At 38.1% G+C, this 57,671-nt stretch carries 57 protein-coding genes, 2 tRNA genes and 1 other annotated feature (1 of these 60 running past the window's edge); of the genes, 25 read left to right on the top strand and 34 right to left on the bottom strand.

Annotation, left to right across the window (positions count from 1 at the left end):
• Positions 1-1,111: the 5' portion of an APC family permease gene (locus IEU90_RS08815; RefSeq protein WP_153710481.1), read on the bottom strand. It extends 350 nt beyond the left edge of the window; the window shows 1,111 of its 1,461 coding nt (coding positions 1-1,111); the start codon lies at positions 1,109-1,111; its stop codon lies off the left edge, out of view.
• A gap of 297 nt (positions 1,112-1,408) precedes the next feature.
• Here IEU90_RS08815 and nth point away from each other — a divergent pair, with 297 nt between their 5' ends.
• Together nth and IEU90_RS08805 are read left to right on the top strand one after the other, a co-directional pair.
• Positions 1,409-2,050, top strand: coding sequence for an endonuclease III (gene nth / locus IEU90_RS08810; RefSeq protein ID WP_153710480.1), 642 nt, complete (start codon positions 1,409-1,411; stop codon positions 2,048-2,050).
• A gap of 24 nt (positions 2,051-2,074) precedes the next feature.
• Positions 2,075-2,362, top strand: coding sequence for an FMN-binding protein (locus IEU90_RS08805; RefSeq protein ID WP_153710479.1), 288 nt, complete (start codon positions 2,075-2,077; stop codon positions 2,360-2,362).
• Between the two features lie 137 nt (positions 2,363-2,499).
• On the opposite strand, the gene IEU90_RS08800 is transcribed toward IEU90_RS08805, so the two are convergent.
• From IEU90_RS08800 to IEU90_RS08790, 3 genes are all read right to left on the bottom strand, one after another.
• Positions 2,500-3,252, bottom strand: coding sequence for a sulfite exporter TauE/SafE family protein (locus IEU90_RS08800; RefSeq protein ID WP_153710478.1), 753 nt, complete (start codon positions 3,250-3,252; stop codon positions 2,500-2,502).
• Positions 3,253-3,272: 20 nt separating this feature from the next.
• Entirely contained in the window at positions 3,273-4,469 is a 1,197-nt protein-coding gene (locus IEU90_RS08795) for an MFS transporter (protein WP_188358024.1), read from the bottom strand.
• A gap of 141 nt (positions 4,470-4,610) precedes the next feature.
• Positions 4,611-5,543 carry an L-lactate dehydrogenase gene (locus IEU90_RS08790; protein ID WP_153710477.1) on the bottom strand — a complete coding sequence of 311 codons (933 nt, stop codon included), beginning with the start codon at positions 5,541-5,543 and terminating at the stop codon, positions 4,611-4,613.
• A gap of 214 nt (positions 5,544-5,757) precedes the next feature.
• Positions 5,758-6,001, top strand: a binding site (T-box leader).
• Positions 6,002-6,087: 86 nt separating this feature from the next.
• Between IEU90_RS08790 and IEU90_RS08785 the strand changes: the two genes are divergently transcribed.
• From IEU90_RS08785 to IEU90_RS08770, 4 genes are read left to right on the top strand one after another with little or no spacing between them, the layout of a single operon-like run.
• On the top strand, positions 6,088-6,939 hold the full coding sequence (locus tag IEU90_RS08785; protein ID WP_153710476.1) for a MetQ/NlpA family ABC transporter substrate-binding protein: 852 nt from the start codon (positions 6,088-6,090) through the stop codon (positions 6,937-6,939).
• Positions 6,940-6,950: 11 nt separating this feature from the next.
• Positions 6,951-8,015, top strand: a complete 1,065-nt coding sequence (locus IEU90_RS08780) for a methionine ABC transporter ATP-binding protein (protein WP_188358023.1) — start codon at positions 6,951-6,953, stop codon at positions 8,013-8,015.
• Positions 7,990-8,697 carry a methionine ABC transporter permease gene (locus IEU90_RS08775; RefSeq protein ID WP_369933106.1) on the top strand — a complete coding sequence of 236 codons (708 nt, stop codon included), beginning with the start codon at positions 7,990-7,992 and terminating at the stop codon, positions 8,695-8,697. Before IEU90_RS08780 ends, IEU90_RS08775 begins: the two co-directional genes overlap by 26 nt.
• Positions 8,698-8,713: 16 nt before the next feature.
• Positions 8,714-9,856, top strand: coding sequence for an ArgE/DapE family deacylase (locus IEU90_RS08770; RefSeq protein WP_153710473.1), 1,143 nt, complete (start codon positions 8,714-8,716; stop codon positions 9,854-9,856).
• A 352-nt stretch (positions 9,857-10,208) separates the two neighbouring features.
• On the opposite strand, the gene msrB is transcribed toward IEU90_RS08770, so the two are convergent.
• From msrB to IEU90_RS08740, 6 genes are all read right to left on the bottom strand, one after another.
• Positions 10,209-10,640 (bottom strand): peptide-methionine (R)-S-oxide reductase MsrB, encoded by a 432-nt coding sequence (gene msrB / locus IEU90_RS08765; protein ID WP_153710472.1) that lies wholly within the window; start codon positions 10,638-10,640, stop codon positions 10,209-10,211.
• A 70-nt stretch (positions 10,641-10,710) separates the two neighbouring features.
• Positions 10,711-11,667 carry a zinc-binding dehydrogenase gene (locus tag IEU90_RS08760; protein ID WP_188358022.1) on the bottom strand — a complete coding sequence of 319 codons (957 nt, stop codon included), beginning with the start codon at positions 11,665-11,667 and terminating at the stop codon, positions 10,711-10,713.
• Positions 11,664-12,302 (bottom strand): ABC transporter permease, encoded by a 639-nt coding sequence (locus tag IEU90_RS08755; protein WP_153710470.1) that lies wholly within the window; start codon positions 12,300-12,302, stop codon positions 11,664-11,666. The genes IEU90_RS08760 and IEU90_RS08755 overlap by 4 nt, the downstream gene beginning before the upstream one ends.
• Complete coding sequence (locus IEU90_RS08750) at positions 12,295-13,065, bottom strand: ABC transporter ATP-binding protein (RefSeq protein ID WP_153710469.1); 771 nt, start codon at positions 13,063-13,065, stop codon at positions 12,295-12,297. The genes IEU90_RS08755 and IEU90_RS08750 overlap by 8 nt, the downstream gene beginning before the upstream one ends.
• Positions 13,040-13,705 carry an ABC transporter permease gene (locus IEU90_RS08745; protein ID WP_188358043.1) on the bottom strand — a complete coding sequence of 222 codons (666 nt, stop codon included), beginning with the start codon at positions 13,703-13,705 and terminating at the stop codon, positions 13,040-13,042. Before IEU90_RS08745 ends, IEU90_RS08750 begins: the two co-directional genes overlap by 26 nt.
• Positions 13,706-13,769: 64 nt before the next feature.
• Positions 13,770-14,669, bottom strand: a complete 900-nt coding sequence (locus tag IEU90_RS08740; protein ID WP_153710467.1) for a glycine betaine ABC transporter substrate-binding protein — start codon at positions 14,667-14,669, stop codon at positions 13,770-13,772.
• A gap of 149 nt (positions 14,670-14,818) precedes the next feature.
• On the opposite strand from IEU90_RS08740, the gene IEU90_RS08735 reads away from it, so the two are divergent.
• The 4 genes from IEU90_RS08735 to IEU90_RS08725 all read left to right on the top strand — a co-directional run bounded on the left by IEU90_RS08735 (position 14,819) and on the right by IEU90_RS08725 (position 18,313).
• Positions 14,819-15,262 (top strand): Rrf2 family transcriptional regulator, encoded by a 444-nt coding sequence (locus IEU90_RS08735; RefSeq protein WP_153710466.1) that lies wholly within the window; start codon positions 14,819-14,821, stop codon positions 15,260-15,262.
• A gap of 2 nt (positions 15,263-15,264) precedes the next feature.
• The gene (locus IEU90_RS08730) at positions 15,265-16,119 is read left to right on the top strand and encodes an SDR family oxidoreductase (protein WP_188358021.1); all 855 of its coding nucleotides are present in this window, start codon (positions 15,265-15,267) and stop codon (positions 16,117-16,119) included.
• A gap of 24 nt (positions 16,120-16,143) precedes the next feature.
• Entirely contained in the window at positions 16,144-16,275 is a 132-nt protein-coding gene (locus IEU90_RS11440) for a hypothetical protein (protein ID WP_263863487.1), read from the top strand.
• Positions 16,276-16,504: 229 nt separating this feature from the next.
• Entirely contained in the window at positions 16,505-18,313 is a 1,809-nt protein-coding gene (locus IEU90_RS08725) for a heavy metal translocating P-type ATPase (protein ID WP_153710464.1), read from the top strand.
• A gap of 51 nt (positions 18,314-18,364) precedes the next feature.
• Here the strand turns inward: IEU90_RS08725 and IEU90_RS08720 are convergent, their stop codons facing one another.
• From IEU90_RS08720 to IEU90_RS08710, 3 genes are all read right to left on the bottom strand, one after another.
• Positions 18,365-19,099, bottom strand: coding sequence for a M57 family metalloprotease (locus IEU90_RS08720; protein ID WP_188358020.1), 735 nt, complete (start codon positions 19,097-19,099; stop codon positions 18,365-18,367).
• Positions 19,100-19,174: 75 nt separating this feature from the next.
• A complete protein-coding gene (locus IEU90_RS08715; RefSeq protein ID WP_153710463.1) occupies positions 19,175-19,882 on the bottom strand; it encodes a hypothetical protein in 708 nt (235 codons plus the stop codon).
• A 142-nt stretch (positions 19,883-20,024) separates the two neighbouring features.
• Positions 20,025-20,345, bottom strand: coding sequence for a hypothetical protein (locus IEU90_RS08710; protein WP_153710462.1), 321 nt, complete (start codon positions 20,343-20,345; stop codon positions 20,025-20,027).
• A 277-nt stretch (positions 20,346-20,622) separates the two neighbouring features.
• Here IEU90_RS08710 and IEU90_RS08705 point away from each other — a divergent pair, with 277 nt between their 5' ends.
• Complete coding sequence (locus tag IEU90_RS08705; protein ID WP_153710461.1) at positions 20,623-21,972, top strand: FAD-dependent oxidoreductase; 1,350 nt, start codon at positions 20,623-20,625, stop codon at positions 21,970-21,972.
• A 55-nt stretch (positions 21,973-22,027) separates the two neighbouring features.
• Here the strand turns inward: IEU90_RS08705 and IEU90_RS08700 are convergent, their stop codons facing one another.
• The 4 genes from IEU90_RS08700 to IEU90_RS08685 form a co-directional block, all read right to left on the bottom strand.
• Positions 22,028-22,306 (bottom strand): hypothetical protein, encoded by a 279-nt coding sequence (locus tag IEU90_RS08700; protein ID WP_229723656.1) that lies wholly within the window; start codon positions 22,304-22,306, stop codon positions 22,028-22,030.
• Between the two features lie 71 nt (positions 22,307-22,377).
• The gene (locus tag IEU90_RS08695; RefSeq protein ID WP_188358019.1) at positions 22,378-25,227 is read right to left on the bottom strand and encodes a DEAD/DEAH box helicase; all 2,850 of its coding nucleotides are present in this window, start codon (positions 25,225-25,227) and stop codon (positions 22,378-22,380) included.
• A 21-nt stretch (positions 25,228-25,248) separates the two neighbouring features.
• Positions 25,249-25,749 (bottom strand): phosphatase PAP2 family protein, encoded by a 501-nt coding sequence (locus tag IEU90_RS08690; protein WP_153710459.1) that lies wholly within the window; start codon positions 25,747-25,749, stop codon positions 25,249-25,251.
• Complete coding sequence (locus tag IEU90_RS08685; RefSeq protein WP_153710458.1) at positions 25,749-26,702, bottom strand: aldo/keto reductase; 954 nt, start codon at positions 26,700-26,702, stop codon at positions 25,749-25,751. Before IEU90_RS08685 ends, IEU90_RS08690 begins: the two co-directional genes overlap by 1 nt.
• 129 nt (positions 26,703-26,831) lie before the next feature.
• Here IEU90_RS08685 and IEU90_RS08680 point away from each other — a divergent pair, with 129 nt between their 5' ends.
• The 3 genes from IEU90_RS08680 to IEU90_RS08670 all read left to right on the top strand — a co-directional run bounded on the left by IEU90_RS08680 (position 26,832) and on the right by IEU90_RS08670 (position 30,767).
• Positions 26,832-27,755, top strand: a complete 924-nt coding sequence (locus IEU90_RS08680) for a DMT family transporter (protein ID WP_153710457.1) — start codon at positions 26,832-26,834, stop codon at positions 27,753-27,755.
• 147 nt (positions 27,756-27,902) lie between these two features.
• Positions 27,903-30,125, top strand: a complete 2,223-nt coding sequence (locus IEU90_RS08675; protein WP_153710456.1) for an alpha-galactosidase — start codon at positions 27,903-27,905, stop codon at positions 30,123-30,125.
• Between the two features lie 15 nt (positions 30,126-30,140).
• Positions 30,141-30,767 carry a YczE/YyaS/YitT family protein gene (locus tag IEU90_RS08670; RefSeq protein ID WP_163704671.1) on the top strand — a complete coding sequence of 209 codons (627 nt, stop codon included), beginning with the start codon at positions 30,141-30,143 and terminating at the stop codon, positions 30,765-30,767.
• 31 nt (positions 30,768-30,798) lie between these two features.
• Here IEU90_RS08670 and IEU90_RS08665 read toward each other — a convergent pair whose 3' ends face one another.
• The 3 genes from IEU90_RS08665 to tpiA form a co-directional block, all read right to left on the bottom strand.
• Positions 30,799-31,623, bottom strand: coding sequence for an AraC family transcriptional regulator (locus IEU90_RS08665; RefSeq protein ID WP_153710454.1), 825 nt, complete (start codon positions 31,621-31,623; stop codon positions 30,799-30,801).
• Positions 31,624-31,719: 96 nt separating this feature from the next.
• Positions 31,720-31,794 (bottom strand) — tRNA-His (locus tag IEU90_RS08660).
• A 55-nt stretch (positions 31,795-31,849) separates the two neighbouring features.
• Positions 31,850-32,620 carry a triose-phosphate isomerase gene (tpiA, locus tag IEU90_RS08655; RefSeq protein ID WP_153710453.1) on the bottom strand — a complete coding sequence of 257 codons (771 nt, stop codon included), beginning with the start codon at positions 32,618-32,620 and terminating at the stop codon, positions 31,850-31,852.
• A 165-nt stretch (positions 32,621-32,785) separates the two neighbouring features.
• Here tpiA and psiE point away from each other — a divergent pair, with 165 nt between their 5' ends.
• The 5 genes from psiE (at position 32,786) to IEU90_RS08630 (ending at position 37,355) form a co-directional block, all read left to right on the top strand.
• The gene (psiE, locus tag IEU90_RS08650) at positions 32,786-33,187 is read left to right on the top strand and encodes a phosphate-starvation-inducible protein PsiE (RefSeq protein WP_153710452.1); all 402 of its coding nucleotides are present in this window, start codon (positions 32,786-32,788) and stop codon (positions 33,185-33,187) included.
• A 12-nt stretch (positions 33,188-33,199) separates the two neighbouring features.
• The gene (locus IEU90_RS08645) at positions 33,200-33,742 is read left to right on the top strand and encodes an RBBP9/YdeN family alpha/beta hydrolase (RefSeq protein WP_188358018.1); all 543 of its coding nucleotides are present in this window, start codon (positions 33,200-33,202) and stop codon (positions 33,740-33,742) included.
• Between the two features lie 516 nt (positions 33,743-34,258).
• Entirely contained in the window at positions 34,259-35,284 is a 1,026-nt protein-coding gene (locus IEU90_RS08640; protein ID WP_153710450.1) for a cation diffusion facilitator family transporter, read from the top strand.
• Between the two features lie 333 nt (positions 35,285-35,617).
• Positions 35,618-37,045: a Na+/H+ antiporter NhaC family protein gene (locus tag IEU90_RS08635; RefSeq protein WP_153710449.1), complete on the top strand. Its 1,428-nt coding sequence runs from the start codon at positions 35,618-35,620 to the stop codon at positions 37,043-37,045.
• Positions 37,046-37,121: 76 nt separating this feature from the next.
• Positions 37,122-37,355, top strand: coding sequence for a cytochrome b5-like heme/steroid binding domain-containing protein (locus IEU90_RS08630; RefSeq protein WP_153710448.1), 234 nt, complete (start codon positions 37,122-37,124; stop codon positions 37,353-37,355).
• A gap of 89 nt (positions 37,356-37,444) precedes the next feature.
• On the opposite strand, the gene IEU90_RS08625 is transcribed toward IEU90_RS08630, so the two are convergent.
• The 4 genes from IEU90_RS08625 to IEU90_RS08610 form a co-directional block, all read right to left on the bottom strand.
• A complete protein-coding gene (locus IEU90_RS08625; protein ID WP_153710447.1) occupies positions 37,445-38,095 on the bottom strand; it encodes an NAD(P)-dependent oxidoreductase in 651 nt (216 codons plus the stop codon).
• Positions 38,096-38,197: 102 nt separating this feature from the next.
• Positions 38,198-38,509, bottom strand: coding sequence for an HRDC domain-containing protein (locus IEU90_RS08620; RefSeq protein WP_188358017.1), 312 nt, complete (start codon positions 38,507-38,509; stop codon positions 38,198-38,200).
• Between the two features lie 126 nt (positions 38,510-38,635).
• Positions 38,636-39,397 (bottom strand): RecQ family zinc-binding domain-containing protein, encoded by a 762-nt coding sequence (locus IEU90_RS08615; protein ID WP_153710445.1) that lies wholly within the window; start codon positions 39,395-39,397, stop codon positions 38,636-38,638.
• A 134-nt stretch (positions 39,398-39,531) separates the two neighbouring features.
• Entirely contained in the window at positions 39,532-39,765 is a 234-nt protein-coding gene (locus IEU90_RS08610; protein ID WP_153710444.1) for a hypothetical protein, read from the bottom strand.
• A gap of 111 nt (positions 39,766-39,876) precedes the next feature.
• Here IEU90_RS08610 and IEU90_RS08605 point away from each other — a divergent pair, with 111 nt between their 5' ends.
• Entirely contained in the window at positions 39,877-40,617 is a 741-nt protein-coding gene (locus tag IEU90_RS08605; RefSeq protein ID WP_153710443.1) for an SDR family NAD(P)-dependent oxidoreductase, read from the top strand.
• 59 nt (positions 40,618-40,676) lie between these two features.
• Here IEU90_RS08605 and IEU90_RS08600 read toward each other — a convergent pair whose 3' ends face one another.
• Positions 40,677-41,324 (bottom strand): MarR family winged helix-turn-helix transcriptional regulator, encoded by a 648-nt coding sequence (locus IEU90_RS08600; protein WP_153710442.1) that lies wholly within the window; start codon positions 41,322-41,324, stop codon positions 40,677-40,679.
• Between the two features lie 365 nt (positions 41,325-41,689).
• Between IEU90_RS08600 and IEU90_RS08595 the strand changes: the two genes are divergently transcribed.
• Positions 41,690-42,781 carry an FRG domain-containing protein gene (locus tag IEU90_RS08595; protein ID WP_153710441.1) on the top strand — a complete coding sequence of 364 codons (1,092 nt, stop codon included), beginning with the start codon at positions 41,690-41,692 and terminating at the stop codon, positions 42,779-42,781.
• Between the two features lie 150 nt (positions 42,782-42,931).
• Here the strand turns inward: IEU90_RS08595 and IEU90_RS08590 are convergent, their stop codons facing one another.
• Positions 42,932-43,954: a zinc-binding alcohol dehydrogenase family protein gene (locus IEU90_RS08590; protein WP_153710440.1), complete on the bottom strand. Its 1,023-nt coding sequence runs from the start codon at positions 43,952-43,954 to the stop codon at positions 42,932-42,934.
• Positions 43,955-44,130: 176 nt separating this feature from the next.
• On the opposite strand from IEU90_RS08590, the gene IEU90_RS08585 reads away from it, so the two are divergent.
• Together IEU90_RS08585 and IEU90_RS11345 are read left to right on the top strand one after the other, a co-directional pair.
• On the top strand, positions 44,131-44,466 hold the full coding sequence (locus tag IEU90_RS08585) for a winged helix-turn-helix transcriptional regulator (protein ID WP_153710439.1): 336 nt from the start codon (positions 44,131-44,133) through the stop codon (positions 44,464-44,466).
• A gap of 727 nt (positions 44,467-45,193) precedes the next feature.
• On the top strand, positions 45,194-46,042 hold the full coding sequence (locus IEU90_RS11345; RefSeq protein WP_225431323.1) for a hypothetical protein: 849 nt from the start codon (positions 45,194-45,196) through the stop codon (positions 46,040-46,042).
• Between the two features lie 339 nt (positions 46,043-46,381).
• Here the strand turns inward: IEU90_RS11345 and IEU90_RS08575 are convergent, their stop codons facing one another.
• The 6 genes from IEU90_RS08575 to IEU90_RS08550 all read right to left on the bottom strand — a co-directional run bounded on the left by IEU90_RS08575 (position 46,382) and on the right by IEU90_RS08550 (position 53,784).
• The gene (locus IEU90_RS08575; RefSeq protein ID WP_153710438.1) at positions 46,382-47,260 is read right to left on the bottom strand and encodes a toll/interleukin-1 receptor domain-containing protein; all 879 of its coding nucleotides are present in this window, start codon (positions 47,258-47,260) and stop codon (positions 46,382-46,384) included.
• A 12-nt stretch (positions 47,261-47,272) separates the two neighbouring features.
• Positions 47,273-48,799 (bottom strand): RNA/DNA-binding domain-containing protein, encoded by a 1,527-nt coding sequence (locus IEU90_RS08570; protein ID WP_188358016.1) that lies wholly within the window; start codon positions 48,797-48,799, stop codon positions 47,273-47,275.
• Positions 48,800-49,630: 831 nt separating this feature from the next.
• Complete coding sequence (locus IEU90_RS11525; RefSeq protein WP_231794296.1) at positions 49,631-49,789, bottom strand: hypothetical protein; 159 nt, start codon at positions 49,787-49,789, stop codon at positions 49,631-49,633.
• 44 nt (positions 49,790-49,833) lie between these two features.
• On the bottom strand, positions 49,834-50,148 hold the full coding sequence (locus IEU90_RS08560; RefSeq protein WP_371868231.1) for an aspartate/glutamate racemase family protein: 315 nt from the start codon (positions 50,146-50,148) through the stop codon (positions 49,834-49,836).
• A gap of 505 nt (positions 50,149-50,653) precedes the next feature.
• Positions 50,654-50,986, bottom strand: coding sequence for a hypothetical protein (locus IEU90_RS08555; protein ID WP_153710435.1), 333 nt, complete (start codon positions 50,984-50,986; stop codon positions 50,654-50,656).
• A 143-nt stretch (positions 50,987-51,129) separates the two neighbouring features.
• Entirely contained in the window at positions 51,130-53,784 is a 2,655-nt protein-coding gene (locus tag IEU90_RS08550) for an SEC10/PgrA surface exclusion domain-containing protein (RefSeq protein WP_188358015.1), read from the bottom strand.
• Positions 53,785-53,977: 193 nt separating this feature from the next.
• Between IEU90_RS08550 and IEU90_RS08545 the strand changes: the two genes are divergently transcribed.
• A complete protein-coding gene (locus IEU90_RS08545; RefSeq protein WP_153710433.1) occupies positions 53,978-54,727 on the top strand; it encodes a LytR/AlgR family response regulator transcription factor in 750 nt (249 codons plus the stop codon).
• Between the two features lie 9 nt (positions 54,728-54,736).
• Here IEU90_RS08545 and IEU90_RS08540 read toward each other — a convergent pair whose 3' ends face one another.
• Positions 54,737-55,105 carry a hypothetical protein gene (locus IEU90_RS08540; RefSeq protein ID WP_188358014.1) on the bottom strand — a complete coding sequence of 123 codons (369 nt, stop codon included), beginning with the start codon at positions 55,103-55,105 and terminating at the stop codon, positions 54,737-54,739.
• A 251-nt stretch (positions 55,106-55,356) separates the two neighbouring features.
• Here IEU90_RS08540 and IEU90_RS08535 point away from each other — a divergent pair, with 251 nt between their 5' ends.
• Entirely contained in the window at positions 55,357-56,715 is a 1,359-nt protein-coding gene (locus IEU90_RS08535; protein WP_153710431.1) for a sensor histidine kinase, read from the top strand.
• 732 nt (positions 56,716-57,447) lie between these two features.
• On the opposite strand, the gene IEU90_RS08530 is transcribed toward IEU90_RS08535, so the two are convergent.
• Positions 57,448-57,520 (bottom strand) — tRNA-Thr (locus tag IEU90_RS08530).
• Positions 57,521-57,671 lie beyond the last annotated feature (151 nt).

Genomic DNA, 57,671 nt, shown 5'->3' with positions numbered 1-57,671 from the left:
CGATTGTCAACGTCCATAATGCACGGTTTGGTCGGTTACTTTCATCAAGCTTTCCAAGCCATTTTGGCAACATACCGTCACGACCGAACGAGTAGATCAACCGTGACCCAGCCATACTCATTCCGATCAAAGCTGTAAACATACCAACAACCGCAATCGTTTGCACAACAGTCGCAACGCCACCATGATGAGCTGCACGTAAAGCAAGACCAACTGGTTCAGCGCTGTTAGCATATTCTTGGTATGGCAATACCCCGACAAGAACAAGACTAACTGCAACAAATAATACTACGGCGATTACCAATGATCCAAGAATTCCTCGTGGCATCGTTTTTTGCGGATTGATTGCTTCAGCAGAGTTAGCCGCAATTGAGTCAAAACCGATGTATGAAAGGAAAATCATTGAGACCCCAGCATAAATTCCTTGCCAGCCACCAAAGGCCCCGTTAGCTGTTTCACGGTAAGCAGGAATGAATGGTGTAAAGTTACTTGCTTTCAAAGCCGTTAAACCAACAACAATAAATAGTAAAATTGCAAAAACTTTTAGAACAACAAGTAGATTTTCAACTCGTGCTGCCCGTGATACCCCGCGAGAAATTAGCAAGGCAACCAGAACAATAACTACAACTGAAACCAGGTCAACAACCCCGCCTTCTGTTCCAAAGGCATTTGATAACGAGGCTGGTAGTTTCCAACCGAGCGGAGCAAATAATGCCCGGAAGTTTGCCGAAAGTCCTGATCCAACGAAGGCAAGCGCGATGAAATACTCAGCTAGTAGTGCCCAACCAGCAACCCAGCCAAAGAATTCGCCAAACACAACGTTAATCCATGAGTATGCCGAACCGGCGAAAGGCATTGCTGCTGCCATTTCAGCATAAGCAAAGGCAACCAGACCCGCAACAATTGCTGCTAACAAGAATGAGATAACAACAGAAGGGCCGGTGTGCATCGCAGCTACTTCACCAGGAAGAGTGAAAATAGAAGTGGACACAATCGTTCCAACACCTAAAGCTAAAAAGTCCCGTACCTTCAAAGACCGTACTAGGTGACCGTCTTTACTGTCATAAACACGCGGGTCTTCTTTACGTGTAATTGTTTTCCAAAAACTCATAATCATCCTCCTTTGGTTTTATAATTAAAATTTGATTAGAATTATAAGAAAATCTTTAATACATTTTACCAAGGTGCTATTAAGAGGTCAATCGTTTATTTAAATTAATTTAAGAAAGCGATTTCGTTATTTAAACAAACACGCTGCCTACTTTCCTTAACTTTTATTTTCGTCGCTTTTTAGATTATAACTTGGCAAATAATCCTTTTATGATAAAAAAATGAGGTAATTCCTTTTCGCTTAATCCAGTTATAAGAGTTAAAATAATTATAAATACATACGAAAGAGTGATTTTACATGCTTTCACCAGAAGAAATTCGTTATGCCATAACAATAATGCGCCAAACTTATCCCGATGCCGGAACAACCCTAATCGCCGACACTAATTACCACTTTTTGCTTGCAACAATTTTAAGCGCACAATCAACAGATCAGTCTGTCAACGAAGTAACACCAGCATTATTCGCAAGGTTTCCATCACCGGCTGACTTAGCTGCCGTTGAGCCGGAAGATGTTGAGCCTTATATCAAGAAACTGGGCCTTTATCGTAATAAAGCCCGCTTTCTAGTTAAAACTTCACAACAAATTGTTACTGATTTTAACGGCAAAGTTCCACAGACCTTAAAAGAACTGATGAGTTTATCTGGCGTTGGTCGTAAGGTCGCAGATGTGGTGCTCGCTGAATGCTTTAATATTCCTGCCTTTCCGGTCGACACGCATGTCAGCCGGGTTGCACGCCGCTTACGAATGGTAGAACCCAAAGCAACCGTTCTTACAATTGAAAAGAAGTTAATGGAAGTTATTCCACCTGAACATTGGCTCGATGCTCATCATAGTATGATATTCTGGGGTCGGTATATGTGTACTTCACGAAAGCCGAAATGCGAAAAATGCCCACTACTTGCTATTTGTGAGACCGGGCAAAGTAATGTAATTTAATAATGGGAGTTGTTAGTAAGTAAAATGAGTAAATTGCAAGCAAATCAATATATTGGAAACGGCTTTAGTGCATACGGCGGTGAATTAGAAGTCCTGTTAACCTATCAAGACAATAAGATTCAAGACCTACAAGTAACTAAACACCACGAATCCGAAATGGGACAATGGGCTTTAAATGAGCTGCCCGGTAAGATTATTGCTGCTAACAGCGCAGAAGTTGATGGTGTCACGGGCGCATCTGCGACTAGTCGAGCAATTAAAGACGCAACTATAGATGCATTAAAAAAGGCGCAATTAAAAGATAATAAATAAGATTCATAAAAAAGAGGTTGGGACTTCCCAACCTCTTAATTGTTTTAAAGTTTCAGCACAGTGGCTATTTACCTGCTGACCGCGCGTCGACGAAGATAGGACAATAAACCATATAAATTGGTCTTTTCCTACCTTCTTTACAATGTTTTGATCCCCATTAAAATAATGAAGATTCCCATAAATAACTTGATATAAAATGCTCGTTGCGGTTTCTTAGTTAACCAAATAATAATTGGCGGTGCAAGCACAGATCCTGCCAGCGACCCGATAATTAAACCGCCAGCGGCATGCCAGTCAACTGAGCCACCCATTAAATGCAGTGAGGCCCCAACGATTGACATCCCCACTAAAACGTAAGCCGATGTGGCAGATGCATTTGCCATTGAGGCGCCTAAGATTAATAATCCTGCGGTGATCGGTCCGCCGCCACTCAGCCCTGCAATTCCAACCATCAGCCCTCCTAAAACTCCATAAATAATACTAGCAGTTTGTGGAGAAACGGTTGATTGCTTTTTAGGAGCATTGTGATATAACTTATAAATAATTTGCGCTCCTAAAAAGATTAAAATAGCGCCAATAACAACCTTATAAAGCTTAGTCGGAATAAACGGTGATATTAAGTACCCAACAATAATGCTCGGTATTGCTGAAAGCATCATTCGATTACCGAGTTGAAAGTTAATCAGTCCCTGCCGATAATACGCAAGAGACCCTAAAATGAGGGCTGGCAAAGCTGTCACGATTGATGTGGCGGCCGCAGTTGCTGGCGGTAATTGAAAAATTGCCGTCAAAACACCAAGATAGATGGCTCCTCCGCCACCACCAAGCGAAATAACAAAAACCCCAACTGCGAGACCAATTAAAATTAAAAATAACAATGAACCCGTCATTGACACCTCCCTAAAATATTCTAATTATTAACCATTGATTTTCTTTCTCTTCCCAAAACAAATGTTATTACCCAGGAAATAATTAAAAAGGCTGTTACAAACCAATAAGGATATTGATAATTTACATCTAATAAGTATCCACTAATCAGCGGCCCAATAATATTTCCCACGCTCGTTAATGACATATTTATCCCGTTGAGCAAACCTTGATTAGCCGTACTCATCTTCGTCAACAGTGTTGTAATCGTAGGACGCAGCAAGTCAAAAGCTTCAAAGACAAACAATGTTGCCACAATAATATGCCAATGCGAATGGTCATAAATCACTAAAATAGTTCCGATAACACTAAGGAAAAAGCTATAACGCATTAAGCGCACCTCGCCAAGCCAACGCACAAGACGGTCAAAGAAGAATACTTGTAAAATCAACGAAATAATCCCATTTAACGTCAGGACAAGGGCAATTGCGCTCAAATCAAAGTTATGGACTTCATTAACGTATAGGCTATAAATACTTTCAAAACCCGCAAGCCCAAATGCTGCAACAAAGATCATTCCGAAAAGAGTTATTAGCATTGGTGTCATTATCTGTTTAATTTGATTCCAGCCACTGGATAACAATTCATTTTCGGGATTTTTCGTCTCGCTCTTAATCAGGATGTCCTCATCACGAGGTAAAAACCGCCAAGCAATAACCGTACTAATCAAGCCCAATATCCCCGCAATCCAAAATGGAAACTTATAGTTAACATGAGCAAGCATTCCACCAAGTCCAGGTCCTAAAATCAAGCCGCCGCTAAATGCAGCTGATAGCCAACCAATAACTTTGGCTCGATCTTTTTCACTAGTAATATCAGCTGCTAATGCCATAGAGGTAGGCACAAACATCGCTGCTGATAAGCCATCAACTGCCCGTGATAAATCAAATACCCACAGATGCTGTGCTAATGCAAAAACAAACTCGGCAATTGCAAAAATCAACAGCCCCCAAACCAGCATCGGCTTTCGTCCAAGCTTATCCGAAATTCGACCAACAATAGGTGAGGCAATGAATTGAACAAAAGCAAATAATGAGGACATTACTCCCATGTCAAAGGCAGTAAAGTGATATTCATTCTTGATGAATGGTTCAACTGGGAAGATAAGACTCATCCCAAGGCAGATTAAAAATTCACAAAAAAGAATTACGATTATAATACGCTTTACTTCTTTTGTCATGATATAATTCCTTTCTTAAATTTATTCAGAATAAAAGTGGTGCCATTGAAACAACGACACCACTTTTATTTTGTAAGCTATCGACAACTATACCATGATTAAATTTTTAATGCCAGCACTGATTAAGTATTTAACTTTTCCTTAATCTTTAGCTTCAAGGCTCTCTTGATACTTCTCCTTGATGAAGTCCGCAGATGTTTGTAATTTTTGTAACTCTTCATCTGTTAAATCCAATTGGGCCTGTTCAACGACCCCATCACGACCAACAACAGCCGGATATGATAAGTAAACGCCATATTCTTCACGGTAATTTGATACTGGTAATTCTGATAATGAATTACTTAAAATTGCGTTAACTAATTTAACCGCTGCTGTTGCAACACCGTAATTAGTGTACTTTTTACCTTGGAAGACTGTCCAGCCTCCCATCCGAGCTTCTTTATCCAGTTGATCTAAGTCAAGACCACGTTTGTCGGCAATTTCGGTTAACGGCTTCCCTAATACCCGTACTGTAGACCAGGCAGTGAATTGTGAATTACCGTGTTCACCAAGATTATATCCATCAACTGAACGCGGGTCGAGGTGGAGACGATCAGCAACCGCCCGTTTCATCCGTGCAGAATCAAGCAGGGTTCCTGTACCTAACACATGGTTCTTCGGTAAGCCGGTAATCTTTTGGTAAAGTGATGTAATAACATCAACAGGGTTGGTAATTGCCACAATTTTACCAGAGAATCCACTATCCTTAATCTTTTGCGCAACTTCTTTAACTGCCTGACGAGTAAATGGTAATTCCGCAAAACGATCCGCGTTTGGATTATCTTGCAGTTTAATATTTCCTAAAGCAGAAACAATTACATCCGCATCTTTCAATGCACCGTAATCATTAACGGTAATATTAGTATGGAAAGGCAAGTTTGCCATTGCATCTTCAAAGTCCAATGCATCAGCTTTAACCTTTGCTTCATTTTTATCAATTAATACCAGATCATCCGCAAAGCCCATTGCAACAATATAATGGGCAACTGTCGACCCAACATTTCCCATTCCGATAACTCCAACCTTACGTGCCATTTACTAAGACTCCTTTCGATGTTCTAATTATTTTTTAATGATATCACAAGACCATTTTAATTGCTACTTTGAATCAATGCCTAAAAAACTTAGTAATTTATTTCTACATTAAATAAAAAAGCATGTATAATTCATTTGCTAATTTTAAATTAAAAAAGTGTTGACAAAAATGAGAGAATCATTATAATAAAATGCATAATAATTAATTGAACGTTAAAACATATCGAAAAGCAGAGTAAGTAGCGAATCTTTCAAGAGAGCTTCTGGGTGGTGAAAAGAAGTAAGGCTAACTACTGAAGATGGGCTTGGAATGGTATCGATGATTGTTAGTCGATAACGGGTTAGCACACGTTACTAGTGCTAGGTAATTCTAATTATTTTATTAGAGTAACCTACTGAGGCTGAATCTGTGAGGATTTGGCGAATAAAGGTGGTAACGCGGAGCACTCGTCCTTTAATTAAGGGATGAGTGCTTTTTTGTTTCCCAACATTAACGTTTAATTATCAAAGAGAAAAAGATATAACTTGAAAGGGAGTTTTTATTATGAAGAGTAAGAAGAAGAGAAATACTATTATTTGGATCGTTGTCGCTTTAGTTGTTGTTATTGCAGGTTACTTTAGTTTTATCCGTCCTCAAGAACAGGCAAAGCGGACTGTTACAATCGGGATCATGGCCGGATCAAAGCAAGATGATGAAATCTGGAAAACTGTAAGTAAGACTGCTAAGGATAAGTATAATGTTACCTTGAAGTTCAAGCGGTTCACTGATTACAACCAGCCAAACAAGGCCTTAGAAAATGGCGATGTTGACCTAAACTCATTCCAACACAAGCTATTCTTACAAACATGGAATAAAGCACATAAGACAGACCTTGTTTCTATCGGTGACACCTACATTACACCAATCCGTCTTTATTCTAAGCAATACAAGAGCGTTAAGGAAATTCCTGATGGCGGAACAATCGCTGTTCCAAATGATGCTTCAAACGAATCACGGGCATTATTCGCATTGAAGAACGCTGGTTTAATTGAATTAAAGAAGGGTACTAAGCTTGCCACTGTTAGTTCAATTTCTAAGAATCCACATGACCTCAAGATTAAAGAATTAGCAGCCGACCAAACTGCACGTTCTTTAGATAATGTAGATGCAGCAGTAGTTAATACTAATTACGCTCAAGCAGCCGGCCTTAACTACAAGAGTGCTATCTTTGTCGAACCAATTAATAAAGACTCTAAACAATGGGTTAACGTCATTGCCGCAAAGGATAGCCAAAAGAACAATAAAATCTACAAAGATGTCGTAAAAGCTTACCAAACAGAAAAGACAAAGCAAGAAATCAAGAAGCTTTACGGTACTGCTGAAATTCCAGCATGGGATCTTAACTTCAATAAATAAGGAGGATTAATATGGCGAACCCAATTATTGACTTAGATAATATTAGCGTAACTTTTAAACAGCGAAAGCAAACTGTTCACGCGGTAAAAGATGTTACCTTAAAAGTAGAAAAAGGTGATATTTACGGGATTGTCGGTTATTCTGGAGCCGGAAAATCTACCTTAGTGCGGACAATTAACCTCTTACAGCTTCCCACTGCTGGAACAGTTACCATTAATGGAAATGTGTTTTTCAAAGATCATCAGCAACAAATCAGCAATAAAGAATTGCAGGAAAAACGGCGAAAAATTGGGATGATTTTCCAACATTTCAATTTATTAAATGAAACTTCCATAATTGAAAACGTCCTTTTTGCCCTTAAGCATACCGACTTAGACGATGACGCCAAGGAAAAGAAAGCCCTTGAACTTCTAGACCTAGTCGGCTTAAAAGATAAAGCTGAATTTTATCCCGTCCAATTATCCGGTGGTGAACAACAACGAGTATCAATTGCCCGGGCACTAGCTAACGATCCGGAAATCCTTATCTCAGATGAAGCCACCTCTGCTCTTGATCCGCAAAATACTAATCAAATCTTAGATCTCTTAAAGCGGCTAAATGATAAGCTAAATCTAACAATCGTTTTAATTACTCACGAAATGGACGCCGTTAAGCGGGTTGCTAATAAAATTGCAGTCATGGAATATGGTCAAATCATAGAACGAGGAGCACTTCAAAAAGTCTTCTTGCAACCGCAACAAGACTTAACACGACAATTTGTTGGTGGCTCACTAGCAGCAGTTGATACACTAAAAGCCTTTAATCTTGGGCACCTTGATGATGATGAAGAATTACTCCAATTGGTTTACGATGCAAATAATGTCACTAAATCAATTATTATCGAGTTATATAAACAGCTACAAGTTGAAGCAAGTATGCTCTACGGTAACATTGAAGTCTTAGCCGGTTCGCCGGTCGGTACACTCTTTGTTGTTATCAAGGGTGATGCAGATAAACGTCAGCAAGCAATTGACTTCTTAAAGAAAAATGATGTTACTGTAACAAAGATTGATGATCGGAGGATTTGGAATGAATAATCTAATACCAAATGTAATTCAGCTTGGCTGGGGTGGCGACAATGGTTGGGGAACCTCAATCGTTCAAACTATCTACATGACTTTTTGGCCCGCTATTTTCGGCGGCATTCTCGGATTAATTTTTGGGGTAGCCCTCGTCGTTACTGAACCAGGCGGAATTCTAGAAAATCGAATTGTTTTTAGTATTGTTGATAAAGTCGTATCTGTCTTTCGGGCAATTCCATTTATTATCTTATTAGCGTTCATTGCCCCCTTTACCCAATTAATCGTAGGAACACAAATTGGAACTACCGCGGCATTAGTCCCTCTTTCATTAGGAGTGTTTGCCTTTTATGCTCGTCAAGTCCAAGTTGCACTTGAAAGTGTTGACCATGGTAAAATTGAAGCAGCCCAAGCAATTGGCGCTACCAACTGGGATATCATCACAAATGTTTATCTCCGTGAAGCACGTTCTGAACTTGTTCGTGTCTCCACTGTTACATTGATTAGCTTAGTCAGCCTTACTGCAATGGCTGGTGCAATCGGTGCCGGCGGTTTAGGTAATACTGCTATTTCATACGGTTATGATCGATTTAATAATGATGTTACCCTCGTCGCAACTATTCTTGTTCTTTTATTCGTTTTAATCATTCAAGTCATTGGGGACTTTTTAGCCAAGAAGCTCAACCACCAAGACCGTTAAAGTTAGGAGAATTAATATGGAACCCAGCGAAAAAGTAAAAGTACTGCAAGATTTAATAAAAATTCACTCTGTTAATGGCAATGAAGTTGAAGTTGCTCACTATTTACAAAAACTGTTAGCAGCTCACGGGATTGAGCCAAAAGTTGATGAATTTGGTGACCGTCGCGCTAATTTAACCGCTGAAATCGGGACAGGCGAAGATTCACGGGTGCTTGGCTTCACCGGTCATCAAGATACTGTTGCGGTACCTAATCCGGATCGCTGGCAATATCCTCCTTTTAGCGGTGAAGTTGTCGGAGACCGCATTTACGGTCGTGGTGCTGCAGATATGAAGAGCGGTTTGGCTGCTCAGGCACTGGCACTCATCGAATTAAAAGAAGCAAATCAGCTGCCGACTGGTAAAGTACGGTTTATTGCGACTGCCGGTGAAGAATTAGGGACTCCCGGCGCCTATCGTCTTGAAAAGCAAGGAACAGCTACCGACTTAGATGCGTTAGTAGTTGGTGAACCCACAGGCGGTAATATTATTTATGCCCACTCTGGAAGTATGAATTACCGTATTACCAGCTTTGGCAAGTCATGCCATAGCTCGCATCCAGAACAGGGAATCAATGCTATCGAAGGTCTCTTAAAGTTCGTTGAAGAAGAAAAGCATCTTTTCGATGATGCTAAAGATGACCCGTATTTAGGAAAGGTTCAGCATAGTATCACTGTCATTAACGGCGGTGACCAAGTAAATACTATTCCTGATAGCGCTACTCTTCACGGCAACGTTCGCCCTACTGCTGTCTTTAATAATGAAAAGGTTATTGACCGGCTTCAGGACGCTCTCGAATATATTAATCACACAACTCCCTTCCAGCTTGAATTAAAAATCATCCAAGACTTTTATCCAATCGCAACGGCTCCTGACAATCATTTCGTTCAGGTCGCTTTAGAAGCTGCACAACGCAATTACCCGAATGACGTTAAACTAGATATCATTAACGGGGCAACCGATGCAAGCGTGTTTACCTTACATCGGCCAGACTTACCAGTAGTTGTTCTTGGTTGCGATTCATGGAACGTGGCGCACCAAACCGATGAATTTACTACTATTTCGAGTTACCTTGCAACAATTAAAGCTTATAAGCAAATTGTTCGTGACTTTTTTGCTTAATTTTCGCTAAGGTTTTTCACCTAAAGTCTTACCAAATTATTAGCTTTCCTTTCAACAATTTTTGGTCGTAAATGTTATAATATAGGTGTTGAGAGCGATAACAGTTAATTAGTTAAGAAAGGGTGTTTACCATGATGTCATTATTAAGTAATGTAATCGCTGTTGTTAGTTTCTCGGCCATTCTTTTAGCTTCAATTGCTAGTCTCTTCATTGGTGGTAAACACCAACATAAGTTCAACTAAAAGCTTTTCGGAATGGTAAGCGGCTAAAATATTCGGGTAATTACTTGGATTATCCTAACATTAAAAAATGGAGAATTGGTAAAGCTAACTTTATCGATTCTCCATTTTTATTATTTATCAAATAAACTTAAGTATTCACCATAACCTGCTTCTTGCAATTTATTAACCGGGATAAATCGTAAGGCAGCGGAATTAATACAGTAGCGCAGACCGCCCCGATCAGCTGGCCCATCCGTAAAAACATGACCTAAATGCGAATCAGCTTCTTTGCTCCTTACTTCTGTTCGCTCCATTCCAAACGATTGGTCGCGTTTTTCCTTTAAGACGCGTTTCTTAATCGGCTTAGTAAATGCCGGCCACCCGCAACCAGCATCGTATTTATCCAGCGATGAAAATAATGGTTCCCCGCTAACCACATCAACGTAAATCCCCGGTTCATCAAATTGATCATATTTACCACTATAAGGCTCTTCAGTCGCTCCTGTTTGCGTCACGGCATATTGCATTGGCGTCAAGTGTTTTAAGTCATCTTCCTTAGCCATTTAACAGCCTCCTCATTTTCGTTATCTAATTAAATTATACGAAGATTCAGCGGATATCCTAATTTCTTGCTCAACTATTTAATACGACAACTTTCCCAAGGGAGTCCGTACTTTCAAGATACTTATGAGCCTGAGGAAGCTGGTCAAGATGAAAGACTTTATTTGGTGTTACATCAATCTTTTTGTCAGTGATTAACGCTAAAAGCTGGTTTAACTTTTCTTCATCAACATTATCTGAGTAAAAACTTGTTAGATACGAATTAGGAGCAAGGTCAATTATCGGATCAAACTTTTCAAGATACCATTGATTACCCAGCTGACCGCTACTACAGATAATTCCTCTTTCCTGCAAGTGGTTAAAACTGTCTTTTATCGTTGCTGGGCCTACCAGCTCAAATATTTTACTAAAAACCCGGTTTGTTGCTAACTTACCGTTTTTTTCAATCACTATCTGGTCATACCCGGCATCCATAAGCTGTTGCTTTTTCTCTTCATGACGCGAAGAACCAGCTACTGGAATGTTTGGATAAAGAGCGTTGACAAGTTTAAGAAAAGCAATCCCTACACCACTGCTTGCTCCTCGAACTAAAACAGTATCTTTTTCATTTAGTTGTAAGTTTAAAAGAGAACCATAAGCTGTATAGTAAGTTTCGGGTACAGCTGCTAATTTTTCCCAACTAAGGCTCGTTCGCACCGGATAGATTTGCTCATTAGGCAATAATACATATTCGGCATAGGAACCATCAAAGGCACGTCCCATTTCGCCCATAATAGAAACAACTTTTTGTCCGTGAGGCAGTCGTTTAGGATCAGTAGTATCTTCAATTATTCCTACACATTCGATTCCTAATATCCGCGGAAACTTAACAGATGGTGATAAACCCTTCCGAGTGAAGATTTCTGAATGGTTTATTCCAAATCCCATTACCTTTACTAAGGACCAACCCGGCTTTACTACTGGCCGTGGTACATCCCGGTAAATCAATTGATCAGGGCCACCCGCTTTTTCAATCACTACTGCTTTCATTTATCCAGCACTCCTTTCCACCGATGTAATAATAGCCACGAAATCAGCTGAACAAAACCTGCACAAATCAATGTTAAGGCCATTGTTAAAACTGTTCCCCATAAAATTGGCACTACTTGTTGGCCTTGTAATCCTTCAAATAATAATTGCCCTAATCCACCAGCGTTAATGGTTGCCGCAATCGTTGCCATTGCCATGGTCGAGGCTAAAGCTACCTGAATCCCGCTAAAAATCGCCGGTAATGCTAATGGTAGCTGAATCTGACGAAAAACCTGCCGCGGAGTCATCCCCATACCAATACCAACCTCAATCAGTTGCGGATCGACACCACGAATACCCGTGATAAAAGAGCGTAACAGGACATATTCAGAATAAATTGTTAAAACAATGACCGCTGTTTTCATCCCTAATCCGGAAATCGGTAATAATAAGGCAAAAAACGCAAAGCTCGGAATTGAGTACAGAAGTGAAAAGAAGTAGATTAAACTATCAAGCCACGTTTTTCGACGTAGAAATACTAATATTATTACAACTGCAATAATCAATGCAATTACTAATGAAGAAAGAACCATTATGGCATGTTGCTGTACATCATCAAGCATCGTTGACCAATTTTCATTCCAATACTCAATCATATTGCTGCCTCCATAGCCGCTGATTTTGCCGCACCGTTCCCAAAAGCTGTTCAACAAATTCTGTTGCTGGGTGACGAACGATTTCCTCAGGGGTCGCAAACTGGGCAATTTGTCCTTCATGCATAATCATTACTCGTTGACCTAAAAATAGGGCTTCGTTAATATCATGGGTCACAAACATAAACGTTTTATCCGCTAATGACGCGTGAATTCTTTTTACTTCACGTTGCAGTTCTAGCCTAGTTAAGGCATCCAGTGCGCCAAATGGTTCATCAAACAGTACATAGGGCGGATTAGTTGCTAGTGCTCTTGCTACACCCACTCGTTGTTGCTGTCCGCCTGATAGTTGCTGTGGGTAACGATCAAAATATTCATTGGGCGCCAGCTGGACAAGTTTTAGCAATTCTTTAACCCGGTCATTGATTTGTTTCTTACCCCATTGAAGCATCTTAGGAACAACTGAAATATTTTGACCAATTGTCATATGCGGAAATAAACCAATTTGTTGAACAACGTAGCCCATATGCCGACGCAACTTTACAAGATCAAGCTCATTAATGTTTTGTCCATCAATCAATATTTCACCAGCATTCGGTTTTGTTAGGCCGTTAACCATTTTCAAGGTAGTGGTCTTCCCCGAACCAGAGGAACCGAGGATTGTAACAAATTCACCCTTATTAACCGTAAAGCTGAGATCAGGAATCACGACTTTATCGTTAAAACATTTCTCAACGTGCTTAAATTGAATAATTGGTTCTGTCATGCATTTGTACCTTTCTGATTAAAAAATCGAAACTAATCATTGCAAATAAGGATAGAATTGCAACACTTGCCGCACCAATCACAACGTAGCTCATGTCATACAATCCCAAACCCGTAAAGATTAATGTCCCTAATCCGCCAGCACCGATATAAGTTGCCAAAGTCGCGCTAGCAATAATCTCAACCAATGCTAACTTTATCCCGTTTAGAATATACGGTAATGCAAGCGGAACTTCAATCTGACGTCGTAACTGTTGCCGATTCATTCCAAGTGCTGTCCCAACTTCCTTATAAAGCGGACTAACTTCATTGAACCCGAGGATTGTATTGATTAATAACGGCGGAAGAGCCAGGACAATCAGCGCAATTAAGGCGGGGACAATCCCTGTTCCAATAAATGGAATCAGCAAGAATAACAACGCCAAGCTAGGAATAATCCGTAACACCTGCGCAAACATCACGCAAAAACGGGCGACAGGTTTAATCCGTGATCCGATATACCCTAATGGCAGAGCAATAACCATCGAAATCACCAATGTTACAACGGTAAGGAAAATATGCTGACCAACATATTGCCAGTACTGCCCGCTATTCGTCTGAAAGTATTGAATAATCTGATCTAGCAATCTACCACTCCCTATTCATGCCTATAATGAAGGAGCAAATACCTAGTTACGAACACTAGCTATCCGCCCCTTGTTAACCTTATTTTATATTTTGATTATACCAATTTTTAGCAACCGTCTTGTAATTTTGCCCGTTAACATTAACTTTTTTATTTAGATTGGTCAGTTGCTTCGTTGTTAACTTAGCATCGACTTTATTTAATGCCCGTTCCATTTTAGGGTGACTTTTAGCAGCCTTTTTATTTACTACTGGAACCAAATTATATGGCGGCCAAATATTCTTATTATCTTTTAACAAGGTAAATTTACCGGTTGCTAGTTGCCCATCGGTAGTTGAAACAGGAGCTGCCTGCGCTTTTCCTTGTTCCATAATCTTGTAAAGCAAGTTGACATCATAGTCTTTAATTGACTTAAAATCAAATTTGCCATAGACCTTATTCATTTCTGGTAAAGCATCAGCCCGTTTTTCAAATTCACCTTGGGAAGCAAAGTTAATCTTCTTCGCGTTTTTTTGCAATTCGCTTAAATTAGTAATGTGGTATTTCTTCGCATCCTTAGTCGGCATCGCTACCCCTTGACGATTATCACCTGGCGCATATTTGAACGTTGTTAACCCATCTTTTTGAATTCCGTCATGTGCTAATTTAGCCATCTGACTAGCACTTTTTCCGGTTCCTTTCTTTTTAAGATATGCCTCAACGATTGTGCCAGTATAATCAGGATAAACATCAACTTCACCCTTTTGAGTAGCACTAAAAATCACATTATTCGAAATATTTGGTTTCCGAGTAACCTTATAACCTTCATGCTCTAAGGCAAGAGCATAGATCTCACTAACCGTTTTACTTTCTGAAACATTTTTTGAACCAACAATAATCGGTCGACTGCTGGCAGCACTTGCGATTGACGGTATGGTAGTACCTGCTAATAAACCCGCAAGACTTAACAGTGAAAGAGCAATAACTTTTTTCATTTTCATTTGCTTTTCTCCTAACTTGTAACTAAAATAGTTCCAATCAATAAATTAATACTATAATTGAAAAGTGTTATTGTCAAGGTAACAACAATTTAATCCCCTTGACATCATGTAACTGATTAAATTACAATCACTATTAAAGGAATGATAATATGAAAATTTCAACTCGCTTTAGTGACAGTATTCATATTCTTGCTTTTATCGACATTTATCACGGCCTTATCCCATTAACAAGCAGCAACATCGCTAGCAGTATCGAGACTTCGCCAGTCGTTGTTCGCCGATTGATGAGCGCGTTACATAAAGCCGGATTAATCAATACTGTCCACGGTACAGCAGATCCAGAGCTTGCAAAATCACCTAAAGATATCTCGCTTTATGATGTTTTTCTTGCGATTGAAGGAGATGCCCACCTCTTTACAATTGATGAACGAACTAATCCGCAATGCATTGTTGGCGGTAATATTCAAGAGGCACTTGAAGGATTCTACCAGCAAGCAGAAATAGCCGCTAAAGCTAAACTCGCAACTACTAGTTTGCAAGATGTAATCAACACGATTCGCGTCAAGCAAGCGGAAAAAGAAAGAAGGAATTAAGAATGAAATATATGGTTACCGGTGCAACAGGACATCTTGGTCAACACGTTGTTAAGCAATTAAGTAAACTTACCGCCCCAGAAAGTATCCGCGTTGGTGTTCACAATCCGGCAAAAGCTGCTCAATTTAAAGACGCAGGATACGAAATCGCCGCAATTGACTACCATGATGTTGATATGATGACAACCGCATTCACCGGAATTGATGTAGTTATTTATATCCCAAGCATTACCTACTTAGTTAAGGACCGAATTGACGAATTTGAAAATTCATTAACTGCAATGCTTAAAGCTGGCGTTCATAATCTTGTTGACGTTAGTTTCATCGCTGACCAGTACAATAATCCATTTCAAATGGCTGGTTACTACGCTTACTTGCCTGCACGGCTTGCTAGTTCCGGACTTAAGTATGCGGTTGTTAAAAATTCACTATATGCTGACCCGCTAGTTCCTTATCTCCCTGAACTAATCGAGCGGCACAACATTATTTACCCTGTCGGCGATCAAGCAATGAGTTTTATTTCCCGGCAAGATAGTGCTGAGGCAATTGCTAACGTTGCAGTCAAACCGTACTTAAGAGATAAAGGACAAAACTATCTCCTTACCATGAGCCAAAATTACACGATGCCCGAGCTTAGTTATATTATGACTAATGTTACTGGAAAAGAGATCGGCTACTCACCGGTTACCGTCAAGCGATTTGCTGAAATTTATGCTGCTGAAGGCGATGGTAAAGAGCTTGCCTCAATGTATCAAGCTGGTGCCATGGGACTAATGGATAAAGTCACTAATGATTTTGCGCATATCACTGGACACGAGCCAACGGATATGGAAGAATTCCTAAATAAAAACTACTAATTATTCGCGAAAGGGGACATTCAGATGTTTATTCCGCCTCTTGGTATCGGACAGATTCACGCAATGCATGAACTATTTAAGACTAATCCTCAAGTAGCCGCGCTGGTATTAATTTTAATTATGGGAATTGCAATTTATTCTCGGTATCATCGTTAACAAGCGATACATGGGCTATAACTATCTCAAGAATGACTAAATGGCGACCGTACTGTAGTATTTTAATCCTTAAAATAGTAACGGGGCTGGGATATTTCCTAGCCTCTTTATGTATCATTAAAGATTAAATATTTTGATACTAGAAGTTCCCTTTTTTCTTATAATAGTTCACCTTCTTCTAACAAAAACCTTATAATAAAGATAACCAATTAAGTTTCGGGAGGTTGCCATGAAAAAATTTTCCAATAAGCAAAAGTTAATAACTATTTTAGTCATTGCTGCAATTGCGGTTATACTGCAATTCGCCTTTCACCAGCAATTACTAGCACAAATTTTGGTAACAATCGTCGGGGCAATTGTTGCATTCTCAATGTTTATTGGGATGATTAAAACTCTCCGTAGCGGCAAATACGGGGTTGACCTACTCGCTATTTTGGCAGTTGTTGCAACCCTTTCTGTCAGTGAATACTGGGCAGCAATGGTCATCTTAGTAATGCTTACTGGCGGAGATGCACTTGAGGACTATGCAGCTAAAAAAGCAAATACTGAGCTTAAAGCCCTCCTTGATAATTCTCCTCATACAGCACACTTAATATGTAATAACGAAACCAAGGATATCCCTGTCAACGATGTTAAGGTTAATGACCTAATAACCGTCAAGCCGGGTGAACTAGTTCCAGTCGATGGATTTATTAAAAAGGGGAGCGGATTATTTGATGAGTCCTCGTTAACCGGTGAGTCACGGCCAGTTTCAAAAGCAACCGGCGATGAAGTAATGTCAGGATCAGTTAACGGCGACCACGCCATTACCTTGCAAGTAACTAAGCTGGCAAAAGATAGTCAATACCAGCAGCTTGTTAAACTTGTTAAGGAAGCAGAATCAACCCCTGCGCATTTTGTTCGGCTTGCTGATCGTTATGCTGTCCCATTTACAATTATTGCGATTATTATCTCTTTGGTTGCCTGGGCATTATCTGGTCGACCAGAGCGTTTTGCGGAAGTCTTAGTTGTTGCTTCTCCGTGTCCATTAATCTTAGCGGCACCTGTGGCAATGGTATCCGGTATGAGCAGGGCATCACGGAACGGAATTGTTGTAAAAACAGGAAGTGTCCTTGAAAAACTTGCCGCTGCAAAAACGGGAGCCTTTGATAAAACGGGGACTATTACCAGCGGGCAGTTAACCGTCGATAAAATTTTAGCAGCAGAACAAATCGATCCAACACAGCTCCTACATTACGCCGCAAGTGCAGAACAACAATCATCGCACATCTTAGCACGGTCCCTGCTTTCCTATGCAACAGCTGATAATATCTCCTTATCTCCGGTAGACCAGCTTGAAGAGATAACCGGGAAGGGAATTGTAGCAACCGTTGACGGCCATGATGTTAAGGTTGGTAAATTAAAATTTGTATCGCCGAAAAACATTGATCGAATGGTCGCATCAACGGCTATCTATATTAGTGTTGACGGTCAATACTACGGTGCTATTACTTTTACAGACCACATTCGTCCAGAAGCAAAGCAAACAATGCAACGGTTAAAAGAACTCGGCGTTACCAACTTATTAATGCTTACTGGAGATCAAGCAGTTATTGCAGATAAGGTTGCGCAACAAGTCGGCATCACCCAAGTAAAAGCCGACTTGCTTCCTCAAGATAAAATCGAAGCATTAAAAGCTATCCCTACTACTGAACATCCTGTTTTCATGGTTGGCGATGGGGTCAATGACGCGCCTTCCTTAGTAACAGCTGATGTTGGCATTGCAATGGGCGCTCATGGATCAACAGCCGCTAGTGAATCCGCTGCCGTTGTTATCCTCAAAGATGATCTTTCACGAGTTGCAAAAGCAGTTACAATTTCCCAAGAAACCCTGAAAATTGCAAAGCAAGCCGTTTTAATCGGTATTGCCATTTGTACTATCCTAATGCTTATTGCCAGCACAGGAATTATTCCGGCATTCTTAGGGGCAATGTTACAAGAAGTAATCGACACTGTTTCAATTTTGTGGGCACTAAAAGCGCGAAAAATGACAAATTAACGCTAAAAAGCAGAGAAAGAGGTTATTACGCCTTATTTCTCTGCTTTCTCTTTATTTATTTTCTGAATACAACTTTTGTACTGCTTGAATATCAGTTGGCTGAATTGTGTAGAACGAGCCAGCTGGTTGCATCACTGAAACAGCATTTGTATGATCAAGACCAATCGCATGGCCTAGTTCATGTTCTGCCGTATTTACAATTCTTTCTTGACTATAACCGTAACTTGGGTCGGTTAAGTAGTATGTATTGAGATAAACAGTTGCATGCATAAACTTTCTGGTTAACGAATTAGATGAGGTCTTCGTTAATCCCGCCGCATTTGAATCAGAACGATTCATCGTTGTGACAACAATATCGGCTTTGCTTTGATTATTCACTGGTTTAAATGTAAATGTACCAGTTTGATTCCAGTTTTGAATTGCAGTATTTGCCGCAGCATCGAGTTGCGCATTATTTGTATTCACATAGATTGTTGCCTGATTAGTTGCCCAGCGCCCAGTAGAGGGGATCGAAGTTTGTGTACTTGTTTGCTGCTCAGTCGTTGGTTCCTGTTGATTCTTAGAAGAACTATTATTTGCGTCACTTAAGTGGAGGTTAGAATTATCGTTTGAATTTGCATCACCTCTGCCAATCAGCTCAGCAATTCGATTACGAACGTTCCATGCAGTTTGGTTTGTCGTTGCTTGAACCTCTGCATCATTGAAATAAAGCCATCCTCCACCTACTACAAGTCCTAAAATAATTATCCGCTTAAGCAGTCGAAAAATGAAATTTATCTCGTTCACCTTCTTTCAATTACTAACAATTATAAAAAGCTAATCGGGATAAATCGTGAACTAAATTTTAAATTTTGGTAACGATCAATAACAATTTAATTCTCGCCATAAATCACGAGCATAAAACTTTAAAATTTGTTCAATTGCCACAACATCGTTCTGTGCTTGATGATACTTTACCGGTGGAAAGTGTAGCAACCGGCACATTTTTTCAAGACTAATGCCGCTTTTGTTTTTCCATACTTCCTTAGCAACTAATCTTTCTAAATCAAGGGATTGAATAGTGCGCCATGGTCGTTCGTCCTTAGCAAGTTTCAAACGGTTAGCCTCCCGATTTAGTAATTCAAAATCGGTACTATTGTCCCAGCTAACAATATAATCCGGCTGCTCGATATCAATAAAGTTAAAGATTCGTTGAAAAATCTGTTCAATACTGTATGTAGCTGCCTCAGAAAATCGTAAATCATACTGTTGTAAAAATGATAATTGACGGTCCGCTGGCATATTGTTGGCATATAAATGGTAATTAAAACTACTATGACCTTCAAACATACGTCCCGCAATCTGAGCAACACAATTCTTATGTTTCTTTTGATCCTGATAAAATTCCAGGTCTAGAATTAAAAGACGCGCGTCACCATTTAAGACCTGTCGCAATTGATTGAAATCTTCAATCTTTGAAGCCTTCCCACCCACACTGCTTGATTTTTCCTTCATTGGTAATGACTGTAATATCATTGTAGTTATTGGCAAAAAGGAGCCGAAATGAATAATCGGCGTTGTATCCTGCATTGTATATGCCCCCTAAACATATGTTCGGTTAATTATATCATATAACCAATAGCGGGCGAAACCAAAGTAAATAAATTTTAGAGCTAAAAAGAGCGAAAATAACTTCAATAGTAAGTAGTTATTTCCACTCTCTTATTCACGATTAATGTAAACATGTAATAAAGGTAATTAAGCCAAAGATAATTCCCGGAAAGTTTGCCCAGAAAACAGGCCAATCACGTTGTTGTTTGAAATAAGCATATATACACCATAACGTGCAGTTAAGTGCTGCTACCAACGGCTGTAAGGGAGCGCCATAATTACCCGCGAGATTATTCTTAATCTGCGAAATGTAGGATACGTACATCAAAATAGCTACAACAGTCGCAACCTTACTCAAGATATCAATAAATTTTGTTTCTTGAGCAGCCGGCTTTGCTCCTTTTACATCCTTGGATTTTTCAACTAAATGTGCTGCTTTCATCATCGTCTCTCCTCAATCAAAACTTTTTAGTAAAACGTTTTATATCGATGGTATAGCATCTATGATCACTAATATACAATATTAATATTTTACGTTTTTCTTTAATATAAAAGCTCTGACTGCAGTTGGGACTAATATATTCACGTTATTATCCTATCACTTTGTTCAATAAAATTCAAACTAAACAATCGTCTTATTTAAGCGTTTTAAGTGACAGGGCGTTTATTATTAGTATAATTTCTAAATATATAGAAGAATTAAAATTGGAGGATTTTCAATGGAAACTATCAAAAATATTATCATCGGCTTTGGTAAGGGTGGAAAAACGCTTGCCAAGTTTCTTGCTCAACACGGCGAACAGGTTCTTGTTGTTGAAAAATCAAAACAAATGTATGGCGGAACCTGCATTAATATTGCCTGTCTCCCTTCCAAGCGTTTGATTATTGAAGCCGCACATGGAACATCATTTGAAGACGCAGTAGACGGCAAAAATGTAATGACTGCTCAATTACGTCAAAAAAATTATCAAATGCTAGCTAGTGAAGATAACATTACTGTCCTAGATGGAACTGCTCATTTCACTGGCAACCATACAATTAACGTTCAAACGCCCGATGGTAAGGAACTGACCTACAAGGGTGAGCGAATCTTTATCAACACCGGCGCAACTCCAAGTATTCCTGACATTCCGGGGTTAAAAAACAGTCCATTCTTATTAAATTCAACTGATGCAATGAACCAAGATAAGCTCCCCCGCGAACTTGTTATTATTGGTGGCGGTTATATTGGGCTTGAATTTGCAAATATGTTTGCTTCTTTTGGTTCGCGTGTCACTATCCTTGACCACCATAAGTCATTGCTTCCTCGTGAAGACGACGATGTTGCTGAAATGGTGATCCAAAACTTTAAGGATAACGGTGTAAAATTTGAAGTTGGCGTTAACATTAAAGATATTAGCGAACAAGATGAACAGGCAGCGATTACCTTTACCAGGGGCGACAATCGTGAAACAACTATTTTTGCCGATAAAATTTTAGCAGCTACTGGACGACAACCAGAAACGGCAAGCCTTGACCTTCAAAATACTGATATTAAGGTTGATAAGAAAGGCGCTATTGTTGTCAATGACTTATTGCAGACCAACGTCTCAAATGTTTGGGCGATTGGGGATGTAAAAGGCGGTCCTCAATTTACCTACATTTCACTTGACGACTTCCGCATTATTAAAGATGAATTGTTCGGTAATAAAGAACGGCGAGTTAGTGATCGTTTAATTGTTCCCACCAATGTATTTATTGAACCATCACTTGCCCAAGTTGGACTCACAGAAAAAGAAGCCCAAAAACAAGGAAAAGACTACCTGCTCTTCAAAATGCCTGCTGCCGCTATTCCAAAAGCCAAGGTATTAAAAGATACACGGGGACTGCTTAAGGTTTTAGTTGATCCACAAACAAACTTAATTATCGGTGCAACATTATATATTCAAGAAGCCCAGGAAATCATCAATATGGTCGTCTTAGCAATGCGCGCAAAACTTCCATACCAAATGCTGCGTGATCAAATCTACACTCACCCAACAATCAGTGAAGCTTTTAACGACTTATTTAAGAAACCGGTAAATAATTAATAATAACGGCCTCGAATGTTTAGTTCTGTCTAAGCATCCGAAGCCGTTATTTTATTTATAATTTATTATCAAGTCGATCAATTAGCTTTGAAATATGATTATTAAGCTGATCAATCATATCCTTTTGTTCATCAATATGTTCTTGTTGGCGCTCAATTGTATCGCGTAACTCATCTTTTTTGCTTTGCTTATTCTTCTTTTGACTCTTCTTTAGGGACTTCACTAATGCTCCCATCGTATTGACATCATATTCATTCAATAAGCCAGCTAATTCATCTAACTTAACATCTTGAATTGAACGCTTATCATTAGTTTTTACCTTTCCTTTTGCCATAATATTCATCTTCTTTCTACCACTTTAATTATAGATGATTCAGCAAAAAACAAAAGCAATATGGTCACCGCTTACATCTCCAGTAAATTCATCATCGCTGTCGTTAAAGGATGCTCTAATACCAAGTTCATCCCCACTGTCGGCTTTTTCTTTGGTCCAACTAATTCTTCTTTTACCGTTTCTGCTTGAATATGAGCAGGACCTAAATAATAGAACTCCTTACCAACCGCGTCACTCTGCTTTACAAACAAGTGCAGTTTTACTTGCGGCTTACCTGCTTTAACCCCTGCCAGAAGTCGCTGTACTTCATCAGACGAGAGATGCCGCGGGGTTCGTGTATACCACCGCAGCGATCGGCCGTCTTGGAACTGGTTATTATAGATGGCATTTCTCTTTTCTGCCGAATCCTTTTGATAAGTAATAAAAATTGGGCACACATCTTCTGCCACCCGGTATCCATATAAGGGGGCACTCACATCTAACGGCCAATTTAATAATCGACAGACATCTTTTCGATCATACTGCTGATAAAGTGTAAACGCCTGCTTGAAGTCATACCGCGCAGCTATTTCACGACCCGTCGTCAATATATCGGTAACTAATCGCTTAAAATCATCATGAATTTTTAGACCTTCGCTAATTCTTGAATTAAACCGATAAGTTAACAAATCCTGATGATCAACTAACGGTTCACCGCCATATTGGTCTTTTCTTAATTTTTTACCGGCTTTCACATTAAAGAACCGCAAGCTTAAAATATCATCAACCGATTGTAAAACCTCAGGCGAAACGCGGATATTTTGGCGCATTAATTCTACTTTAAAAGTGTCAATTGAATATGGACCGTGAAGCAAGTGCTGAAGGAGGATAAGTTCATGCGGCCGTTTCCCGTTAAGAATTTCTTTAGTCAAGAAATTTAATATTTGACGTTCATAATTGGTTAATTTGAGATCAACACCCATTTTTTCTAGGAATTCACCATAATGCTTAAGTTGCGTATTTTGCGCAAATACTAACGGATCAACCGAACCATAATGGTAAAAATCATTAAGTAATGGCGGTCTTCCTAGTTGAGCGGCTAATTCATGATAGGCTTGACGCAATTCTTTCATTGAATCTAACTTAACCTTATCAAGCGATGCTAAAATTCGTTCTTCAGCAACTTTCGTAAAGTTAATTGTTGACACATCAAGATTTGCTGGCAACTTAACTTCGCGACGAGCGCGATCTTTACTTCGGCTATTATCTTGATTCAGTGCCATGGGGATCATATAGTTATGCTGATAATTTCCAATAAAATCAATTACTGTTACAAACTCTTTCCCCGGATATTTTCTTAAGCCGCGGCCTAGTTGTTGTGTAAAAACGATTGGTGACTGCGTATTACGCATCATCACAATTTGATTTAACGAAGGAATATCGACACCTTCATTAAAAAGATCAACAGTGATAATATACTCAATTTTCCCCGCCTCAAGCTGCTCAACGGCATTTAACCGTTCTTGATTACTGCTTTGATTAGTTAACGCAATTGCCGGATGATGGGAAGCACTAAATAAGGCTGCTAATTCTTTTGCTTCTGCCTGACGACTGCAAAAGACCAGTCCTCGTGCTTGATTACCGCAATAACCATAGTAATCTAATTGGTCAAGGATATACTTAACCCTTTTAGAAGCAACTAATTGACTTAATTTAGCAGTTTCAGTAATAACTTCGCCATCAACCTCATAATCAGTTACGCCGACATAATGGAAAGGAGCCAGCATTTTAGCAGCTAACGCATCCTTCAAGCGAATTTCATAAGCTAAATGGTAATCAAATAATTTAAACACATCCTGGCTATCCATTCGCTCGGGTGTTGCTGTCATCCCCAACCAAAAACGGGGTGTAAAGTGGTTTAATACTCGCTGGTAACTAGGGGCAGCCGCGCGGTGGGCCTCATCAATTAAAATATAATCAAATTCAGTCGGTTTAAGGCTATCAAGAATCGACTGCTGACTAAGTGTTTGGACGGTAGCAAATAAATACTTAGCATTCCAGTCATGGCAATTCCCGGTTAACAGACCATAATCTGCTCGGCTGCCACCGATAACCCGCTGAAAACTAGCTAATGATTTGCGGGCAATCTGTTCTCGGTGAACAATATATAAAAAGCGACGCGGCTGATATTTTTTCACCGCAAATGCACCAAGATAAGTTTTCCCTGTTCCCGTTGCTGAAACAACTAAGCCCTTGTTAACTCCCCTTGTGACAAGGTCATCCAATTGTTCTAATGCAGCTTTTTGCATCGCATTCGGCTGAACCGTCCCTAATCGTTTTGGACGAGGCAGGTTAGTTTCCGGCGGTTGCCAGTTCATGCGGTATTTTGCAAGCCATTCTGAAGTTAAAGGATTACTTTCCCGCTTAACAGTGTTCAATTCGGTTGTTAGTTGTTGAAAAAGGCTTCCCTCTTGGCGTGAACTTAATTTTAAATTCCATTCTTTATTAACCAGCAAAGCAGAACGAGTAAAATTAGCACTGCCTATAATCATCGTTTGATATTCACCATGATCAAACAAATATCCTTTAGTATGAAAGCCGCTAATATCAGCAATTTCAACAGTTAAGTTTGGTATTTTTTGTAATTCCTCAAATACAGCAGGTTGGTTAAAATTCAAATAATCACTTGTAATTATCGTTCCATTAATTCCTGTTTTTGCTAAATCAGCCATTACCGCTTTGAATGGTACCAACATATCCAATGTGATAAAAGCAACCGACCATGTAAAACTTTTGCATGATAGTAGTTCTTGGCGCAACATTTGCCAAATCGTAGCTGATTGATTATTAGTTAATAATTGTGGACCTAAAAGCGTATTGCCCTGATATTGATTGCTGATAAGTCCATTCAAAATTGCATCTTGCAATACCAAACTATCCATGAAACGCACCTTTCTTAAAAGTTAGACAAGAAATAAAAACAAGCCACAAATAAGGCCACAGATAAACCCAGCAATTACATCTCGCGGAAAATGTACGCCGCCAATCACACGGGTAATCGCAGAAATAATAGTTAATATGAATAAAGTTATTCCCAAAAAAAGGCTTAACTTTAGTCCGCACATGGCAATAACAGTTGCTGAAAAAACATGCCGGCTTGGTAGCGAATCACCCGTTTTATTACGAAAAATCAACGGATCAATTGCGAATTTTTCATATGGACGAGGGGCATTAATTCGTTGGCGGACAAATGAAAGCATGAGAAAGCCAATGCCAGGGATGAGGAGAAAAGACCATAGTGCTGAGCAATCATTTTTTCCTACCCATATCAAAATTGCACAGTAAGCAACATACATTACCCATACTACAAACTTATTAGCAATCCGTAATAAAGAAACAGCCCATGGGTGCCGACGAAAGGGAGCCGTGATTCGTTGATAAGTTTTTTGATAATTTTCCTTCATTAGGGCAAATCATTCCCCGCAGCAAGGTATAAATCATACCATTCTTGGCTAGTCAGGGTAATGTCGCTCCCTTTTGCACTATCGATTATATGTGCTGGCGTCATAGTGCCTAATAATACCTGCATGTGGGCAGGGTGCCGCAAGATCCACGCAACAGCAATTGCATTTTTGCTTACCTCATACTTGCGGGCAAGCGATGCCAACATTTCATTTAGCTCGGGAAATTGATCATTATTAATAAACGTTCCTGCAAATGTCCCATATTGGAAAGGCGACCAGGTTTGAATAGTCATATGTTTACGACGCGTATATTCTAATAAGCCGCCGTCATGATCATTCGCCGCATTGTCAGTCATATTTGTATGAAGGCCAAAATCAATCATCCCTGTATGCTTTAAGCCAAATTGAACCTGGTCAATTAATATTCGCTGATTGGTTGCAGACTGAAGAAGGGCAATTTGTTGCGGATTGAAATTCGATACCCCAAAATGCCGTACTTTTCCTGCTGCATGGAGCTGATCAAATGCCGCCGCTACTTCTGCAGGATCCATTAACGGGTCAGGGCGATGAATTAAGAATGAATCAAGGTAGTCAATGCCCATCCGTTGTAAAATGCCATCTACAGCAGCTATTAAATGTTTTTTTGATGAATCGTACCTTGTTATCTTATTGTCTGCATTTGCAAAAAGTCCTCCTTTAGACTGAATATAAAAGTCATCACGGGTAAGACTGCTTCTGCTGAGTGCCTTGCCAAAGTGAATTTCTGAAGAACCACGGCCTAATTGTGGATCATTGCCGTAAATATCAGCCGAATCAATAAAGTTTATCCCAACATCATGCGCCGCTTCTAAGGCATCGACCGCTTTGGGTACCGGTAATGTTCCCATTCGCATGATACCTAAAGCAATATTCGATACTTCCCAACTTGTTGCACCAATTTTAACGTTTCTCATGTCAACGTCTCCCTTTTTTCTCCTGGTCTTATGCTATTTTAATTTTAAGTTATCCTTTTTTTATTTGCCATTCATTCTGAGTTAAATTCATGTTACATTTAAGAAAATTCAAATTAGGGGTGATGACAATTGAAAGTACAAACCAAAGGAATATTACTTGCTGCCGGTGGTGCCTCATTATGGGGCGGCTCAGGAGCGGCAGCACAATATTTATTTAGTACAAGCAATATAACTACTAGTTGGCTAGTTACCATTCGGTTATTGATCGCTGGCATTCTTCTAACTATTTGGAGCATTTATAAGAAGCCGCAACAAATTCATGATATTATTACCAATCGATTTAATATCGTTATACTTCTTATGTTTTCTATATTAGGGATGATGAATTCGCAATTAACGTATTTCTTAGCAGTCAAGTATAGCAACGCTCCGACCGCAACCGTTATTCAATATTTGCAACCAGTAATTATAATTATTTGGCTAGCGCTTGCTCAGCATAAATGGCCGCGGCGGATTGATAATATTTCGATTACGATTGCCTTGATTGGGACTTTCTTTCTTGTCACTGGCGGTCATATTAATACTTTAACTTTGACACCGCTAGCCCTATTTTGGGGAATTTGGTGTGCCTTTGCAGCAGCCTTTTACACCATGCTTCCCCGGCCGTTATTACAAAAGTTTGATGCCCTAACAGTATGTGGTTTAGCAATGTTAGTTAGCGGTATTATCTTGATTCCGATCTTATTAACAGGCCCATTCCCCACCCTAACAAGTTGGCAGTGGTTGCTTGTTATTTATATCGTTATTGGCGGGACAATGTTTTCTTATACCATGTTCTTACAGAGTATCCGCTATATTTCGCCTGCTGCTACAGGAATCTTGAGTGCCTTTGAACCCTTAATCGCAACATTGCTGGCTGTTACTCTTCTTGGAACGCGTTTAACAATTGCTGCTGTAATTGGTTCGTTATTAATTCTTTTAACCACCTTTTTACAAGCCGTCCCCGTTGATCGGATGGTGAAAGTTTTAAGCAAAACAAAGAAAAAAGCATGATAGCAAAGTCATTATGACTTCTATCATGCTTTTTTCTATAATCTAACATTTAGCACTATTTTAACAACAAAATTCACGGTATCTCATTAATGTAAGCGCTAAACTAAAGGTGATTAAAAATACTTATCTGAAAGGAAGCTACCATTTATGCCTATTAAATACCATGAACAAAGCCGTGAATTCCACCTCTATAATGATCACATAAGCTATATTATCAAGGTCCTTCGTAACGACCAATTAGGGCAGCTCTTCTTTGGTCAACGAGTTCCTGACCGTGCTAATCATGACTATTTAATCGAAAACACCTACCGTCCGGTTACTTCATACGTATATGATAACGATTATTCCTTTTCATTAGGCAATTTAAAACAAGAGTATCCAACCTACGGAACAACCGATTACCGGATGCCGGCTTTTGAAGTCAAACAGCCGGATGGTAGTACAATTACTAATTTTAAATATATATCACACAAAATTTTTCCTGGTAAACCTAAACTTAATAACCTGCCTGCAACCTATACTGAAGATGATAGCGAAGCAACAACACTCGAAATCTTACTTCATGATTCGCTGATTGATGTTGATCTCGTTTTAACATACACCATTTTCAACCACTATAATGCAATTGCCCGCAGTGTTAAATTTATTAACCGCGGTGAGCATTCTTACCAATTAACTACTGCAATGAGTATGAACCTTGACTTACCAGATGACGATTATGATTGGTTGCAGTTCTCCGGTGCGTGGGGTCGTGAACGTCAGCTAAAATCCGCTCACCTGCGTCCCGGAATCCAATCAGTCGGCAGTACTCGCGGGGCTTCCAGCCATATGGAAAATCCCTTTGTTATCCTCAAGCGGCCACATACTGATGATTTTCAAGGAGAAGCATATGGTTTTTCATTAGTTTATAGCGGTAACTTTCTTGCCCAGGCTGAAGTTGACCCTTACAAGGTGACACGGGTTCAAATGGGAATTAATCCATTCCACTTTTCATGGAAACTTAATCCCCAGGAATCATTTCAAACGCCAGAAGCAGTAATGGTTTATACCAATAACGGGCTTAATGACCTTAGTCAAAACTTCCACCATCTTTACCAGCAACGATTAGCACGCGGATATTGGCGTGACCGGCAGCGCCCAATCCTTATTAATAATTGGGAAGCTACTTACTTTGATTTCACAGAAGACAAACTCCTCTCTCTTGCTAAAACAGCTAAATCCCTAGGAATCGAGCTATTCGTTCTTGATGACGGCTGGTTTGGCAAGCGGACAACAGAAACGGCCGGCCTGGGTGATTGGTGGGTTAATCGTGATCGCCTTCCAGATGGTATTAGCGGTCTATCAGCTAAGATTCACGATTTAGGAATGATGTTTGGTCTATGGTTTGAACCTGAAATGACAAATAAAGACAGCGAACTTTACCGGCAACATCCTGATTACATTATTGAGACCCCTAATCGCCATGCATCGCAGGGAAGAAAACAATATGTCCTCGACTTTTCACGGCCAGAAGTAGTAGATTACGTATATCAATTAATGGCAAAAGTCTTACGTGAAGGAAACGTGGATTACGTTAAATGGGATATGAATCGTAATATCACAGAATGTTTCTCAACCGCATATCCTGCTGATCAACAAGGTGAAATCTTCCACCGCTATATTTTGGGAGTTTATCGGCTCTATGACCAGTTAATTCATGATTTCCCTAAGATCCTATTTGAATCTTGCGCTAGTGGTGGCGGACGGTTTGATGCCGGTATGCTTTACTACGCTCCCCAAGCATGGACAAGCGATGATTCAGACGCAATTGAACGCTTAAAGATTCAAACTGGAACATCGTATTGCTACCCGACTAGTTCAATGGGCGCACATGTTTCTGTTTCCCCAAATGAACAGTTACAACGCCAAACACCTCTTAAGACTCGTGCTGACGTAGCCTACTTTGGTGCATTCGGCTATGAACTAGACCTCAATGCCCTTTCACCAGATGAATTAGCGAAAATCAAACAACAGATTATTTTTATGAAAAAGCATCGGCAGCTCTTCCAGTTTGGAACCTTCTACCGGTTAAAAACTCCTTTTGAAAGCAATATCGTCGCCTGGCTTGTCGTTTCTCCTAATAAAAAACATGCCATCATGGGATATTTTAAAATCCTTAATGATGTTAATGCAGAATATCGGTTACAACGGATTCCAGGGCTTAATTCAACTGCTAATTACCGGATTACAGAAGAAGCCGGAAACTATCTTGGCTCGTTTAGCGGTAGTGAACTAGCTAATATTGGCCTTGTTACTACCGATGCATCTGCAGGAGAAAATAAAGAAACTACTGATTTTTACAGCAGACTATTTATCCTTGACGCAGAATAACGGTGAGGTGGTTTTATGTATCGAATTAAACGGATAATTATGGCTTTTATTGGCGTAACGCTCTGTGGTTTTTGTGTTGGTATGCTCCAAAAAGCTAATCTTGGCGTTGACCCGTTCACCTGCTTTGTAACTGGAATTGCTAATATTTTTAGTTCAACCTATTCAACCTTCTATTTAATTTTAACAGGGGCGCTACTACTGCTCGTCCTAATCCTACGACGGCATTATATTGGAATTGCGACAATAATCAACCTATTTTTTACCGGCATAGCAGCTGATGTAATGCACGCGCTGTTAGATACGGTATTTCCCCATCCTAGTCTCGCAATTCGCTGGAGCCTAATGCTAGTCGCAATTGTTTTCACTTGTCTAGCAGCAGCTCTTTACTTTACTGCCGACCTTGGAGTATCCGCCTACGATGCAATTGCGCTCATTGCCGCTTATAAGTATCGTCTTCTCCCCTTTAAATACTGTCGAATAATTACGGATAGCATTTGTGTCCTAGTCGGTTTTGCTTTCAACGTAACTCTCGGCGTTGGCACAATAATTACCGCCCTATTTATGGGACCATTAACGCAATGGTTCAGGAGTCATTTGGCCGAACCGATCCTTACTCATGGACAAATAAAAACGGTAATGTAATAAGGCTAACGAATTCTTCTAAGTACGTATTCTAGATTTTACTCTGCTGTCGGTATTGGCGCGGACTAATTCCATAAGTCCTTTTAAATACCCGGGTAAACGAGTTTGTCCGTTGATAGCCACAGTGTTCTGCTACCTGATCAATACTAAGCTCCGATGACTCTAACAGGTGCCGTGCTTTGGTAATCCGAAAATTGCGAATATATTCACTGGGCGTTAAATCAAGATTTTGTTTAAACAAATCAGTAAGGTAACTTCGATTAACGTTAACTGACTGCGCAAGACTATCGACCGTCACTGTCGTTAGATGATGACTTACATGGTGAATTGCCGCTGTTACATAAGGATTTTGCTTCGGTTTAATTTGTTGGACATCCGCAATTGTTCCGGTAGCAATATAGCTTAGAAAACGAAAAAGGCAGCTTAAAGCGCGTAAATTATTCTCAGGGATCATAGAATCAAGGGCTAGGATCTCATTAACACAGTTGGCAAGTCCATATGATTCATCACTATTGAATACCGGACTTGTTTCTGAAAGATTGAGCTGATCAATCCACACAGCTGCACTTTTACCGGTAAAGCCCAGCCACACATAGGACCACGGTGTTTCTGTATCCGCAATATATGTAGTTCTATAATTAGGTTCGATTAAAAACCCTTGCCCTGCATGAAGGTGGTAGGCAACATTATTAACCTTGAATATGCCAGACCCGGATAAAATATAATGGATTAGGTAATATGGACGGACTGCTGGCCCATACCTGTGTCCTGACATCGTATCTGAACGACCAACTGATGTTAATCCTAGTTCTATGTTTGACGAAACAGCATAATCACGTGAAATTGCTTTTTCCATTATTTTTTGCTCCCCTTATACAAAATAACGATAGCGTTTTCAAAATCGTTCAAAAAAAGACAGCTCAGATTAATCTGAGCTGTCTTTTTAGGTCAGGGCGGTATGTGGGATTCGAACCCACGCGTGCCGGACCCACAAACCGGTGTGTTAACCAAACTTCACCAATACCGCCATAACAACTGTTAATAACTATAACACAAAATAACGGTAAATAAAAAGACTTTTTTTATTTTTCTTGATCATTTTTGGAATAATTAACCATTCGTAAGAAATTATCAACATCTAAACTAGCTCGACCGATCAATACGCCGTCTACATTAGGCTTATTCATAATCTGTCCAACATTGTCAGGATTAACACTACCACCATATAAAATACGAATCTTATCAGCAATCTCATACGTATAATTATCAGCAATCGTTCGGCGAATCTGTCGACATCCTTCCTCGGCTAAAACCGGGTTTGCGTGTTGACCATATCCTACTGCCCAACTTGGCTCATAGGAAACAACTACATTTTTAATTTGGTCAAGCGAAACTCCACGAAGCACGCTCATTAACTGCTGAAAGACGTAATGAATTTCTCCATTAACTTCTTTTTGGACCATTGTCTCATCAGTACAAATAATTGGTGTCACGCCCATCTCAAGCGCTGCTAGAACTTTTCGATTGACTGTGTCATTATCTTCATTAAACAAGCGGCGACGTTCAATATGCCCTAACATAACATAGGACACTCCAGAATCTGCCAGCCCCCGCAAACTAATTTCACCAGTATATGGACCTGAATACTCGGCCGATGCATTTTGGGCAATAATTTTTAACCCCGAATCATCTGCTGCTTGAATCATGCTTGGCAGTGAAAATGCCTGTGCTGCAATTCCAACTTCAAGCTTTTGCGGATCCGGCAACTTATTTTTTATCGCGTTAACAAATTCTACAGACTCTTGAACGTTTTTATGCATCTTCCAATTAGCTGCAATAAAAGGTTTTCGCATTTTTCGCTCCTCCTTTAACTATCAGTTTTAAGTGTCGCATATTTCCCACAAATTTTTCATTAAATATTCGCTAAATTTTGTCCCATACTGATTCCGTTTTCTTTTATAAGTTAACAAATTCTTGCTATTCTTTAGCTAAGAGGATTCTTAACGGGAGGGACATTGATGAAACGAATTTATGAACTAGCTACTAAGTTTAGTCACGCTTTACGCCTGTTCACGATCTTAGCCTTAGCAATTTTAGGAACCGTATTGACAGTTCTCTTATTTACTGAAATTTTCTCACTTATACCATTAATGATAGCCGGAAATACCGACCATGTTATTTTCAAAATTTTAGATCGAGTAATTGTCTTTTTCCTTTTCTTTTCATTTATCACGATGATTATTGCTGCCTTAAAACATCATGGACATATTGCAGTTGATTTTCTGCTTAGCTTAGGTATCATGGCCCTAATTCGAGGACTTATCGCTGCTCACGGACAGCCTTATGAAATCCTCACAAGTTCTATTGCTATTTTATTGTTAATTATCGGTATGGTAACATTGAAACACTTTATGAAATGAGGAGTCTTACAAATGATAAAAGCATACTTAATTCACGGAACCTCAACTCGTGATGACGACTGGTTTCCATGGCTAGAGGAAGCAGCTAAACCGGCTATTGAAATTGACCGGCTTTGGCTCCCTAACCCTTATCGTCCAATTCAGAGTGAATGGAGTCAAGCAATTGATGATCAAATCGAACCTCATGATAACCTTATTCTCATCGCTCATAGTCTCGGTTGTATTACTGCCCTGCGTTATCTTGAGCACCATCAAATTAAGAATGCACGTTTATTACTGGTTGGGGCGTTCGATAAAAATTTACCTAACTATCCGCAACTTGATAAATTTATGGTACCGACACCCAATTATCAGCAAATCAATCCTAAAATATCTAAAGCAACGGTAATTACCGCGAAGGATGATCCGATTGCGCCATACAAAAATAGCATTGAAGTCGCTAATAAGATTAGAGCAAAACTCATAGTACAAGAAACCGGCGGCCACTTTTTAAGTAGCGATGGTTTCACAAAGTTTCCTCTAGCCTTAAAAGAGTTAAACAAATTGGCTAAATAACTTAATTTTTTAAAGATAAATAGCCAAATACATTCACAATTAAAATTAATTTATTCACATAACAGTTACTTATAATATTTTCCTTATAAATGCGCTCTTTTCGCATAAAAAAGCTCATTAAAAGCTTAGCTAATTATTATCGCCACTGTTGCTAAGACCTGTTACAATACTTGGTGGAGAGGGGAAAACAAAGATTTTAATTTGTTTTCCAAAAAGGCAACTATAATTAGTTGTGCTGTAAAAAATGTCTTAATTATGTAAAGGAGTTGTTCAATATGATGTCAATTATGAGTAATATGATCGCCTTGGTTAGCTTTGTTGCACTGATTATTGCAACATGCGCCCACGTAATTAATAACCGGGCCTAGCAATTATTTTATTATTTATACTGGTAAGAGTTGAGAATTAATTTTCTCAGCTCTTATTTTTATTTAACGCCGTCATGTTCTGCTCACTCATCTTTTATTTTTGCGTTACAATTAAAGTAATTTACACTGTTAAGGAAGCCGGTAATTAATGACAAAATTTAAGAAGCACACAACCGAGGAAATGGATTATTGGGAAAAAACACAAGCAAACGAACTATCTAAAATCCGAGCATCCCAACACCATTTAATTTATAACCTCGTTGCTTATGTTGTAATTTCAATTATTGAATATTGGTTGGCTGAAATTAGTAAATCGCAAACATTGCGTGCCGATGCATTTAACAACCTTTCTGGAATCATTTCAACCTTTTTACTCATGATGGGTTTGCACATTGCACAAGATGTCGATGACGACGATATTATTGGTGCTAAACTTCCTGACGGAAACTATCAAGCTCACATAGGATCTGACCAACGAGTACAATTTGTCCGCTGGCGGTATGAAACAATTTTTTCACTTGTAACAGCGGTTGTCATGGTTGCCATTGCGTTAAGCGTAATTATCGATGGAATTAAGAGTCTCCTTACGCCAGCAAGCCGAGTTGTCCCCCAGCCAGTTGCCCTAATCGGGGCGGGAATTGCTTCAATCATTATGCTGGTTGTCTGGTACATGAATCGTCAAACAGGGCTTAAGCTAAAAAATGCGGCATTACTTGCATCGGCTCAAGATAGTTTAAGCGATGCCTTTACAAGTATCGGTACCCTAATTTCAATTGGCGGAGCTCTCCTTTTTAACCTCCGCTGGCTTGATGGTGCAACAAGTATCGTTGTCGGTTTCTTTATTCTTTACTCTGGATTAAAAATCTTTTTCGAGAGCAGCCTTAACTTAACCGATTACTTTGACCCCCGTGCGGAACAAGAATACCGCCAAGCTATTATGCAAGTTAAACCGATTATTAAGGTTGTCGAATTAAAAGCCCACTATAATGGCAATGTAGTTACCCTCGACGCATCTGTTATGGTGAATGCTAAAATGACAATCTTACAAAGCTTCCAGCTATCAGAACATATTGAAAATATGCTTCGCGAAAAATTCGGCATTATTGATACCGATATTTCATTTATCCCTGACCCGCATTCATTTTTAGACAAAGATATTTCAGGAGATTTTTAATTTTATTTAAATTAGAGATTGACAAACTAAAATGAGAATGTTTTAATAAACACAACATCAAATGAAAGGAACGACAATTATGACTACCTGCTCATTAAATACAGCTAAGTACTATAACAACTATGCTTATCGCGCATAAGTGTCTGTACTTTAGGTACGGACAACGGTGTTCGTACCTAAGCAGGGTTGTTTTAATGAGTCCTTTGCTAGGTACACAATCTAGTAAAGGGTAGCGTTCTTCCATTATTTATACTACCAAGCCCACTAACTGGATTGTGCAATCACCGCTGATCTAGTTAGTGTTTTTTATTAGAATTTAAGGAGAATCAAATAATGAAAGCTACTAAAAAGTCATTAAATCAATCTGAACCTACTTTTGGGTTCGGCGAAAGTTTACTTATTCTTGCCGGCATCCTATGTATTCTCGGATACTTGATTATTTTTAAGCACCAAGAACCGCAAGCTCCACTATTCATTTCTTTTGTCCTGCTTGCAGTTTACGGTCGGATTCGTGGATTTAAGTGGGATACAGTAATGGACGGTATGCGAAGCGGTCTTCGGGCTGGCGTTGATCCTTTAATTATTTTCCTCTCTATCGGGGTTCTCATCGCTACGTGGATTTTTTCAGGAACCATCCCCACTATCATGTACTTTGGATTTGAAATTATTTCTGTTAAATTCTTTCTACCAACCGTCTTTATCGTTTGTACCCTTGTCGGTGTTGCATGTGGAAGTTCATTTACCACTGTTTCAACAATGGGAATTGCCTTTATTGGAATTGGCGCAACATTAAAAATTAATCCTGGTCTTACTGCTGGTGTTATTGTTTCTGGTGCATTTTGTGGATCAAATATTTCGCCGCTTTCTGGAACAACTAATCTTGCCGCCAGCGTTGGTGAAATCAGTATTTACAAACATATTAAATCACTTCTAGTCACTGATATTCCTGCATGGGCGATCTGTATTATCCTATACACCTTCCTCGGACTCAACTCTAAGAATGTTAGTCTAAGTGCGGTTCATAAAATGATGAATGGTCTTGCAAATGGTTTCTGGATTTCCGGGTGGGCACTTTTACCGGTTTTGCTCTTAATAATTCTTGCATTCTTACAGGTACCCGCTATTCCCTCTCTTGGTCTCGGATCATTGTTTGCTGCTTTGTTAGGATGGATTCATGCACCAAGTACAAGCATCTCAACCATTACTAATACCATCATGACTGGTTACGTCTCTCATACCGGTGATAAGACAATTGATACTTTACTTTCTAAGGGTGGAATTGCAAGTATGCTAACTTCACTTGCCCTTATTATCTTTGCTTTGGCTCTAGGCGGTCTTTTAATCAAGTTTAATATTATCAAAGCAATTATTGACCACCTTGCTGGTATTGTAAAAACCCCGGGCCGACTTACAATGGCCACCGCTGTTACTTGTGTGGGTGTTAACTTAATGGTCGGGGAGCACTACTTAGCAATTATTCTTCCCGGTCAATCATTCTTGCCAGCATTTGAAAAACTTGGCTTAAAACGAGCATACTTAACCCGAATCCTAAACGATGCGGGAGCCGCGGTTAATGCAATTGTTCCTTGGAGTGTATCCGGCGTATTTATTGCCAGCACCTTGCAAATTAATCCGCTTAACTTTATTCCATGGGCTTTCTTCCCATTCTTAGTTACGATCATCTGTGTTGTAGCTGGGATGCTCGTTAAAGTACCGGCTAAACAATCTACCGTCGCCAATTTAGCAACAGACCAAGCCTAAATTTATTTCTTATCAAAATTTTCATGTTATAGTAAAGGCAATGTTAAGATGTTGATTCCATTAAGGAGTGATACCTATGCGAGCCTTTACTCACAGTGAATTAGCAAAATATGATGGTCGAGAAGGCCGTCCTGGTTATATTGGCGTCAATGGAAATGTTTATGATGTCTCAGAAGTTCCAGAATGGGAGGGTGCTGAAGTCCATGGTAGTGTCGTTGGTCATGATTTATCAGACGTCACTTACCAAGAAGCAGCCCAGAAGTATTCTCCCGTTTCAAAGCTGCCATTAATCGGAAAATTAGTTGATTAAAATAATTAATAATAGCCTGGCGATTATCCTAAATGTCTAAACAAAGGCTCCCTAAATCGATTATTGATTTGGAGAGTCTTTATTTTTGCTTATTCTTCATTAACAACAGTAATCCGTTCGCGATGATGACGAGGAGCTAAAATCTCATCTACAACTACTTCTGCAACTGTTCCCGTTGAAACCTTTGATTCTTTTTGTTCATTAAACAATAGTTGATCTTTACCCACAATATAACCTGTTGCTGGGCCCGCCTCAAACATTGCTGATGGCGAGATTCCAACCCAGTCAATATCTGTAATCGTTTCTAAGTATTGCAACTCTTTTAACTGTTGTCGTGGTGTATTAATCCACTTTTCAGCACCTGGCATTTTAGCAATGTCTTCAACAAATAAGTGCTCATCAGCACCAGTCTTGAGGCTGCCGGCCCCTAAAATAAAAATTAATCTAATCTTATTTTTCCGTGCTATGCTTACTAACCTTTCAGCTAAGCGCGTTTGACGATCCGCATTTTCAGGACTGGTTCCATACGCGTCCACAATCACGTCAAACCGCGACAACAAACTCTCATTCAAAGCAAAAATATCACCGCTTAATAATTTTGCATCATTACCAAGGATTTCTCGTGCTTTGTTTTCATGCCGTACAATTCCAGTTACATCTAATTCGGGTTTTGTGGTTGCTAATTTATATATTGCACTACCGGCCATTCCAGATGCACCAATTATTCCGACTCTGATCATTGGTAATCACTCCTCAATGTTTGTCCAAAGTTACTTTTACGATTACCTTATCATGAAAAAGTGCAATTCCAAAAAGAAAGGACTTCATAATAAAATTCACCATTAACTAACTGCTTTTAAATTTTTTTCATTTAGGTAATCTTTAATTGTCGCCATCATCGCATCTCCATAATGTTCAAGACGGTACTTACCTACTCCCTCTACTGTTAAAAATTCCGCCGATGTTTGGGGAAGAACACGTACCATGTCATTGAGACTCGTATTAGTGAAAACAATAAATGGAGCGACTTTAGTTTTCTTTGCGAGCTCTAAACGTTTTAAGCGCAGTTTCTCAAATAGCTCTTTATCACAAGAAGTAAATCTTATTGGATAATCGCCGAACCTTTTTCTTTTAACTACTACCTTATCTTCCAATACCTCCAACCCTGCCGTTGTTATAAAGAGATACCTTCCTTGCCTTATTTCTAGATAATCAGTTGCTATTAAATAATCTATTAAATTTAAAACTTTCTCTTGTGAATAATGTTGTAATGCTCCATATTACTCGTATATTTTAGCTCCATTTTCCAGTATCCTTTGATTTTGAGATCCCGTAACTATCTTAGCAATGCTAATTTTGTTATATTGTCCATGAGTTAGCTTTACTAATGCAATCAAGGTCTGTGACTCCAGTGTAATATCGTCTAATTCGCCTTTATATAAACAATTACTGCATTGGTGGCAAGGGTGACAATCCCCGCCTAAGTACCTTGCGATTTCTTTCCGTAAGCATCTCGACGTATTAGCGTACTGTGCTACTGACTGAAGACCGTTGTATTGCCGAATTTTTTCTTCATTATCAATATCGATTCTCTTATTAATTGTCCACCATTGTTTTTTAGTATTAGCCTGTTTGAAATAAAGGATAACCTCACAAGGCAGATCATTTTTCACACTCCTTATGTCTAATAAGTACTCGCCTAAACTTTTCGGACTACTTATATGGATCATAAATCGAACATTCACAGGGCATTTACGAAAATTGGCTAAATTCGTGGTTATAAATATCTGATCTTTCATTTGATCTGGGGCACAAGACACTGCTACATTAACATGCCGAGCTCTTAAATATGTCGCCAATGCATTGCCTTCTTCGGCTGAGCGAACACATATAATGCCAGCCTGCCCCTTATACTTATCAATATACCCAATGAGCAATCTTTTTATATTGATTGGCGGCTGAACTACTCGGAGTTTAATAGTTTGGGAACTTAGCTTCTGGATAATACTACTATTTTGGCTGTTCATCTTATTCGTGCTCATTTATTTCTCCTTAACACATTTTATGGTAAAGATATTATAGCAGTACTGTTTGATTCGAATGCAAGAATAAATTTTAAATATTACAAATAAAATAAGCGAAGTTAGCTTAAACAATAACTTCACTTACCAATTTATTATGATTTCTCCTGTGCTATTAAATAATGACGAATATTACGAATGCATTTATTAAATTCCACCCATTCATTAAATGTCATTTCAACATTTTTGACTTGATACTTGTCTGGCGGTGTAATAATCGCTAATTCTTGTCCTTGATGCTTAAGAATAAGATGCGATTTAAGCTTCTCAAGCGTATAATGGCGTCCTGCTAGCCAATCTCTTAATTCTTGAAAAGAAGTTATATCCATATGCCCTTACCTCCTAATGTTATTTTTATTATAAATAAAATATCAACTATTGGCTAAAGACAAATAAAGATGGCATAATAAATTCAATATATCGAAAGAAGAGTGATTAATATGCAAACGGTGGTTATTACTGGTGGAACATCTGGTATTGGCCTTGCAACCGCAAAATTATTCCTTGAAAAAGGTTGGAATACAATGCTTGTTGGTCGTGATCATCAAAAAGGACACGACGTTGCTAAGCAATTAAGCGAAAAGTACTCGCAAAATCATGTTGCATTTCAGCAAGCTGATATCAGTAAGGCAGCTGATGTTAAAAAGCTTTATCAAGCAACGATTAATAAATTTCAAACGGTAGATGCATTGGTTAATAATGCAGGAATCGTCATTCATGGTGAATTGCACGAAACAAGTGAACAAGATTGGGACAAAATCTTTGCAGTTGATGTTAAGGGAACCTACTTGGTTAGCAAAGCATTTCTTCCGATAATGATTAAGAATAATCATGGTAGTATCGTTAATATTTCTTCGGTTTCTGGTATGGCTGGTGATCGGGCAATGGTTGCTTATAATGCTGCCAAGGGCGCAATCATTAATATGACTCGGGCAATGGCTATCGATTATGGTAAGAATAATATTCGAGTAAATGTCGTTGCTCCAGGACCGACTGACACTCCGCTTTTTCACCAGGATAAACAAAAATTTGCTCAAAATAGTCCCTTAAACCGTATTGTTGAACCAGAAGAGGTTGCGGCTGCAATCTATTTTGTTACTAGCCCTGCTGCTAGTGCGATTACTGGCGAAACAATTCCTGTAACGGCAGGATTTGAAATTTCAACTGGCCAGCCAATGTAAAAAAAGCATTAGTAGTATCTATCTGCTGCTAATGCCTTTTTAATATCATTAGGTTTACTTTATTTATCTTCACCACCAATAATCTTATCTAACAACCGCGATAATTCTTCCTTTTCACTTGCTGTTAGATTATCAAAAAGGTGACCAAACATTTTTTGCTGCTGATCCTTAATTTCATTAGCTCGGGCTTCTCCTAAATCAGTCAAGAAAATTAAAGTGGCACGTTTATCAGTTGGGTCCACAGTCCGCTTAATATAACCATCATCCTCAAGCTTACTGAGCGATTCGGAAACTGATGATTGATTAATTCCCGCCTTTTCAGCAATCTTTTTCGCACGAATTCCTTCAGAAGCATCCGCAATAATTGTCAAAAGATTTTCCCGAATTAATCCCTGCCGGTTCATAAAACTAGGTCGGCCATTCATCATTGCTGAACGGTCAAATTCTGGGCGCTGGTTCATCATGTCTGACCAGCCATTCATTGACTGTCTCCCCGCCATTGGACCATTCATCGGTGAAAAACCACCACGCCCAAACATATTATCATTATTCATATCTGCTTGTTGAAATTCACGACCGCCAAAGCCGAATTTCCCCATTTGTTGTCGTGCAAAGCCTTGGTTGCTTCCCCATAAAGTATTGCCCCGTAATACTGATAAACTCTTTAACATTTTTTGAATTAATTCCATATCACTGATCTCTGCCATGATTATCTCTCCTTAAATTATATTATTTTAGTTTGATTAAGAATTTACTTTCGAACTTTACTTCTTACTTCAGCAGTCTTTAATGGATTGCCTGATACTAGAAAAACAAGAAGTACAACCATCGTTCCTAAAGCGATTAATTGATTTGTAAGCGTATCATTATCCTCCACTAATTTTATCGTTTAACAATATACTTCGGTACCGATGTATATAATATAATACCTTTGTATTTTATTGTCGATATATTTCGGTACCAAATTAATTTAAAAGTGTTTTTGTGGAAAATTAATACTCCGCTTTACTAGTATTTCTAATTTATCTATTTTAGAATTTGCTTAAAGGTATATCGAAGGGTGGCTAATACAGTGATTCATAATATCCAAACTGTCTCTGGTTACATTGAAGAAATCGAAAAATTAATTAACGATAAGAAACAAAATTATTATTTTCGCGGACAAGATGATGCTTTTTCAAACACCTTACCCTCTGTATTCCGCAGTCGAAAACTTCTCGATAATGAGGATAATATGTTTAATGATTTTTTAATGACTGATCCACAGCTTTTTGAAAAATGCCGGACTAATTTTGAACGCATGGCATTAATGGAACACTACCACCTGCCGACTAGGCTACTAGATGTTAGTAGTAATCCGCTCATCGCCCTCTTTTTTGCAGTTAAGGGTGGTCAGGGTAATGGGGAAGTATATATTTATAAGGACCAACCTAACCGCGATAAATTAGCTAAAATGCTTGATGAACGAGGATGGCACGAACTTATTGCTGAATATGATTTTAAGAGTGGCTTAACTAATCACAATTATTTCAAGAAAAACGCCTTTAGCAACGAAATGCAGCTTGAGTCCTCGTTGGCAAGGCAGTCGATGGCCGATAAAAGTGCCTTTTTCCAGACAATTAAAAACTTCTACCAGTTAGATGATAATTATATTAGTCAGCAGCATCGGCTATGGAGTAATGACTATCTTAATTATTTTGATGATAATACCTCAAACTACTTTGCTGAATTCAAACATGACTTACATACATTGCCTTTCCTTCGTTTATTTGAGGAAGCCAAGCGTGACATTCCAAGCTTTGAAAACAAATTAAATCCCCTCGAATTAATTGTCCCCAAAATTGTAACCGTCAAACGAATGAGTCGTCGAATGGAAAATCAGCAAGGTCTTTTCCTTTTCGTTCCCTTTATCGGCGATGAGTATGATCAATCCGTAAACATTAATTACTCTGAGGTTGAACACCAAGCACAATCGGCAATCGATATCCTTAGTCTTTATAATTCTGAGAAGCCTAATGAAAAAGAAAAGTATATTATTCCCGCCCAATATAAGCGTCCCATTCTAGATGAATTGTCAAAACTCGGCATTGACTACAGTTTTATTTATCCAGAAGATCATGCCAAGAAAGCAGAAATGATTAAAGAGAAATATTTGGGCCTCTAATTTGTCACAAATTGTATACAACTGTTCAAGAACGTGCCGATTAGCGATAATTGTGGAATGACAGCAATTGCCAAGAAAGAATAAGGTAACTACTTCTTTAAATATAGAACGACATAACGACGATAATATCTATCATTTTCAATCATAAGTTTACTTCTCCCATCCCGAAACGGCTACTTTACCAATCATATGACCACTTTCTACTAAACTATGTGCCTTACGTAGATTAGCTGCATTCAAAGGAGATAATGATCGTGTTAACGTGCATTTCAACTTACCTTCATCAAGTAGTTGTGCGATTGTATCTAAAATAGTATGTTGAGTTTGCATATTGCTCGTATGATAGTAAGATTTGGTATACATCCATTCCCATGTAAAAGTAGCCTTTTTCGGAGTCAAAAGACGTAGGTTAATTGGCCGCTTATTTTCAGTGATTGAAGCAATAGTCCCTTCTGGTTTAATTAACTCACACATTTCTTTCCAGTGACTATCGATATCTTTGAGTTCTAAAATATAGTCTACATATTTGTAGCCTAACTTTCGTACTTCATCAACTAAGTTATTCCTGTGGTTTACAGTATACTTAGCGCCATGTTCTTTAACCCACTTAATACTTTCAGGACGTGAGGCCGAAGCGATAACAGTTAAGCCTGCATTGGCCGCTAATTGAGTTGCAACCGAACCTACTCCTCCAGCGCCATTAATAATAAGGATAGTTTTACCTTTATTTTCTGAACTAGTAGTTGGTAATGATAACTGTTCAAATAATGCTTCATATGCAGTTAATGATGTCAGAGGCATTGCAGCCGTTTCATCATCACTTAATGTCTTTGGCGCGTGTCCCACAATTCGTTCATCGACTAATTGATACTCACTGTTACTCCCAGGACGCTTAAAAGATCCAGCGTAGAATACTCTATCACCAGGTTTAAAAAGAGATACTTGTGCCCCTACTTCTTTCACAATTCCACAAGCGTCCCAACCAATAATTTTCGGTGTTGTTAAAGTTCCTCGTCCGTTATGTCGTACACTAGTGTCAACTGGATTAACAGATACAGCATTAATTTTTACTAGTAGATCATGTCCTTTAGGAGAAGGAATATCCTTCTCAAAATCAAATAAACTTTGAGAGTCATTTATGTCTAAATGTCGTGTGAAACCAATAGCTTTCATATCGTATCCTCTTTTCTATTTTGTTTTCTATTTTGTACTAACAAATAGTAACTCGATTTAATAAATTAAAAAGAGGAGAATTTAAATTTTCTATGTAACAATTATTTCCCTAATAGCAACACAACCGGGAATAATGTATTATAAAATAAGTTAATTCTTTGAAAGGGGTGCTAGCCTTGCAAAGGCATATTTTCAATTGTAGTAAAGGCTGTCCAGTAGAAAGCACGTTACAAATAATTTCCGGCAAGTGGAAGAGTGTTATTCTATATCACCTTATAAAAGATGAAGTATGTAGATTTAGTGAATTACAAAAGAAAATGCCTCATTGTTCCCGAAGAATGTTATCTTTACAACTCAATGAATTAGAAACAGATAAAATTATAGAAAAAAAGATATATCCAGTAATTCCACCAAAAACAGAATACCGATTAACTAGCTTTGGAAAGACTTTAATACCAGTTATTCTTGAAATGGAAAAATGGGGACAAATGTATAATTCTATAAATTCATAAAATATTGATTAAAAAGGAAACACCGTAAAACTAATTTTAGTTATCTTACAGCGTTTCTTTAATTATTCTTTATATATGTTCATGAAAAGCCTAAAATAGCCCGTTATAACGACCATAAACGCCGTTATAACGGGCTATCATCTTGCCTAGTGCTGACTAGAGTCGCTGTTTTGTAGTAGCTAAGGTATTGGTACGACAACATTCAACTCTAAACGTGTTAAGGTTTTGTGTTAAAAGCATAGTCAGAAACTATGGTCAAAAGCTGATGTGACGGCAATCTAAAGTATTTTGAATTATTTCATCTAAACGATTACCTTTCAGCTAGGTAATAAACTTCTGCTTTGTCAAAGTTTATTAAGCAATTTGCTTATATCGTTAATCATTAACTGACCGTTATATATTTCTTCTTTGTTTAAAAGGAGTGTGGTTCGAATTTTTTAATGACATACTCTAGAGACTGGGTTAAATGAGCATCATTAAATCAACGAAAATTAGTTTATCAAATTATAAAGTGTAAAGCAAGACCCAATTAAAAAAATAACTACATAACTAATTAACAAACGAATTTTAACATATTTTGACACATCAACATTCCAAGCACCATCATTACCAATGAATTAATTTAAGTATTAGAGTAACGATATTCGATACTAAATAATAAAACCATGTCATTTCTTAAGTTGTATACTTAACAATAAATTACAATGTTAGGAAAGTGATTGCTACTATGGAAAAAGTTACACAGACAGTTTGTTGGTTTTATAATCATTGGATTTGGGGTATTTCATCATTCTTCATATTAACAGTATTATATGGACTATCACTTTTAAAAACTAATTCCTCCTGGCTCTCCATTCTTTACGTAGTGTCTAGCTCTTATATTTTGAGTTCCTTAGAAATTAAACTTATCAATGTTCTTAGTGATTTATTAGATAAATGGACTTCTAAACTACAAGATAAGTACAGAATGCATAGTTGGGAAGATACTAATTTAAATAATACTGATAGATTTTATAACATCGGTTGGAAAGATGATTACCTAAGTGACCTATTGAAATATCTTGATAAGAAAAAAGTGCTCCCACCCAAGAACCAGATTGATTCCTACTTAAAAGAAAATGGATCTAATGGCACTATAAATACTATTTCACTATATGAAGTATTAGTAGGTCGTTTACAAAGATTATCTATGAACGAATTACTTACACTCAAACATTATACGGAAGTAAAATCTTCAAGGAATGTATATCAAAGGAATGTAACACTTAGTAATGTTGGTAAGGCAATTCTTCTAGTTAGCACAATTGCTTTCATTTTCACTGTAGCTGGGGCTACTGAAGATATTACAGTTAGCTTTATCCATTTTAAAAATGTCCATATTGGCACTATAACTAGCGCCATTTCCAAATTACCCACATATTTTATTATGTTCGGATTAATTATTTTAATAATGATTACAATTTTCTTTGTGGCACTAGCATTTTATAATGAAAAACACCTAAGATATGTAGATGTTATTCATCAAGCACTGGCAGATGCGTACTCCATCAAATCCAATAATGAAGTTAAAAAATAATATTCTTAACACATTTTAACACGCGACTATCCTTGCCATATCAGCAATCCCACCACTTCAGCCACTCAAAAATCACTTACCAACATCCGCCTGTGTTAACAGACGTGTTAAAGCAGAGCCATTTAAGCGACGAAAAAAGCCTGTAACGCCAACGATAATCGCTGGTATTACAGGCTTATGTGTTCTTTGTAGTGCTCACTAAAGTCGCTTTTTTAGAGTAGTTCAACCCTTGGTGTAAAAGGATTTCATCCTAAACGTGTTAAGATTATGTGTTAAATGCATGGTCAGAAACTTTGTTCAAATAGCGTCGTTATGGTACTCAACCAATTCAAAATGGCATTACTGTTGCAATATTTTGTATTTAAATTTGATATTAGAAGATGCAATATTTAAAACTTCACCAACTAAAATAAAATCATCCTTATTAATAAAAGCAAAACTATCGCCTTTATATATTAATTGTGCTCTCTTATAACTGGTAAAGTAACTAATTAAATCAATGGGCATTTTTGTTAGCTTAAAGCTATTTGCATTATGAGAAACATGCAAACAATTACCAATATAGTCATTGTAAATATATACACTATCATTGCCACCCTTAGACCAACTTATGGTGAACTTCTGTTTACCTCTACCAATATCAACCTTACCATCATTAACATCTAAGCTAAGAGTAACTACTCCTTTATCATTAGGATTAAAAGCTAAACTATGCTTGATTTTATCTATGTTTTTTACTTTTCTCACTTGTCGTTTATATTCTGTTGATACATGATTAACTTCATCAGGAAATATATAATTTAGTAGTTCATAGTAAGCTTTTATGTTTTTTGGATTAGTTGGATTACTCATATCTAACTTAATATATTTTAAATCTTCAAATGGTTCTGGCAACTCTTTTGAAGCTTCAACCAGCGGAATTATATGAGAATCATGATTAACTTTGATCCTATCCACTTCGTATTTTACTCCACTACTTTCAACCTCCATCCGTTTAAGGTACTCATTTGTGCAAACGCAAATTATATACTTTACATTTGTAGCTTCGGACATAAAACTTTTTAAATTGGACCCCGGATGGGTAGATGTCTTGTCGAAGAATACATTAACATCATAGTTTTCTATCAAAAATTGGTTTAACCATGTTGCAAAATTTTCACCATTTCCCTCACCCCAAGAGTAAGAAATAAAAATATCAGCTCGACACTTATCAGTCATGATCCATCTCCCTTAAATTTTATATCTATTTTGAACACTAACACCCCAAAAAGGTATATAAGATACAAACTTTCTACCTGCTTTTTCGTCATAAAGCTTGATTAAATTAGCCTCTATTGCATTAGAAATAGCTTTAGAGATTAGTGAACTGTCGTTACTAGTTAAGTTAAACCTTTTCCTTAATGATGCATTATTTATTTGTTCATCGTTAACATAATGCAAACAGGCATTCCAATATATCGATTCATTCTTTTCAGTTGGAGACATATCTTTGAAAAGCTTTTTACTGTGGATTGTAACCTGTGTTGCATCTGTTCCTTTCGTAAGTATTTCCAGAGCTGGTAATTCATGCTCTTCTAAAGAAGCTACAACTTTATCAATACCGGTTCCTCGAGATTCAACTATTTTAAATTTTCCCAACAAGTCAGCCAGTTCTGTATTTCTTGACCTTGGAGGAAAATCTAAGAACCTCATTGGATCAATCAATGGAACACCCGGATTACTAAAAATAATTCTGTTATTAAAGATTTCTACCATTGGTCTCATTCCACTAATAGTAAAGTCTTGATGAGCAATCGTATTCGCTAATAATTCCCGAACAACTAATTCCGGAAATTGTGGAATATCATTTCGAATACCACCAGTGTAGTCTTCAACATAAGGAATATGTCGCATTATATTAACAATCATATTATGGAATCCAACTATGATACCCATATTACCAATAGCATCGTATACTGCATTGTCAGTCTTATAGTTACCTTCATATTTAGTAATTCTAACTGTCCTTCGCTTTAAGTGAGGAAAACTATTCATATCCTTTGCTAAGGTATAGGCACCTAAATTAGTGATATCAAATGAATTTCCAGAACTAACAATAATATTATCTTCAATTAAACTTTGAATAATATCACTTTCATGAATAATATCCATATTTATAGTTCTTTTGTAAAAATTAATATCTAGCAAATTTTCTATGTCCGGATATGATACATTAGTTTTGGCAAATTCCATTTCAAACTTAGAAGATTCAAACGATTTCCAAATTTGTCTTTCTTTTTCCGGAAACTCATTTAACGGCTTTAGTGATGTACCAGAGCGAACATACTCAACACCCTTATACTTAATTGGCTGATTTATATGAGTCACATCAATAATCAAAACAACCAGTCTTCTTCCTTGAACATTCTTAAATTCTTTCCACTCCAGTTGAATTTTAGGATTTATATTTTCCTCAATATAAGTAATAAATGGATAATTCGAATTTTTCATTCGCTTTTTATTACCATCTTTAGGCAAAATACGAGCTTTTGATGTATATGGATCAAATTTTGTTCCAATTATCTTTTTAGTAATATCTTCGACTCCCCAGATTAAATAAGCACGCGGATTCAATGAAGCGATGGCAGCATTCCCTAATGCAGAAATATATTTACAAATTTGACCGGTATCATTCAAATTAGATTTATATTCGATTGTTTCGGATTCATTATCATTTTGAATAAGTTCTAATAAGACATCAGAAGTGAAATTCTCCATTTTATTTCTCCACATTTTCTTTTTCTCAATTTAAATATTTTTTCTCTAAACTCAATAATATCAAGGGTTCCCTTTTTTCTCAATTAAATATTTTGTAATTATATCATTAATTAAGGTAACAAGCTCACCTACTAAAAATAGCCATGCAACTAATTGCACGGCTATTTTTTTACATTGATAAGTAGCGATCCATCAATCCACTATAACCAGTGTTAAAAGTTTTCACATAATACCGCATATAGACAGCTAGCGAATTACCCAAGCGATTGCAGGCGTAACTGTAATCACCAAGCCTTGCCAATCTGGTTCCGCAAGTTGTCCTAAGGGTATAGCAACTCAATGGCAGATCCCCATTATTAACGCCAATCCGACGACAAAGTTCCTTTAACATGTCATTCATTGACCGTTGGGTGACTGGATAACCCAACCTAGCTAGCCAGTAATCCGTCAAATTCAAAAATAGTAAGTCACTAGTGGTTTGCCCGGTACCAAATTAAATTGATAATGGATTAGTACCTAGCCTAAAAACTGTGAATTCCCGTACTAAAACTATTTTGGGTTATCTCTACCTATATAACACCATATCTCTTAAATTGTTGAGAATTAGTTTCTCATATGGCTAACGTTTGTTGGTCTCGGGCCTAATTATTTTTTGACCATGTACTAAGATTTCAAGTAACAAAAAAGACTGGTATCAAAGACTAGTCTACACTCTTATATAGGTTCCAATCTGTTTCTTTATCCACAGATTCGAGGCATTAAGCCAAGTATTTAGGAAACAATGATTAGCGTTTAATCCGTTTGGGCAAACCATTTAAATCATCTTTTTTTCTACTTACACTCAATCATTTTAACCAATTTTTGGATATGGATTTCCATCGCATCTAAAGTTTCTACTGGCAGCTGTAAACCATTAAAGGCCAGCGGTAGTTCAGTACAGCTTAGGATGACACCACCAATCTTGTCATCATTAACCATCCTACCAACGATTTGTTTTAAACGCTGCTGAGTTTCTTCTTTAACAATTCCTTTTTCTAGTTCGTTTTCGATTTTTCGCCAATATAAGCCTGTTCACTTTTTTGTGGGACAGTAATGATGATTCCACTATTCTTAAAGGCGTCTTGGACAAAATGTTGAGACATTGTTGGTGCCGTTCCTAAAAGAGCTAGTCGCTCATGATGCTGTTCCTTAGCATAATCACAAAGGGCAACTGGTATTGAAACCAACGGTAAATTTACTTTGGCCTGAAGTTGATCAAACACCACATGCGGTGTAATCCCTGTTAAAGCAGCAAAATCTGCACCGCTCTTTTCAAAATTATTTACTCCACGAGCCAAATAGTCTACCAACTGGTTAAATTCATGCTTACCACTAAAATGCAAAACCTTGTAGACACTTAACAATTCGATACTTAAAGGAGGAAGCAATCCAGTATCTTGGTAAACTTGCTGGCAGATTTTTCGATAATAAATAACTGTAGATTATTGTTTTCATCATTATTCTAAGGAAAAGATTTTAAAATATATTTTGCTGTTCATCTCGCTTAGCAGCGTTCATACTAAATAGAGAGGTGATGATTGTGTCAAACACTAAGAAGTACAATGATGGTATGAAGTTATTAGAAGAGCTGCAACAAGCAGTTAATGAACCGGGGCTATATACGATGGAGGAAGTATTCAACAATTTAGATTAAAAATAATACCAGTACAGCTGTTTTGAGTCTGTACTGGTATTTTAGCTATTTTGTAATAACTATCCAATCCTTAAAAAATTTTTGAGTTAATTGTTTAGTTAATTTATGTTGCTTATACCATTTGAATCCGAAAACTTTTGTTTGATTAATCCAGTCATGTTTCAATAACGCCCTACATAGAAGTCGAAATTGCTCCGCTGCTTTATCCGGCAAATAACCACCTGTTTTTTAACAACAGCTTGTTCGTCTTGACAAAATTTATTGATCAAACCATCTAGGTTTTTAAGGCCATCAAACTGAGCTAAAGGATTAACAAAAGATTGTAATTGGATCAATTCTCTTTTATTAATCAGCTCAGCATGGGAAAGTTTCAGTAGTTTTTCTCGCCAACCACTCTCTTCATGAATCTTGCCCTTAAATGCCAAATTACATGCGATTAGTGAAGCAATAAATGCCATTACTGCACTAATCATTGTTCCATCAACCGATTTCATTTTCAAAATCCTTTCTACTAAAAAAGGCAGAAGAGTAAGACAGTAACTCTTCTACCTAGATACTCCGATTGGGAGAAATGCATTGGGCGAAGTAAAACATAAAAGCCTCTTTAACGCAAGCAACCCAAGTTTCTAAATCTTAATTAGTTCCGCTTCTTATTTACGCCAGCAAGGCCAAACATTCCTAACAAGGTTGCGGTGCCTAAGCCCATCACAGCTAAGTTATCGTTGTTACCAGTTTGTGGTAATACTTTAGCGTTGTTCTTAGATTGTTGTTGAGCCTTGTAAGCTTCACGGGTCATGATTGGTTGGTCAGTGTTCTTTACTGCTAGGCCATTAACTACCTTCCAACTAGCAAGTACGTTGTCATTAGCGTCAACAACTTGGTTATTCACAACCTTAGCGCCAGCTGGTAATTGAGTATCAGCGTTGCGGTCATTTGTCTTGTTATCGGTTGGCGTGGTTGAATTCGTTGATGGTTGATTAGTATTGTCAGATGGCGTGTTAACACTAACCACTGGGGTGTTGTTAGTTTCATCCTGATCACCAATGGTGTAGCTAACGCCATCCATCGCCAACTTATAACCAGCTGGAATATTCAGTTGACTGCCACTGAAAGTATCACCCTTTTTACCAGTAAAGGTTTGAGTTCCTACTACCTTTGTAATTGGCGTACCATTGGCTGTATAACCAGTGGTTTCAATATAGTGAACCATCAAAGTATGGTTAGTTTCAGTTGGTGTAGTTGGGTCAGTAGTGTGCGTACCATCACCCGTGCTTGGCTTAGTTGGATCAGTTGAAGGATTGTCTGGTTTCGTTGGATCCGTTGATGGCGTTTGCTTAGCCGCAACCACTAAGACACCCGGTACAGTAAAGGCCTTTGACTTAGTACCATCTGGGAAGTCTAAGATAACCTCTTCATCATAAGTTCCAGCATTTTGGGCATTCTTTTGAACATTTGCTAGATTGGTCCATTCAACCTTAGTGCCTTCTGGGTAAGTACCATTAGTTGCAAGTACCATAAACGTTGCCGCTGAAGCCGTGTTAGCATTAGTATCCTTAATAAAGGCATCATTAGACAGCTTTGGAGCTGGAATGTTAGTATCACAAGCCGTAACGTTAACCTTCATAATTAAACTAGGCTCCAAGTTAGTGTACTTTTCATTATCTTTTTGTTGTAGGTCTGTTCCCTGTTGAGCTGTCTTAATTTTATCAAGGAGTTCTTGGTCCTTAGCCAAGGTAGCTTTAGCATTATCTAGTTGATTTTGTAAGGTTGCAGATTGACCTTCTAAGCTATCCTTAGTTAATTGAGCCTTCTTAACAGTTTCAGCGGCCTGTTGTAATTTGGCTTGCGCATCTGCCAATGATTGGGAAGAATTTAATTGCGCCTTAGCTTCGTTGTACTGGTCTTGTTCAGCCTTACTCAAGTAACTAGCGTCAAATTGTAAATTATCTTCCTTATTTGATAATTGCTTAATGGTATCTTGAAGAGTGCTAATTTGTTGCTTCAAGTCACTGATTTGACTATTTAATTTTTGATCATTGGCTGTAGCATCCTTAGTCGGACCCATAGCAGCGTAATTATTGATCGTATTAGTTACTAAATCATTGGCTTTATCGGCATCTGTAGCATAAGTAGTATCGAACGTTAAGACATAGTCTCCGTCGCTACTGTCTGCTAACCGTTTAAAACCAAATGCAACATTATAGTTACCATCTTCTAGGAAATTGTCTCGATGCCCCCAATTAGAATCATCGTCCCGATTTAGCATTGATAAAACCGCATCATTCGCCCATTCAAACTGACTAATCATGTCACTCTCAGAAAAAAGTCCTGATAGGTTTTCTGAATGCCAATTGCCAAGGACATTATCCATATCATTTTCATTATGTTCTAAATTAGCAGCTGATGGTTGAGCAGCGCGGGCCATTGCTCGTTTAAACTGCTCTTCAGTCATCACAAAAGGTGCTAACCCACGTTGCGCCCGGGCATGGTTTAATTCATTGATTAGCAGAATTGATAATTCCCGTGCTTGGTCCTCAGTCATTCCTGTAGATTTATCAATTTTATCAATCTCTAAGTATGGCTGGTATTCACTACCAATTTGACTTGTTAAACGACCATTAGGGCTAATTGTTCCATAGTCTTGAGCCTTATTATTGTCTGGACTAACATAAATGTTATTAGGAACGACATTTTTATTCCAGGTTGAAGCATTCATATTAGAATCATAGTAGTTATCCCAAAGGTTGTTTCTTGCAACGTTTTCTAATAATGACTTACTCTTATCAATCCGACCATTAGGCACTTCTGCAGTCTCAGTTTGTGAATTTAAATCATTAATTTGGTCTTGTAGATTAGTAATCTTACCTTGAGCCTGTTCCTCCTTGCGTTGAAGATCAGCTTGTTGATAATAGTTAGCCTTCTTAGTCAGGTAATCAATTGTTGATTGCGCCTGATCAGATGACATCGAAGAATTCTTTAGAGCATCAACTTGTGATTGCGCATTCTGTTGATCCTGTTGAGCCTTTTGCAGATCTTGGCTAGCTTGATCAATTTCCTTCTTGCTGGCATCAACTGCATTTTGCGCTTTATTGACAGCGTCGTGATCTGCATTAACCTTTTGCTCCTGTTGCGCAACTTGATCAGCGGTTTGTGTTTCACTGGTAGTATTAGCAGCAGGTGTAGCGTCAGCGTGAGCAGTGGTCGTAGCCATAGTTGTACCAGCAGCTAAGGCCATTACAGTAGCGGTCATCCATAACTTACCAGATTTGTAGAGCTTCTTATGTTCTTTCATTTCTAATTAATCCCCCTCAAGCGAATTTTATATTTACAGAACACATTATACAAATTCACAAATTGGGACGTCGTACTGAATGGTCATATATTGCACTCAAATGAAAATTTTAAATTATTTTTAGTAAATGGTTACTGTAGTACCTTAAAATGTTAATAAAGACTAAGGACAAAAGGAGCACTTATACTGCCTCATGATCAATGTATATATTCTTGAAGATCAAGTTGAAGAACAGCACTTACTTCATAAGCTCATCATCAATATCAGTAATGAACTAGATATTAATACCCAAACCACCATTCATCCTTTTAGCGATGATCACGAATTAAAACTTCACTTGCCAGAACCGAGTATTGATAATGTCTACATTTTAGATTTAGAGATTCATGGCAACAAAAAAGCTGGCTTAGCTTTAAGCAAAATCATCCGGAAGCATGATCATTTCGCTACCATTATCTTTCTCACTGTTCATGATGAATTTCTCCTAACAACGTACAAGTATCAAGTAGAAGCGCTTGATTTTATTGAAAAAGGTCATAATAGTATTGAAGCTGATTTAAAGCGGGATTTTACCAGGATATTAGAAAAGAAGCGTCAGGATCCCTCCGAATCACTGACACTTCCTACTAGTATTGGCTTTATTAATGTTCCGTTAGAAACTATTTTGTTCTTTCAAAGCGCACCCAGTAATACTCGACATTCGATCCTTCACACTCAAGATAGCCAACAGCTTATTAAAGTCAGTCTAAAAAGCATTGAAGAACAAAGTCACTTTTTCTTTAGGGCGCATCGTAGTTTTGTGGTAAATTTACAGAACATCACCACCATCGATATTAAAACCCATTTAATCCATTTCAAAAACACTCTAGATACTATCCCCATCTCGCGGCTTAAAACTAGGGCCATTATCAGTCGGCTTCGAGCTAACCAAGTCAATTGGTAGTGGATCTTTTTAAGGAGATGTCTCGAGCATCCTTAACGTATACTTATGATAGTTCTGTTTTTTCTCAACCACTCGTTCGTTTGTGGTTTTTTTAGCGCCATAAAAATCTTTTAATATAATCTGTCCAGTTGGCATCTGCAATCGTAGTTGATACTTGTTACTATCAAAAACCATTGCATAATTGGTATTTCTTTGAAAATACTTACTAATATTGGGCCCAGTAGCATTCGATGCCTGTGATTGCGTAAGGAAGATTACTTTACCGTGGTACACATTTTCCTTCTTCTTAGTGATTTTGAAGGTAAGATAAACTTTATCTACTTCACTGCCACGCTGATCAAAAAGTTGTAATTCATATGGCTGGTATTGCGATGCCACGATATTAACTCGATCATTCTTTTTAAAGAGATATGTAACACAAATCATGCCACAAATAATCAACATTAATGCCAAGCCTAGTGGCCATTTTTGCTTAAATAGCAAACTTGATTTTTTGATAAAGTAGTTATCGGGATTCGGCAATTGTTGTCCACAGTTCCGACAAAACTGGGCGTCTCTAAAATTATCTATCCCACAGTAAGGACAGGTTTTGCTGTATTTCACTATCTATTTCACCTCCGGAGGTTAACATGACTTATTTTGCTTTGGCTAACCCATTTCAGCAGTTTCAACAGTATCCAATTGCCTATTGGATTATGAATATCCTGCTGTATTCCATCACCCTTGCAAGTGCAAAATTATTGCTTTTTCAACACGTTAGTAAGATTCGGGTGCCAGTTTTCATTTATGTAATAATGTCCATTATGACAATGTTTATCGATTCCACCGCAGTTATTAATGACATTATCACTTGTGGAATTGCTATTGCGCTCATTTATTTGACAACAATAGTGGAATATCATTATTCATTAACTAAAATTACCGCTTTCTACCTTTACCCTTACGCTATTTTTACGATTTTAACTGTCCTCATTTCCAACATCATCATGCACATAATCCACCATTGGGACCCATCTATGCACTCCTGGATTGCTAATAATTTTGACTTTTTTGAAGAGCTGCTTATCTTTGGCATTAGCTGGTGGTTCATCAATGGATGTCAGAAGTTAACAAAGCGGTACTTTGCAACTGTTGTTCCCTATCACTATATCTGGACCTGGGGAGTGGCCCTTAGTATTTTCATAATTAATTTCTTTGATTATTCGGTCGTTCTGTATCACCAATTTATCTTACCTTCACCAGTGATCACCGGAGTTTTTGTCAGTTACATTGTATTATTACTATTTACCATGTGGATTACCGGTAAATACTACTCTTACCAGCAGGATAACCAACTGTTGACTAGTGAGCTAACGAACCTGCAAACGTATACCAGCTATGTTGAAACTCTCTATGACGATTTGCGAAGATTTCGGCACGATTACAAAAATATTCTATATACTTTAGCCGAATCATTCAAGCTGAATGACCTTCAATATGCCCAATCCTTACTTGATGAAATGCTTAATTCATCAAAGCTCAGCATTACCGAAAAACACAGTACAATTAGTCATCTAGCAAACGTCCAAGATGCGGACATCAAGAGCCTGCTCTTTAGTAAGTATGCTGAAGCTCAAGAAGATGACGTTCAAATGCAGATTGAAGTAGAAAAACCGTTTAAGTTTCATAGTAGCATTAACTCACTAGATTTGATTCGGATCCTTTCAATTTTACTGGATAATGCTATCCATGCCGCCGCAAAGTCGCAAGCTAAGCGAGTAAATGTTAGCTTATTTGAAAAAGGCGATTATCAATATTTAATTATTGGTAATTCCACGCTCCCAACGACGGTCAACCTGGCAAGCCTTGAAAGTTCGACTAAGTTAGAATCCCAACATGGATTGAGCTTAAAGAATTTACGAATGATCCTAAGCCGTTATCCAGAGATTCAGCACTATGTTTCCTCTAAAAATCACTGGTTTGAGCAAACTCTGCGCTTCCCAAAATAATTATAAATTAATTAGTACCAGCTTACCTTATTGGGTGAACTGATACTTTTTATTACCGTTAATATCGAGCTTAAATAACTTTGGGCCAGGTGCTAAACAGAAGTGCTCCCCATTTCTCGTCCAGTTTGATCCGTATAGAGTTTTAATTTGGTTATCAAATTCTTATAATTACCATTTAACTGATACAGTGCCTGATTGTTTTTAAACAAGTACTAAAATTCAAGGTAACAAAAAAGACCGGTATCAAAGAGCAATTTATACTCTCCTAAGCTGAGCAAAACTACTCAAATCTAAGGTATCTTAATACGTTTTAACACGCGACCAAGTTTGATATATCAAACTGATGATAGTCTCAGTATAGGAGATTTGGAGTAGCCAGGGCTAGACGTATCAATATGACTGCTTACTTATTTACCATGGTCAAAAGAAGTTCAAGCAGAATGCCATAAATAATGACAGGGTCATGAATTACCATGTTGGTAGCTCATGACCCTATTTTTTTCAATACGTACTGTTATTGACTGCTTACGATAATTTTACAAAACTACAATAATTTATTAAAATGGAAAAGTTAATATTTTAATAACCAAGGAGAAATAAGATTGTGAACATAAAAATCCACTTAACCTGGTGGGGAATGTTGGTAATTGCTATTTTAATTTACCTTATCGCACTAATTTAGAAAAGCAAAAGAACCACTACCAATTAGATAGTGGTTCTTTTCTTAAATTATGCTGACTAGAGGATTCGAACCTCCGACCTCATCATTACTAGTGACGTGCTCTGCCAACTGAGCTAAGTCAGCATAATAACAATTCCTTGTTAATTATAACAGAAACTGTCATTAAATAAAAGACGCGAATCGTTAACCGGTCCACGTTCTAGTTTGCGTGGCAACGTCCTATCCTCGCAGGGAGCGATCCCCCAACTACTTTCGGCGTGTTGAAGCTTAACTT

Source organism: Limosilactobacillus caviae, assembly GCF_014635905.1.
In the GTDB taxonomy this organism is placed as follows: domain Bacteria; phylum Bacillota; class Bacilli; order Lactobacillales; family Lactobacillaceae; genus Limosilactobacillus; species Limosilactobacillus caviae.
This window is presented reverse-complemented; position numbering and strand designations above follow the sequence as displayed.

Coding starts and splice junctions, on each gene's coding strand:
- IEU90_RS08700 (WP_229723656.1), bottom strand. CDS start 22,306: ATGGCAAAAGGAAAGGTAAAAACTAATGATAAGCGTTCAATTCAAGAT.
- IEU90_RS08675 (WP_153710456.1), top strand. CDS start 27,903: ATGCCTATTAAATACCATGAACAAAGCCGTGAATTCCACCTCTATAAT.
- IEU90_RS08695 (WP_188358019.1), bottom strand. CDS start 25,227: ATGGATAGTTTGGTATTGCAAGATGCAATTTTGAATGGACTTATCAGC.
- IEU90_RS08545 (WP_153710433.1), top strand. CDS start 53,978: ATGATCAATGTATATATTCTTGAAGATCAAGTTGAAGAACAGCACTTA.
- IEU90_RS08615 (WP_153710445.1), bottom strand. CDS start 39,397: ATGAGCACGAATAAGATGAACAGCCAAAATAGTAGTATTATCCAGAAG.
- IEU90_RS08630 (WP_153710448.1), top strand. CDS start 37,122: ATGCGAGCCTTTACTCACAGTGAATTAGCAAAATATGATGGTCGAGAA.
- IEU90_RS08800 (WP_153710478.1), bottom strand. CDS start 3,252: ATGACGGGTTCATTGTTATTTTTAATTTTAATTGGTCTCGCAGTTGGG.
- IEU90_RS08550 (WP_188358015.1), bottom strand. CDS start 53,784: ATGAAAGAACATAAGAAGCTCTACAAATCTGGTAAGTTATGGATGACC.
- IEU90_RS11345 (WP_225431323.1), top strand. CDS start 45,194: ATGGAAAAAGTTACACAGACAGTTTGTTGGTTTTATAATCATTGGATT.
- IEU90_RS08605 (WP_153710443.1), top strand. CDS start 39,877: ATGCAAACGGTGGTTATTACTGGTGGAACATCTGGTATTGGCCTTGCA.
- IEU90_RS08790 (WP_153710477.1), bottom strand. CDS start 5,543: ATGGCACGTAAGGTTGGAGTTATCGGAATGGGAAATGTTGGGTCGACA.
- tpiA (WP_153710453.1), bottom strand. CDS start 32,620: ATGCGAAAACCTTTTATTGCAGCTAATTGGAAGATGCATAAAAACGTT.
- IEU90_RS11440 (WP_263863487.1), top strand. CDS start 16,144: ATGTTTATTCCGCCTCTTGGTATCGGACAGATTCACGCAATGCATGAA.
- IEU90_RS08785 (WP_153710476.1), top strand. CDS start 6,088: ATGAAGAGTAAGAAGAAGAGAAATACTATTATTTGGATCGTTGTCGCT.
- psiE (WP_153710452.1), top strand. CDS start 32,786: ATGAAACGAATTTATGAACTAGCTACTAAGTTTAGTCACGCTTTACGC.
- IEU90_RS08610 (WP_153710444.1), bottom strand. CDS start 39,765: ATGGATATAACTTCTTTTCAAGAATTAAGAGATTGGCTAGCAGGACGC.
- IEU90_RS08730 (WP_188358021.1), top strand. CDS start 15,265: ATGAAATATATGGTTACCGGTGCAACAGGACATCTTGGTCAACACGTT.
- IEU90_RS08725 (WP_153710464.1), top strand. CDS start 16,505: ATGAAAAAATTTTCCAATAAGCAAAAGTTAATAACTATTTTAGTCATT.
- IEU90_RS08625 (WP_153710447.1), bottom strand. CDS start 38,095: ATGATCAGAGTCGGAATAATTGGTGCATCTGGAATGGCCGGTAGTGCA.
- IEU90_RS08710 (WP_153710462.1), bottom strand. CDS start 20,345: ATGAAAGCAGCACATTTAGTTGAAAAATCCAAGGATGTAAAAGGAGCA.
- IEU90_RS08570 (WP_188358016.1), bottom strand. CDS start 48,799: ATGGAGAATTTCACTTCTGATGTCTTATTAGAACTTATTCAAAATGAT.
- IEU90_RS08735 (WP_153710466.1), top strand. CDS start 14,819: ATGAAAATTTCAACTCGCTTTAGTGACAGTATTCATATTCTTGCTTTT.
- IEU90_RS08775 (WP_369933106.1), top strand. CDS start 7,990: ATGATCGGAGGATTTGGAATGAATAATCTAATACCAAATGTAATTCAG.
- nth (WP_153710480.1), top strand. CDS start 1,409: ATGCTTTCACCAGAAGAAATTCGTTATGCCATAACAATAATGCGCCAA.
- IEU90_RS08780 (WP_188358023.1), top strand. CDS start 6,951: ATGGCGAACCCAATTATTGACTTAGATAATATTAGCGTAACTTTTAAA.
- IEU90_RS08740 (WP_153710467.1), bottom strand. CDS start 14,669: ATGAAAATGAAAAAAGTTATTGCTCTTTCACTGTTAAGTCTTGCGGGT.
- IEU90_RS08795 (WP_188358024.1), bottom strand. CDS start 4,469: ATGACAAAAGAAGTAAAGCGTATTATAATCGTAATTCTTTTTTGTGAA.
- IEU90_RS08670 (WP_163704671.1), top strand. CDS start 30,141: ATGTATCGAATTAAACGGATAATTATGGCTTTTATTGGCGTAACGCTC.
- IEU90_RS08665 (WP_153710454.1), bottom strand. CDS start 31,623: ATGGAAAAAGCAATTTCACGTGATTATGCTGTTTCGTCAAACATAGAA.
- IEU90_RS08685 (WP_153710458.1), bottom strand. CDS start 26,702: ATGAGAAACGTTAAAATTGGTGCAACAAGTTGGGAAGTATCGAATATT.
- IEU90_RS08750 (WP_153710469.1), bottom strand. CDS start 13,065: ATGACAGAACCAATTATTCAATTTAAGCACGTTGAGAAATGTTTTAAC.
- IEU90_RS08600 (WP_153710442.1), bottom strand. CDS start 41,324: ATGGCAGAGATCAGTGATATGGAATTAATTCAAAAAATGTTAAAGAGT.
- IEU90_RS08690 (WP_153710459.1), bottom strand. CDS start 25,749: ATGAAGGAAAATTATCAAAAAACTTATCAACGAATCACGGCTCCCTTT.
- IEU90_RS08640 (WP_153710450.1), top strand. CDS start 34,259: ATGACAAAATTTAAGAAGCACACAACCGAGGAAATGGATTATTGGGAA.
- IEU90_RS08805 (WP_153710479.1), top strand. CDS start 2,075: ATGAGTAAATTGCAAGCAAATCAATATATTGGAAACGGCTTTAGTGCA.
- IEU90_RS08590 (WP_153710440.1), bottom strand. CDS start 43,954: ATGAAAGCTATTGGTTTCACACGACATTTAGACATAAATGACTCTCAA.
- IEU90_RS08575 (WP_153710438.1), bottom strand. CDS start 47,260: ATGACTGATAAGTGTCGAGCTGATATTTTTATTTCTTACTCTTGGGGT.
- IEU90_RS08535 (WP_153710431.1), top strand. CDS start 55,357: ATGACTTATTTTGCTTTGGCTAACCCATTTCAGCAGTTTCAACAGTAT.
- msrB (WP_153710472.1), bottom strand. CDS start 10,640: ATGGCTAAGGAAGATGACTTAAAACACTTGACGCCAATGCAATATGCC.
- IEU90_RS08755 (WP_153710470.1), bottom strand. CDS start 12,302: ATGATTGAGTATTGGAATGAAAATTGGTCAACGATGCTTGATGATGTA.
- IEU90_RS08760 (WP_188358022.1), bottom strand. CDS start 11,667: ATGAAAGCAGTAGTGATTGAAAAAGCGGGTGGCCCTGATCAATTGATT.
- IEU90_RS08635 (WP_153710449.1), top strand. CDS start 35,618: ATGAAAGCTACTAAAAAGTCATTAAATCAATCTGAACCTACTTTTGGG.
- IEU90_RS08555 (WP_153710435.1), bottom strand. CDS start 50,986: ATGAAATCGGTTGATGGAACAATGATTAGTGCAGTAATGGCATTTATT.
- IEU90_RS08705 (WP_153710461.1), top strand. CDS start 20,623: ATGGAAACTATCAAAAATATTATCATCGGCTTTGGTAAGGGTGGAAAA.
- IEU90_RS08645 (WP_188358018.1), top strand. CDS start 33,200: ATGATAAAAGCATACTTAATTCACGGAACCTCAACTCGTGATGACGAC.
- IEU90_RS08770 (WP_153710473.1), top strand. CDS start 8,714: ATGGAACCCAGCGAAAAAGTAAAAGTACTGCAAGATTTAATAAAAATT.
- IEU90_RS08715 (WP_153710463.1), bottom strand. CDS start 19,882: ATGCAGGATACAACGCCGATTATTCATTTCGGCTCCTTTTTGCCAATA.